The 50372-nt window shown below is 56.2% G+C and carries 51 protein-coding genes and 2 pseudogenes (1 of these 53 running past the window's edge); 9 read left to right on the forward strand and 44 right to left on the reverse strand.

The window, feature by feature from the left end; genetic code table 11:
• From AB7E06_RS16620 to AB7E06_RS16700, 17 genes are all read right to left on the reverse strand, one after another.
• Positions 1–247: the 5' portion of a methyltransferase gene (locus AB7E06_RS16620; RefSeq protein WP_427957732.1), read on the reverse strand. 80 nt of this gene lie to the left of the window's left edge; 247 of the gene's 327 nt are visible here — the first part of the coding sequence; it begins with the start codon at positions 245–247; the stop codon falls past the left edge of the window.
• 13 nt (positions 248–260) lie between these two features.
• Entirely contained in the window at positions 261–1394 is a 1134-nt protein-coding gene (locus tag AB7E06_RS16625; RefSeq protein WP_427957815.1) for a DUF6094 domain-containing protein, read from the reverse strand.
• Between the two features lie 40 nt (positions 1395–1434).
• Positions 1435–2085 carry a hypothetical protein gene (locus AB7E06_RS16630; RefSeq protein WP_427957733.1) on the reverse strand — a complete coding sequence of 217 codons (651 nt, stop codon included), beginning with the start codon at positions 2083–2085 and terminating at the stop codon, positions 1435–1437.
• A 116-nt stretch (positions 2086–2201) separates the two neighbouring features.
• Positions 2202–2543 (reverse strand): hypothetical protein, encoded by a 342-nt coding sequence (locus tag AB7E06_RS16635; RefSeq protein WP_427957735.1) that lies wholly within the window; start codon positions 2541–2543, stop codon positions 2202–2204.
• Between the two features lie 76 nt (positions 2544–2619).
• Positions 2620–3027: a hypothetical protein gene (locus AB7E06_RS16640; RefSeq protein WP_427957736.1), complete on the reverse strand. Its 408-nt coding sequence runs from the start codon at positions 3025–3027 to the stop codon at positions 2620–2622.
• A 102-nt stretch (positions 3028–3129) separates the two neighbouring features.
• Positions 3130–3471, reverse strand: a complete 342-nt coding sequence (locus AB7E06_RS16645; protein WP_427957738.1) for a hypothetical protein — start codon at positions 3469–3471, stop codon at positions 3130–3132.
• Between the two features lie 94 nt (positions 3472–3565).
• Entirely contained in the window at positions 3566–4255 is a 690-nt protein-coding gene (locus AB7E06_RS16650; protein ID WP_427957740.1) for a DUF3275 family protein, read from the reverse strand.
• A 59-nt stretch (positions 4256–4314) separates the two neighbouring features.
• A complete protein-coding gene (locus AB7E06_RS16655) occupies positions 4315–5232 on the reverse strand; it encodes a DUF3577 domain-containing protein (RefSeq protein ID WP_427957741.1) in 918 nt (305 codons plus the stop codon).
• A 307-nt stretch (positions 5233–5539) separates the two neighbouring features.
• The gene (locus AB7E06_RS16660; RefSeq protein WP_427957743.1) at positions 5540–6382 is read right to left on the reverse strand and encodes a phosphoadenosine phosphosulfate reductase family protein; all 843 of its coding nucleotides are present in this window, start codon (positions 6380–6382) and stop codon (positions 5540–5542) included.
• Between the two features lie 146 nt (positions 6383–6528).
• Positions 6529–6882 (reverse strand): DUF3085 domain-containing protein, encoded by a 354-nt coding sequence (locus AB7E06_RS16665; protein WP_427957744.1) that lies wholly within the window; start codon positions 6880–6882, stop codon positions 6529–6531.
• A 79-nt stretch (positions 6883–6961) separates the two neighbouring features.
• Complete coding sequence (locus AB7E06_RS16670) at positions 6962–7180, reverse strand: hypothetical protein (RefSeq protein ID WP_427957746.1); 219 nt, start codon at positions 7178–7180, stop codon at positions 6962–6964.
• Complete coding sequence (locus tag AB7E06_RS16675) at positions 7177–7989, reverse strand: GTPase (protein ID WP_427957747.1); 813 nt, start codon at positions 7987–7989, stop codon at positions 7177–7179. The genes AB7E06_RS16670 and AB7E06_RS16675 overlap by 4 nt, the downstream gene beginning before the upstream one ends.
• Before the next feature lie 281 nt (positions 7990–8270).
• Complete coding sequence (locus tag AB7E06_RS16680) at positions 8271–8549, reverse strand: uridylate kinase (RefSeq protein ID WP_427957749.1); 279 nt, start codon at positions 8547–8549, stop codon at positions 8271–8273.
• Between the two features lie 91 nt (positions 8550–8640).
• Positions 8641–9381, reverse strand: a complete 741-nt coding sequence (locus AB7E06_RS16685) for an ABC transporter substrate-binding protein (RefSeq protein ID WP_427957751.1) — start codon at positions 9379–9381, stop codon at positions 8641–8643.
• 80 nt (positions 9382–9461) lie between these two features.
• A complete protein-coding gene (locus AB7E06_RS16690) occupies positions 9462–10148 on the reverse strand; it encodes a hypothetical protein (RefSeq protein ID WP_427957753.1) in 687 nt (228 codons plus the stop codon).
• A gap of 114 nt (positions 10149–10262) precedes the next feature.
• The gene (locus AB7E06_RS16695) at positions 10263–10775 is read right to left on the reverse strand and encodes a hypothetical protein (protein ID WP_427957754.1); all 513 of its coding nucleotides are present in this window, start codon (positions 10773–10775) and stop codon (positions 10263–10265) included.
• A 164-nt stretch (positions 10776–10939) separates the two neighbouring features.
• The gene (locus tag AB7E06_RS16700) at positions 10940–11152 is read right to left on the reverse strand and encodes a hypothetical protein (RefSeq protein WP_427957756.1); all 213 of its coding nucleotides are present in this window, start codon (positions 11150–11152) and stop codon (positions 10940–10942) included.
• A gap of 585 nt (positions 11153–11737) precedes the next feature.
• On the opposite strand from AB7E06_RS16700, the gene AB7E06_RS16705 reads away from it, so the two are divergent.
• Entirely contained in the window at positions 11738–12667 is a 930-nt protein-coding gene (locus AB7E06_RS16705) for a BRO-N domain-containing protein (protein WP_427957758.1), read from the forward strand.
• 62 nt (positions 12668–12729) lie between these two features.
• Here the strand turns inward: AB7E06_RS16705 and AB7E06_RS16710 are convergent, their stop codons facing one another.
• The 4 genes from AB7E06_RS16710 to AB7E06_RS16725 form a co-directional block, all read right to left on the reverse strand.
• Positions 12730–13287 (reverse strand): hypothetical protein, encoded by a 558-nt coding sequence (locus AB7E06_RS16710; RefSeq protein WP_427957760.1) that lies wholly within the window; start codon positions 13285–13287, stop codon positions 12730–12732.
• Between the two features lie 318 nt (positions 13288–13605).
• Positions 13606–15183 (reverse strand): ATP-binding protein, encoded by a 1578-nt coding sequence (locus AB7E06_RS16715; protein ID WP_427957762.1) that lies wholly within the window; start codon positions 15181–15183, stop codon positions 13606–13608.
• A gap of 307 nt (positions 15184–15490) precedes the next feature.
• Positions 15491–17038 carry a DNA cytosine methyltransferase gene (locus AB7E06_RS16720; protein ID WP_427957764.1) on the reverse strand — a complete coding sequence of 516 codons (1548 nt, stop codon included), beginning with the start codon at positions 17036–17038 and terminating at the stop codon, positions 15491–15493.
• A 514-nt stretch (positions 17039–17552) separates the two neighbouring features.
• Positions 17553–19565, reverse strand: a complete 2013-nt coding sequence (locus AB7E06_RS16725; protein WP_427957766.1) for a DNA topoisomerase III — start codon at positions 19563–19565, stop codon at positions 17553–17555.
• A gap of 492 nt (positions 19566–20057) precedes the next feature.
• On the opposite strand from AB7E06_RS16725, the gene AB7E06_RS16730 reads away from it, so the two are divergent.
• Both AB7E06_RS16730 and AB7E06_RS16735 read left to right on the forward strand, forming a co-directional pair.
• On the forward strand, positions 20058–21563 hold the full coding sequence (locus AB7E06_RS16730; RefSeq protein ID WP_427957768.1) for an ATP-dependent nuclease: 1506 nt from the start codon (positions 20058–20060) through the stop codon (positions 21561–21563).
• Positions 21560–22408: a hypothetical protein gene (locus tag AB7E06_RS16735; RefSeq protein WP_427957770.1), complete on the forward strand. Its 849-nt coding sequence runs from the start codon at positions 21560–21562 to the stop codon at positions 22406–22408. Before AB7E06_RS16730 ends, AB7E06_RS16735 begins: the two co-directional genes overlap by 4 nt.
• A gap of 123 nt (positions 22409–22531) precedes the next feature.
• On the opposite strand, the gene AB7E06_RS16740 is transcribed toward AB7E06_RS16735, so the two are convergent.
• From AB7E06_RS16740 to AB7E06_RS16785, 10 genes are all read right to left on the reverse strand, one after another.
• On the reverse strand, positions 22532–22969 hold the full coding sequence (locus AB7E06_RS16740) for a single-stranded DNA-binding protein (protein WP_427957772.1): 438 nt from the start codon (positions 22967–22969) through the stop codon (positions 22532–22534).
• A 61-nt stretch (positions 22970–23030) separates the two neighbouring features.
• Positions 23031–23558, reverse strand: coding sequence for a DUF3158 family protein (locus tag AB7E06_RS16745; RefSeq protein ID WP_427957774.1), 528 nt, complete (start codon positions 23556–23558; stop codon positions 23031–23033).
• On the reverse strand, positions 23555–24331 hold the full coding sequence (locus AB7E06_RS16750) for a PFL_4669 family integrating conjugative element protein (RefSeq protein WP_427957776.1): 777 nt from the start codon (positions 24329–24331) through the stop codon (positions 23555–23557). Before AB7E06_RS16750 ends, AB7E06_RS16745 begins: the two co-directional genes overlap by 4 nt.
• A gap of 317 nt (positions 24332–24648) precedes the next feature.
• Complete coding sequence (locus tag AB7E06_RS16755) at positions 24649–25872, reverse strand: STY4528 family pathogenicity island replication protein (protein WP_427957778.1); 1224 nt, start codon at positions 25870–25872, stop codon at positions 24649–24651.
• A gap of 3 nt (positions 25873–25875) precedes the next feature.
• Positions 25876–26436, reverse strand: coding sequence for a DUF2857 domain-containing protein (locus AB7E06_RS16760; RefSeq protein WP_427957780.1), 561 nt, complete (start codon positions 26434–26436; stop codon positions 25876–25878).
• Between the two features lie 15 nt (positions 26437–26451).
• Entirely contained in the window at positions 26452–28107 is a 1656-nt protein-coding gene (locus tag AB7E06_RS16765) for a ParB family protein (protein ID WP_427957782.1), read from the reverse strand.
• Positions 28100–28348, reverse strand: coding sequence for a type II toxin-antitoxin system HicA family toxin (locus AB7E06_RS16770; RefSeq protein ID WP_427957784.1), 249 nt, complete (start codon positions 28346–28348; stop codon positions 28100–28102). Before AB7E06_RS16770 ends, AB7E06_RS16765 begins: the two co-directional genes overlap by 8 nt.
• A complete protein-coding gene (locus AB7E06_RS16775) occupies positions 28332–29207 on the reverse strand; it encodes a ParA family protein (RefSeq protein ID WP_427957786.1) in 876 nt (291 codons plus the stop codon). Before AB7E06_RS16775 ends, AB7E06_RS16770 begins: the two co-directional genes overlap by 17 nt.
• A gap of 44 nt (positions 29208–29251) precedes the next feature.
• Complete coding sequence (locus tag AB7E06_RS16780) at positions 29252–29470, reverse strand: AlpA family transcriptional regulator (RefSeq protein ID WP_427957787.1); 219 nt, start codon at positions 29468–29470, stop codon at positions 29252–29254.
• A 119-nt stretch (positions 29471–29589) separates the two neighbouring features.
• Complete coding sequence (locus tag AB7E06_RS16785; protein ID WP_427957789.1) at positions 29590–30405, reverse strand: hypothetical protein; 816 nt, start codon at positions 30403–30405, stop codon at positions 29590–29592.
• 705 nt (positions 30406–31110) lie between these two features.
• On the opposite strand from AB7E06_RS16785, the pseudogene AB7E06_RS16790 reads away from it, so the two are divergent.
• Positions 31111–31754: pseudogene (locus AB7E06_RS16790) on the forward strand (transposase); the annotation flags it as partial.
• A gap of 60 nt (positions 31755–31814) precedes the next feature.
• On the opposite strand, the gene AB7E06_RS16795 reads toward AB7E06_RS16790, so the two are convergent.
• From AB7E06_RS16795 to AB7E06_RS16805, 3 genes are all read right to left on the reverse strand, one after another.
• A complete protein-coding gene (locus AB7E06_RS16795) occupies positions 31815–32648 on the reverse strand; it encodes a hypothetical protein (protein ID WP_427957791.1) in 834 nt (277 codons plus the stop codon).
• Positions 32649–32659: 11 nt separating this feature from the next.
• On the reverse strand, positions 32660–33784 hold the full coding sequence (locus AB7E06_RS16800; protein ID WP_427957793.1) for a hypothetical protein: 1125 nt from the start codon (positions 33782–33784) through the stop codon (positions 32660–32662).
• Between the two features lie 87 nt (positions 33785–33871).
• A complete protein-coding gene (locus tag AB7E06_RS16805; RefSeq protein ID WP_427957795.1) occupies positions 33872–34045 on the reverse strand; it encodes a hypothetical protein in 174 nt (57 codons plus the stop codon).
• Positions 34046–34906: 861 nt separating this feature from the next.
• On the opposite strand from AB7E06_RS16805, the pseudogene AB7E06_RS16810 reads away from it, so the two are divergent.
• The 4 genes and pseudogenes from AB7E06_RS16810 to AB7E06_RS16825 all read left to right on the forward strand — a co-directional run.
• Positions 34907–35379, forward strand: a pseudogene (locus tag AB7E06_RS16810) (IS66 family transposase); the annotation flags it as partial.
• Between the two features lie 1001 nt (positions 35380–36380).
• Entirely contained in the window at positions 36381–37418 is a 1038-nt protein-coding gene (locus AB7E06_RS16815; protein WP_427957797.1) for a DUF72 domain-containing protein, read from the forward strand.
• A gap of 206 nt (positions 37419–37624) precedes the next feature.
• Entirely contained in the window at positions 37625–38035 is a 411-nt protein-coding gene (locus tag AB7E06_RS16820) for a hypothetical protein (protein ID WP_230018976.1), read from the forward strand.
• Positions 38036–38245 carry a helix-turn-helix transcriptional regulator gene (locus tag AB7E06_RS16825; RefSeq protein WP_094195553.1) on the forward strand — a complete coding sequence of 70 codons (210 nt, stop codon included), beginning with the start codon at positions 38036–38038 and terminating at the stop codon, positions 38243–38245. It abuts the gene before it with no gap.
• 147 nt (positions 38246–38392) lie between these two features.
• On the opposite strand, the gene AB7E06_RS16830 is transcribed toward AB7E06_RS16825, so the two are convergent.
• Positions 38393–39166, reverse strand: a complete 774-nt coding sequence (locus AB7E06_RS16830) for an SDR family oxidoreductase (RefSeq protein ID WP_045930809.1) — start codon at positions 39164–39166, stop codon at positions 38393–38395.
• A 193-nt stretch (positions 39167–39359) separates the two neighbouring features.
• Between AB7E06_RS16830 and AB7E06_RS16835 the strand changes: the two genes are divergently transcribed.
• On the forward strand, positions 39360–40259 hold the full coding sequence (locus AB7E06_RS16835; protein ID WP_094195555.1) for a LysR family transcriptional regulator: 900 nt from the start codon (positions 39360–39362) through the stop codon (positions 40257–40259).
• A gap of 28 nt (positions 40260–40287) precedes the next feature.
• Here the strand turns inward: AB7E06_RS16835 and AB7E06_RS16840 are convergent, their stop codons facing one another.
• The 9 genes from AB7E06_RS16840 to AB7E06_RS16880 all read right to left on the reverse strand — a co-directional run.
• Entirely contained in the window at positions 40288–41427 is a 1140-nt protein-coding gene (locus tag AB7E06_RS16840; protein WP_427957800.1) for a calcium:proton antiporter, read from the reverse strand.
• A gap of 311 nt (positions 41428–41738) precedes the next feature.
• A complete protein-coding gene (locus AB7E06_RS16845; RefSeq protein WP_094198250.1) occupies positions 41739–42617 on the reverse strand; it encodes a response regulator transcription factor in 879 nt (292 codons plus the stop codon).
• A 692-nt stretch (positions 42618–43309) separates the two neighbouring features.
• Positions 43310–43918, reverse strand: a complete 609-nt coding sequence (locus tag AB7E06_RS16850; RefSeq protein WP_427957802.1) for a 2-hydroxychromene-2-carboxylate isomerase — start codon at positions 43916–43918, stop codon at positions 43310–43312.
• On the reverse strand, positions 43915–45243 hold the full coding sequence (locus AB7E06_RS16855; RefSeq protein WP_094195558.1) for an MFS transporter: 1329 nt from the start codon (positions 45241–45243) through the stop codon (positions 43915–43917). Before AB7E06_RS16855 ends, AB7E06_RS16850 begins: the two co-directional genes overlap by 4 nt.
• Positions 45244–45282: 39 nt before the next feature.
• Entirely contained in the window at positions 45283–46068 is a 786-nt protein-coding gene (locus AB7E06_RS16860) for an aldolase (protein WP_427957805.1), read from the reverse strand.
• A gap of 376 nt (positions 46069–46444) precedes the next feature.
• The gene (locus AB7E06_RS16865) at positions 46445–47854 is read right to left on the reverse strand and encodes a GNAT family N-acetyltransferase (RefSeq protein WP_427957807.1); all 1410 of its coding nucleotides are present in this window, start codon (positions 47852–47854) and stop codon (positions 46445–46447) included.
• Between the two features lie 371 nt (positions 47855–48225).
• Positions 48226–49395, reverse strand: coding sequence for a YncE family protein (locus tag AB7E06_RS16870; RefSeq protein WP_230018986.1), 1170 nt, complete (start codon positions 49393–49395; stop codon positions 48226–48228).
• A gap of 128 nt (positions 49396–49523) precedes the next feature.
• Positions 49524–49997, reverse strand: a complete 474-nt coding sequence (locus tag AB7E06_RS16875) for a nucleoside deaminase (RefSeq protein ID WP_427957809.1) — start codon at positions 49995–49997, stop codon at positions 49524–49526.
• 175 nt (positions 49998–50172) lie between these two features.
• Positions 50173–50372, reverse strand: a 200-nt coding sequence (locus AB7E06_RS16880; RefSeq protein ID WP_427957811.1) for an IS3 family transposase, incomplete at its 5' end; no start/stop codon positions are given.

Here is a 50372-nt window from a genome sequence, read left to right on the forward strand (position 1 = left end):
GTGGCGTGATGAGGTAGCGCGAAAAAATGATGCCTTCCTGAATAAGGGCGTCTTCATTCGAGCGGCGTTCGGACTCACCGATATCACCCCAATCTCCGCGAACGTGGCGCTGCACCAAGGTAATCGGATCAAGCAAAGCGTGGTCATCCAACCAACGAACTTTCTCGCTGAGCTTGATGGCACCGACGGAGAACAGAGGCCTTTGGAGGCTTGGGGTAGGATTGTTAAATAGCAATTTCATGAGCATGGAACTGCTCCTATTAATGGATTGTGAGAACCTGTCCCAGCGTGGGAGAGCTGGGTGTGAGGTCCCAGGCACGAATGACCGGGACGAACTTGTCTGTGAGGATGCGTGTTTCGGCCAAAGAGCCGTCATCGCGCTCGCGGTATTCCACGGCGGATGACTTCTGTTTGAACGTGTCGCCTTTGACGGCCAGGGTGCGGCCGCTGGGTGATTGCACGACACCGGAGATCGCGCCGGCCGCAAGAGCCAGAGCCAGGTGCCATTGGGACAATGCGCGTGCCGGAGCACGCAAGGTCTGCTGGGTCGCGCCCAGATGGGTCTCGAGCGCGGGCCACAGCCCTTTGAGGCGCCGCACTTCGTCGGTAAACTGCTCAGGCTCCATGCTGATCCGGTAGAAATATTCCGGTTCCGCCTGGGCCGTGGGGACTACATACGGCAGCAGCGTCCATTCGGGCGGCAGTTCGTCAACCTCCAGTTCGCCCAGGCCGATTTGCAGCAGCCGGGTGCGGGAGGCTTTTGCATCGTCGCCCGCCTGTTCGCGCTGGCGAACACGACGGCCAAAGATCACGATCTGCTTGAATTGCTTGTCCACCGCCTGGAAGATAGACAGATCGGCAAAATGCCGTGTCAGCCAGCCGACCATCTCCTGATCCAATACGTAGGACGGGATGATGAAGACCAGGATGCCGCCGTACTGCAACAGGGGCAGAGTGCGTTGGTAGAACAACTTTTCCAGGCGGCCGCGGCCCTTGCCTTCGTAGCCCAAGTTGCCGTTGGCGTCTCTTGCGAGATCGCCATAAGGCGGGTTGAGCCACAAAAGCCCGAAAGCTTGGCGCGAGATCATAGTGTCCATCAGGTCACCGTGAATGCAGCGATCGACTAGCATCCGGGCATGATTGGCCCGTTCTAGGTCATATTCGACTGCGTAGGCGCTGCTTTGGTCAGGCCCAAGGGCATGAGCCGCTTCGGCAATGGCGACACCTTCACCGGCGCAAGGATCACAAATGCACATCAGCCCATCGCTGGGCGCCAGTGCGTTGAGAGTTCTTTCTAGGGTGGCTTGGTCAGTTGGGTAGTACCCATTTTTTGCAAAATTCCTGGCGAGCCTGGGGAACATCAATGCCATGGAAATCTCCTGGTTGGCGGGGATAAAAGACGGAAGCACGCCAAGGCGTGCCGCCGCACTAGGGTTAAGCCGCTACCACTTCCGGAGTCCAAATCTTGGCTGGATAGGGATAAGCGGTAAGCACACCTTGACGGATGAGATTGCACAGCGCCTGGGTCAGCACTGGAACGTCGATGGAGAGACGGAACCCTTGCAGCGGTCCAAGGGCCGTTGGCAAAGAGCGCAACATCTCGCGCTCACGCAGCAACGCCAGAACTGGCGATTGCCAGTGGTCGAGCAGCGGCAGCGGGCACGTTTCCTTGACCAGATGCCACAGGCGTGACGTAGGATCTGCCGCAGAGCGTGGCAACAGCGCCAAGGCGCTGGCCGAACTCTTGTCGGGTCGGATGCAGCGTCGGTCGAACAGCCACAGGTTGACCATTGAGCCGAACAGCGTGCGGTGGTAACTGCGGGTCAGGCGCTTTTCAAGGCGATCGACCGAGCCAACGAAGACGGGCAGCGAGCCGCCCTGACCTGTGATGACGTGGAACTGGTCCAGACCATCCTCGTTGCGACCCAAGGTGAGCCGCCCGATGAACTGCTGGATCGCGGTGTCCCGCGCCCAGACTGAGAGAAAAAGCAGATCGCCTTGGTCTCCGCAGACGCAGGCATCGGCCATGAGGTCGCTACACTCGTCGATGCGGTACAGGGGTTGCTCGGAAGAAGATGCAGGCATGGTGGTGTCCTCGATGAGAGGGGCGTACCGCCCACAGGGGCGGAGTCTGCCCCGTTGGGGATGAAAGAATACGGACGGCTCGGGATGATTCCAGTCGTCGTTTGCGACAAGGCCCGTTAGGGCCATACTTCGGTGAAAGAGCCATCGGCCTTGTGCTCCACGAGACGGTTGCCGACGTTCGTGATGTAGTCCTGCTGGACTTCGGTGAACATGCTTTCGGGCACGTCGATGTGAAAATGGCGCAGGACTTGACGGTAGTAGTCCAGGCCGTGGCCGAATGGGTCTTCCTCATGCCAATTGCTGTAGAGAAGATCCTCGCATTCGACCTTCATCGCGCTGTCGATCAACTCAGCAGGCTTGTGGATGACCAGGAAGAAGTAACGCATTGGCCGATCCCAGCCGAGTTCGACGGTGATGGGATGCCCCTTATGAACGGTCTTGAAGTGGTGCTTGCTCATGCTGATGTCCTTGGAAAAGCTGAAACAGCACCGCCTGCAAGGGCAAGTGCTGCCCCAGCGGGTGGAAGAAAGATACTTAGGCCGTCAGCGCCGCAGCGGATGCCGTGGTTGCTGTCGGGACGCGCCGCCGCGCGTGGTAGGCGCGAACGCCTGCACGCCAGTCGGCGGACTGCTCCGGTGCCATATCCAGATAACGCAAGGGGCACGTGTAGTAGTAAGGGTGCATTGACTCGTCCAGTGGCTTGTAGCCCCACTGGCCACCGCTGCGTTCGAGCAGATCGCAACGGATGTAGCGCAGGGATTGGCCCGGCGCCAGATGACGATGCACACCTTCGACCTTGGCCGTCACTTCCGCGATGGACCACAGGACGTTGCCGCGCAGCGCATGGGCGATGACCTTGACGCTGGCGCGCTCGGTCTCCTGCGGTGCGATCAGCTCCGCGATCAGTTCATACCGCGATTGGGGGGAGAAATACCAGCCCATGAGAGGCCTCCTGAAAAATTGAGCCGAAGGCCTCCCCGTGGGGGAGAGCCCCAGCGGGTGATGGAATGCCGCGTGTGCGGCGAAGGAACCTATGCTTTGTCCTTAGTCCCAGTCGTCATCGTCGCGATCACAACCGGCCGGGCAGTAGCCGAACTCGATCCCATGAGAGCAGTAACCATGCTCCGCATTCCAGTTCTGGGTTTCCTGCCTTTCGGCAGGCGTTGCGTAGTCCCATTCCCGGGCTGCGATTTCCAGCGCTTGAGTACGCTGGTCCTGCGGCAATCGATTGGCTTGCGTGTCGATCTCTGAACTGAAAAGCGCGACCCAGTGATCCCAGGACAGACCGCAACCACGCTGGGCGTGCTCGGCGGCCGTCTTGCAGACAGCGCGCCACGCAGGTTCGTCCAGCGTGGAATGGGGTGCATCGCAAGCGATGGTGGACATGATGGAGACCTCCAGAAGAAAACCGGAGCCTCCCCGTATGGGGAAGGAACCCCGGCGGGTGGATGATGAACACCGCGGGGTGCGGCGTCTGCGATCACGCAGGTTGCAGGTCGGCCTGGCGGGTCCACTCCTGCGTCTTGAAATCCAGCGCGTAGCCAAGTTCGCCCAGGCGAGCAATCTGCATGCGCAGGGTGCGGCGACCAATGGTTGAATCCAGCTTCACGCTCTCTTCCAGTGGCCACAGCAGCCCGAACAAGGCGGCGTCCCCATCTTCGGAATTGCCGGTGGAAGGTGCCTCAGCGGTTGTCTTCGCTTGCACTCCGAAAGGCGTGGTATCGACCAGTGGATCCGCGGACGCCTGCACGGGTGCGGGCTTTGCGGGTTTGGATGCCTTGGTGGGCTTGGCCGATGTTGCCGCAGGCTGCGCACCCAGCTCTTCATCGAGCGGATCGACTTCTTGTGTAGCGAAGCTGCGAGCTTCGTCACGACTCAGTTTGTCGATGCCGTGAAGGGTCATTCCATCGAGATTGGCGCGGACTTCAAAGCGTGCGCCGCCTGCGACGGGATATGACTTCGCGAAAATGTATCGAATGATGAATTCGCCGTCATATTTTCCTTCTGGGTACTGTTCCAACTCCGCATCTTTGACTGCAAACTCACCGATGGGGGTGGTCAGACGACCGACCGTGAACGGACCGTTCTTGCCGCGTATGGTGCGCAACGTGAGCTGACCCGGGACGACGATAGGCAAGGCTGTTCTCGTAGGTGCCGATGTGGCTGCCATGATGTTTCTCCTTGGGAGAATAGGAAAAAAGGCATGGCCCCGTGAGGGGCCATGTCGAATCAGAACGAAGCAGCCAATGCCGGCTCATGCTCCTTGACTTCATCTGTTGGTTCGCACTCGGCAGGTTCGACAGACTGGTCGGAAATGGTGTCGGGGACGACCTCGGCGTTGGGCGCGGATGCGTCCTCGGTCTGAGGTGCCTCGGCTTGCTCCTGGCCCGTCGGATAAACCTTGGTGCCGTCGATCTTGATCAGTCCGATGTGGACCAGTGTTGATTCCAGGCTCGCTCCCGGCTCGCCGGCGCGCTCGCCCTTGGTGCGTACATATGGATCGATCCTCATGTCGTTTAGACGGAAGGCGATTAGCACCTTGCGGTCCCCCTCAATAGCCTGAACGCACCGGCGAACCAGGTGCTCGGCTTCAGGGGTGGAGACAATGGTGTCGACATACCGATATTCCGGTTCATCGACAGGCCCAGCCAACGCAGCGATGGTGCATGCTAGGAACGGATCGCCATCTTTCGGGGTGACCTCCTTCGGACGGCTGAGGTAGCCGATGCCGCGAGTGATTAGTTCATGCTGCTTGATTGAGGCCAGTTCGGCTATCTCAAGCGGCTCAGCCTTCAGCAGTCGCGCCTTGAGGGACGCGGCGGCCTGGCCTTTGTACTCACCTTTGTCGCGGATGTACGCATCGCCCCAGAGGTCGCCGAGGCGGAAGCGTACCAGCGGTCGTTGCTTGGGATCGTCAACGCCGATAAAGCGTTCGACCAGTTTCTTGGCCTCGGCACCCGAGACCTTGACGTCGAAATAGCGGTAGCTGGGGTCCTTTGCGGAACCAACCAAAGCAGCGATGGTGCATGCCAGGAAGGGCTGCGCGCGGCGGCCGCCTCGGACGGGAACCTCTCGGGCACGCTGGATGTAGCCGATGCCTGAGGTGTGAAGGTCAAAATACGATTTCTCGTTGGACGTGGTGCTCATGGTGAATCTCCAAAGTGATAAAGCGGAGACACACCGGCCCCACACATACGGGGAAAGGTGCGTAACCCCGCGTTGGGTCGATAAGGCGAAGCATCCGCCACCAGAGACTGGTGGTTGCTCGCGGACGGATGCGGTGCGAGCTGGTTCGGTCACGCAGTAGGAACTGCGCCGCAACCTCGAAGACCGATGGTTGCCTGGCATGTCGCTGACAACGTCAGCAAGCATGGAGTTAGCATGGCCAAGCCCGATGCACGCGGCATCAATCAATCAGTATTTGCGCGTTTCCCTTTGTCGATGCCTATGCGTGTCAATCACCACAGAAACAGGCGATGGGCTCTACTGATGGGTCAAATAGGTCCCCTTGTGCAGCGGCAAAGCGCGCCAGGTCCGCGTAGCTGGGACCGTCGGCCCGGAACCGGGCGCCGCTTGGCTTGCTTGCCAGGTTTAATGACTCCATGCGAATCCACCACAAGGCAGCTTCTGGTCGCGCCTTGATGAGTGACAGGCGCTGTCCGCGTGGCTTGAGGAAACATAGATCGCAGTTCCCTTCGAGCGTACGCCCGTTTACCGTCAACAGGTCGAGGTTGAATGGTTGCGTTTGCCAGAACGAACCCACGTCGCGGACGGTAATGCCGGCGTCCGCCAATGGCATGCACATGGTTTCGTGCGTCGATTCGGTGGAATGGCCACGCGCGCGAATCTTGGCGATGCGTCGTTGCTCATCGGCGCGGATGCCGATCATCTGGTCCCAATCTGTCCAGCCCAGATGCCGTAGATAGCGATGCATCGGGCGAATTTTCAGGCTTGTTGTGCAGCCGCGTGCGACGGGGTTAGGAAGGTACTGGCGTTTGCGGATCAGTGCCTCGAACGGTTCGCCCTGGCGGCTGGCTCGATCGAAATCCACCAGCGTGAAGCCAGGCTCGGTGGGCAGGTATTCTAACCAGCGTATCGGCACCTCCCAGTGCCGTGCACAATCAAGCACGAAACGCAAGGTTGCTTCCATTTCCTTGCCTGTGTTTGCGAAGCAAACCACAGTGTCTGCCGGCAGCCCGTCATTGGCCTGCAACACGCGCCAGAGCATATAGGCACTGGTGCGTCCTCCTGAGAAGCTGATACAGGTTGGCTGGGTGATTTTGAAGGGGTCGTACATGCGATCATCTCCGTGGTAAGTCGGCCAATTGACCGAAGCAATAGGCCAAGGCGGCCGCAAACCAAGACGCATGCGCAGCAAGGCTCGCATCGCGGAGACGAGAAAGCCCCCATGTAGGGGGCGGAGATTGGACGGTAGTAGTGGTTCTACGTTGATGGCACCACCGTCAGCGACAGGTGTGTCGTGGTGGCGGACAATCTCAGATCATCAGTGCCGTGCAGGATGCGTGCGAAGACACCTTCCTTCGGGTCGAAAAACTCGCCAAAGTCGTCACCGCCCAGCTCAGTGCGAGCTAGTTCCCACCAGTTATCAAACGGGTCGGTATCCGGATTGCAGCCGACGGCATAGGCCAGCAGCTTCACCCGGCCATCGAGATGGCGCTCCCCATGCTCGGCAAGGAAGTACACTCCTTGATCCTTGACGAGGATAACGCGGCATTGATTGGCGATGGCCTCGGCCAGCACAGGGCGCAGGTCGGAGCCTTTGAATCGTAGGGACATGATAGATTCTCCTGAAAAAACGGCCTTCCACCCGAACGGATAGAAGGCCTGTGGGGCAAATCGCCGGTAGGTTGCAGATTTAGGCGCAGTATTGCTGGGCTTCCTGCCATCGAACGAAGCGTGCATCGCGGCCCGTAGAAATCGGGGGCTGCAAGCGCTGGGTCTCTGCTGTCGAGAAACGCGTCGCCTGGTCGAACTGCACCCAGCCGAACTCGTTGGACCAGAAGGCGGCGCTGTCGCTGAGGTTCGACTCATTGGGTGAATACACCACCCAGGAGTCACTTGCCTCGAACGTCATGCCTGCACCGCCTGGCGTCGCCGGGGGGGCTTGGCATTGATCACATTCACGTCGATCAGGCGCCAGCGTCCATCATCGATCAGTCGTTCCAGCACTTCACCGAGCATGTCGAAATACACCTCGTCATGCCGATCGCACAGTTCGCCGTTGCGGCGCAGCTCCACCACGTAGGTGTCATCGCCGCGATCGTAGAGGATCGTCACTTGGCCCTCGAGCTTTGCGGTCGAAACCGTGAAGCTGATTGCCGGAGGCGTTTCGATGATTTTGGAGGGTAGGGGATCGACCCAGGTGAAGTCACGGGCGCCTGCATCGACCAGCATATGGGTAATGCGCCGAAACCCGTCAGGCGCTGGCATTTCTTCCAACTGTTGGATGAGTTGGCCCAATTCCATGCACTGCGGTTTAGGAATGGGTAGCTTTGCTGGGGCGGAGCCGAGGATGTGTCTCGAGACGGTGTAGGGAACGCCGTCCGAAGTGTGCTCGGTGATCACTTCCGGTGTATCCGCTCGTAGGCCGTCGAAACGACGGCGGGCATACGGTTGGACGCGCACCTTGGTGCCTTCACTGGGGACGTTGGAAACCAGCTTGGGATCGAGTACTGCGAACTCGCTTGGCTTGAGTTTGATAACGATGACGTTGTCGTTAGCCGCGACCACCTTGCCCTCGAAGGGCTGGGGGTCTATGGCAAAGCCTAGTGTCGAGGATGGCGGTTGATCATCGAATACACGGTACTTGAACGACCGCACGTTGCGGGGCACATGGCCCGCGACTAGCGAAGGCATCATGGATTTAATGAGAGAACGATCCATGGAATCTCCTTGAGGAAGAACAAGGGATCCCTCGCCCGCAAGGGAGAGATCCCTTGTGAGTGGATAGTCGAGGTACGACCGTAGAAAGAAACGACCAGCACGGTTTCCCGCGCTTGCAGCCTCGAAGGTTTCGGCTGCCTGGGCATGTGTCGGCAACGCCGACGAACATGGAGGCAAGGATGACCTTGGAGTGGGCTAGTCGCTCACATGAAATGGCACTGCAACGTACCCGGTTTCATGAGTAACGGACAAAGAAAGCCCCTCGAAAGGGGCTTGATGAGTCAATCTTCATACACGAAGTAGTGTTCGCGCTGGCGCGGGAAGAAAATGTGCTTCCATGTGTCGCCGCTGGTGTTGCCACCGTCGAACACGACCATTTCGTAGTCGTGAATGTCGGCGTCCACCAGATCGGTGCTGGCGATATGGCGCATGTGCAGCGTGCCGCGCATACGCTCGAATACCAGAATCTGCCCAATGGCGTCATCCTGGCTCATCGCGTTGACGCAGGCTCCGAGTTGGTGATCGAAGTCGGGCACGCGCGAGATGAAGTGAGGGGACATGAGGTGGCTCCTGTGAAAAAGACCAGCCCGGCGCCTGATGAGGACACGAACTGGTAAGTGGAACAATGAGGAAGGCTGGCACGTCGAGCGGTTACCAGTGCTCGGCCAGAGGCAGGCCCGCCAGCGCGGGTGCGTCGGCGTCAAGGATCAGAATGCGCACATCGGCTTGCCCAGCCAGTTCAAGGATGTTCGCCAGATCGTCTGGCATGCCCTTGTTCCGGTGCTCTTGCCGAAGCTGCTCGGTGCTGATGCCTTGGGCGTGCGCCAGATTCTTGTTCGTCCAAGGAGTGCAGATCAGCTTGACACCGATCGCCGGACTGTAGGGAATTCGAAAAGCGATGAACAGGAAACCTTCCGGCGTGGCGAGGTCAGCCAAGTTGGCGAGGTACTGGCCGGTTTCAGAGCTTATGTGAGCGCTGCTGATTTCCCAGCACCGGCTGTAATAACCAGTCTCGAAACTCAGCCGCTTTGCCACTTCTCGGGCCGCCTCAGCCGAATAGGTGTCGGCGACGTGGACTAGACGACCGTCGAAGTCCTCGCCATGGATGGCGTAGATCACGGCGCCGATTGTGCCTTCGCCATTGATGCCTTCTTCTGCGTTACACGCAATCAGCACCTCGGCACTCACGGGTTCAAGGCCATTGGTAATCACCGCAAAACTGCTGGTGACGATGCAGGAACATGCGATCAGTGCTTCGTCAGGGAAGTGTTGCTGGCTCGGGTGGATGTTTCTCCAAACAGTCGGGCTGCCGTCCTCGTAGCTGATGGACAGTGTGCGAACGATATTCAGATTCCAGTAGCCGCGAAGGAAAGGATTGGGACTATGAGGCATGGGAACTCTCCAAGTTGGGTAATGGAGCCAATTCCCGCCACCGGGAGTTGAGCCCCAGTGGGTTGAAAGTGAAAAAAGTGTCAGCTTGCACTGATCATTGGTACTTGAGCCAAGCGTTCGGCTACTCGGCGTTGCAGATCCAGTCGGAATTGCTCGTCGCTGATCCCTGTCAGAAGACTAGCGGTCTCCAACGCGAGCAAGGCTGATGCCTGCTCGATGTCGGTTGTTATGATGGCTTTGCGCAGTTGCTCACCGAACTGAAGAATCTCGGAGGATGTCCGGTACACGCAAACCTCTCGGCTCAAATAGCAGCCATGACCACCAAATTCGAACAATCGCGGCTTGCTGCAATACCAGCAGCCTTCGAACTGGATGGCGGCCAGATGATGGCCATCATCGAAACAGGAAGCGATAAGAAATAGTGCGCCCAGATCGGCGTCGTTTTCGAACGAATGGTGCTCGATCAAATGTTCAAGTTCCTCGTCCTTGTCAGCACCAAAATGCGAAGCTAATAGTTCGAGTAAAAGTGGAATTGACCGTTCATCATTGTCGGGCAAGAGAACGCCGAGTTGGTTGGCCAGGTCTTCCAAACCATCCTGCACATCCAACCATTGAGGATCGCTGGTCTCTGCAATTCGTGCGATATATGCCTGTCCATGTCTGGGATAGCTTTCGTCCAACGCAAAAGTGCTGAACAAAGCTTTGATGACAGGCGTTACCTGGTCGAGCATGAGCACGCCGGTGGCTTCGTAGTAGTTGTTGGCCATGATTGGCTCCTTTCGAGAAGTGAACGGAGCCAATCCACCCATGCGGACAATGGCATCCGCGTGGAAATGGCCAGAAGCAGGAAGACTTCGAGCCGAGCTGAGAGAGTGGTGGAACTATTTGCCAAAGTTGCAGGGGTCACCCAAGGACTTCAGCAAGTCGATGAGGCCGCAGTTGACCAGCACGTACAGCTTCTTGTAATCGTTGCCGGTCGGTGCCTGCTCCGTTGCATTGATCCTAGTGTGTAGATTGACAATGCTTTGCATCACGTACTGGGCGATCTGCAGCGGAGATCGGGCTTCTCCATCATCTTCAACACCAAGGGTGCTAAGTATGGTGCGTGGTGAAAGCGCAGGCTTGGAGAAGGACTCGTACACGCTAGGAATTTCCATATGGCAACGTGCGTCCAGAATTTCGTTGCCAATGCTGAATGTAGTCAACTCGTCATCGGTTGCGCCGTCGTCGTCGTAATCCACGATGACAACGTACGGCAGTGGCACCTGTCCTGGCCAGTCCTGGACGAGCGTGACTTGGACCAATCCGCCTTCGATGACGACGGCGATGGATGGCGTTCGGGCCATGGAGCCCTCCTTGTTGGAAGAAGAGGACATGGGCCCAGATGGGAGCACATGTCCCTGTGGGGTTAGGAAAATGGATGTGATGAGGTGTCGTGTACGACCTACCAACCTTCGTAGTTAAACACTAGGTTGGCGATTACCTTGTATCGATGGGCTGTCTGATTGACGACATTCTTAGGTAGTTGCTGGCTCATGACGTGACTACTCCAGTTAGATCAGGAAATGGCAAGCTGAGTCCAGCCACCTCTTTTGAGAGCACGCTGAGCTGCGGCATAGCTGCGGAAATATTCACGTGATTCACGCGAAACGGGTCCGTCTATATCACGTGTACCGATATAGTGGCCGGCAGCGCCGAGCAGGACTTCGAGCGGCAGGAACTTGCCGTGGTGGATCATCGCCAAATGGCCGAAAGAAGCTGGTTGGGACATGGACGGGCTCCTTAAAAAAAGCAGGGCCTTGTCCCTCACGGGATGGCAGCTCCCGCAAGCGGTGGATGAAAGGCATCGGCGTCGGGTGCGACGCGCGTCCGCAGAATTGATGCGATACGGACTGGAGGGAAACGCGGGAAGTCCCGCGGCAGCCTGAAACCCTAGCTGCTGGCATGTGCTGAAAAGTCAGCAAACATGTGGGTAGCTTCGTCTTGCGGCTAAACCATGTCAGCCGTAAAAGGACATTCGGCTTTGTCCGATTTATTTCAGAAACGGCCCCTGTTTTTGGGGTTTCGACGCCTTGAAATCATGTTGACTACCTGCGACTCAAAATGTTAGTGTCCGTAAATGGTGCTGAACACACCTCTTCGTAGGCGGAAGCCGCTCCCGACAGTCAAAGCGGCTTTTTCACGTCCATAGCTTTCAGATTGGCCCACCAGCTGGGCCGGACAGTCTATGGCCGGGTAGCGCGCAGCTATACAAGACCCTTCGGGGGAAATCTGCGGGCGGCCCTACGACCGTGTTCAAGTACCCGGCCGCCTCTCTGAACAGGAGGCAAATTTGAACAAATCGTAGGAGGCCATTGTGGCTAATAAAAACTATTCCCCAGAAGGCGTCAGTAGTAGTGGCGCTCCCTTACACACCTTCACTTTCCAGAGCCTATCGGTTCGAACACTCGTCCAAAACGGAGAGGCTTGGTTCGTAGCCGACGACGTGTGCGCTGCATTGAAGGCCTATAACATTTCTCAGGCAGTCCTCGGCCTGAATGACCGTGAGCGTGGCACTTTCGAATTCACCGATTCGCGGGGGCAGCAGTATGGCACCACGGTCGTCAACGAATCGGGTCTATATGCCCTTGTCAACGGTCACCAAGCGGAAACTGAACAGTTCAAACAGTGGGTTACACATGAGTTGCTTCCTGTTGTACATACTGCCGCCAAGTTGAATGATCAACAGAATCGAAGTCATGACATCCATATGGAGCAGCCGCAACCAATGATGCTGCGCCGGAAGCAACGCACTATCCGCAGCCGAGATGACTTGTCCTTTACTAGACGAGATGCTAAAGGGCAGCTTATCAACTGGACCATGCCCGACCGTGCCAAAAACTGGCATGAGCACTATGGCATTGGTGAAATATGGTTCGGTGAGATAGTTGATCTGGCACGGCACAATCCGGAGGAGGGATACCATGCAATGTGCTTTGCCTGCTTGGATATGTTGCGTTACTGGAGCCAAGGACATCCTGATGGTTTCTTCGACAGAATGGCGAGGTGGGCGCTGGCAGCCATTTTGACGAACATCACCGAACCAAATCTTCCCTTCCAGTTGCCTAGTCTTGGTATTCCACCGCGTGAGGGCATGGACTTCTACTTAGCAGCATCTGCGACCCTTCCGTCTATTGCCCCAGCCCAGCAAAAGGCTATCGATAAGCAGGCTTGGCGCGAAGCATCAGAGTGCATGCGGCATTGCTATGAGCGCCGTCGTTATGGGCTGATGCTACGCAAGGAATGAGTTAAAAAAGGAAGCAGCCCCGCTTCGAGTGCGGGGCGTGCAAGGTCGTGCATCAATTTTGGTTAATCAGCCTGATCGCCCAGGACATGCTGCTTCCATAGGTCGAACGCTTGGTCTGTAGATAGTTCGGCGAGAATGATAATAGGCTGGGCTTGTCGGGCTCGCAGTGAATCGAAATACGCCTTGCGGTCGCTGATAGCCTTCAGCTTGATGCCCTTAATGAACAGCAGTTTATCACTCTTGATGAATAAGACCTTGTTGCCAATATCACGGTTGAACGCTGCTCGGATTTTGCGTTCTCCGTGAATGGACGCAGCCAACTCTTCGACCAGATAATCGAGCGTCATATTGATGGAATGGGGGTCTTCTCCCTCTTGATCGAGATCCAGTAATGCTGGCGGTAAGCCTTTGGCGAAGGCTTGGGCTTCAAATAGCAACTGCTCTTTGCCTTTGAGCGCGTGTAGGAATGTCGACCCACCATGACCGTCGTTGCGGGCCTGGGCGATGGAACTGCCATCAAACACGACAGTTGCGGTAAAGCATAGTGTTTCTTCACTTGCGAAGTCGGCCACTTTAAGGTTCTTCAGTGTGATGCGGTTTTGTTTGGTGATGGTTTGCATGGAAAGTCCTGATATCAACCGGGTGGCGACACGCCCTGGACGGGATGTGGCGACCATCCCGAGGGTTGGAGAAAGGAGGCATCGATGCCCCGGTGGGCAGCGTTCGCCGGTGAGATGCCGAAGCGAACTGACGGGTGGCATGGAAGAATCCCACGGCAGCCTGAAAACCCTGGCTGCAGGCATGGTGCTGCAATGGCAGCAAGACACGTCATAGAGCATCAACGCTGTGTTGGCTTGCGTCATCTGGCAATCGGGACTCATCGCTACCGGATTGCTTTACTCCAAGAAAAAGCTCCCCGGAGGGAGCTGAAGAATGGGTTACTGCACGTTGATGAGTTTTCCTTCGACATCGAAGTTCAGGCTCACGGCGGCACCAGCAAGCTTGGGTTGCGGTGTGTATCGCCAGGACCTGGGCAACAGTTCTTCGATTGCACGAGCCGGCGAGTCAGAGCATCCGACTGCGATGAACGTGGCGATCGTTTGGACATCCTCGTTCTCACGATCTTCGTCGTATCGATCATCGAAGATGTAATCGGACAATAGTCTGGTGACATTCCCCGCATGGGGCGTCACATAGAGCCTACCGTCCTTGCGAATGGCGACTACGGAATACTCACGGGTTTCACCTCCAATACTGGTGGACAAGGTGCCAACCAAGGTGATGCCGATGATGTCGCCGTTCAATGGCAAGCTATTGTCCACGTGGAGAACTTCGCCGTGGTGGATGCCGATCTGATCCGGGTCTGCATAGCGGACTAAGTCTTTTAGCCAGTGCTCACTGTCCAGACGCTGCTCCTCCAGTACGAAAGCCTCTCTGGCTGTCAGATAGACTTCGGCTGTAGGAATATCGTCTTCATCTTCGGCGTCGATAGACCAGACACCAAGCTCTTGGAGTGCTTCGCGAGAAATGACCCCATCGGCTGGATGGCGATCCCAGTACCGACCCCAGTGGCTGCGAAAGCCAGGTGGTTCATGAGCCCAATCGCGGAACCAGCTACGGGGGGCAAAAGGAATGCTGTTGAGCAGGTCCACATTCGATGAGGATAAGCATGTGTCTGCATACTGCGTCACGAACTCGGCCCCTGGCATTTGTTCCTTGGCCTTGATAAGAGCTTGGCGGAACGCTTGCGCGATCGCTGCGCGAATACGTTTGCCATCCTCCTCTTCATGCAGCAGGTGCTGGCGATCCGGTGGGCGGGCGATCATATCGTCACGCAAAATCACAATCTGATGGCGTTGGGAAGAAGGCCATCTCCCAATTGGGAGCCCTTGGAGGTAGCAGCGGTACTGCGAGGGAGTTCCTTGTAGATCGATGAGAACCTTGCCGACCTCCGTATCCCGCCAGGCAAGGCCTGGTTGAGCAAGCGGGCGATCGCACTCCGTGTCGTTAAGGGTCACGCGTACGGGGAAGGCTTCGCACAGCCTCGATAGTTGTTGCGAAACCCACTGGGTCAGTGTTGGGCCTTTGTAGGGGGGCTCAACGCCACACAGGCGGATCTCGGTGCCGATCCGCTCAGGGGCTGGGATGACGTCAATGTCATCGCCATTGATGATTGCGTCGGTGGCGGCGCGAAAGGCCTTATCGAGGGAGTGCACGCGCAGGCTGCGGGCGAAGTACAGCGTAGATAGTACGCCAATGCCGAAGGGGTTTTCCCGGGCTTTTAGTTCCTCATCCCAGCCGGATTCGGCGATACAGATGAGGGCCTGGAGGTTGGCGATACCTTCGCCGTCGTCACTGACGGTGAGTGTGTCGTCTTCGGTGGTGATGTGGATGTGGCGAGCTTTTGCTCGCCGAGCGTTCTGTAGAAGTTCGCCCAGCATCGAGGCTTGGGTGAACGCATGGCGAAAAGCCGCGATAAGACGGTTTTGGTTTGTCTGGAGACGGATAGTGGTCACGGTATGGTTCCTTGGATGAGGTTTCGCACCGGTCTGGCGCTGGGGGGCTGGCTGCGCGCACTGAAGCTCGCGTGATAGCGTGCCGGGCTGCTATGGCCGGTTAGAGAGGAAAGGGGCTGAAGTGCCCATGGGGATATGCAACACCTGCGCCTGTGACAGGCGCCTGTCCGCGACACGGTGCGATGCGGACAAGGAGGTCAGCGCGGGAAGATCCGCGACGCAGCCTGAGAGACCGTGGCTGCTGGCTCTGCCGATTCTTCGGTGATGCACGAGTGAGAATGGCGGCAACTTCCAGTGTTGTCGTGCATCAATCCGAATAGGTTGCGCCCATCTTGTTCAGGCACAGCACAAGACGGTGACCCAACCACTCCATGCACGGAACGGCCATGGAGTTACCGATGGCCTTGTAGCGTGGAGTATCTGCAGCGGGCTTACCGCGATATGGGATCAACGTGTAGTTATCGGGCATGCCTTGCAGGCGTTCACATTCCATGGGCATCAGCCGGCGTACCCGCCACTTCGTCCAGCCACCGTAGCTTGAACCACCTGGAGCGCACTGGAAATGTGCTTCGTAGTCGGGGGCCAGTACATGCCCCTTGTCGGCGCCACCGCTGCTGGCGCGTAACGCTGGGGATACGGCACCGCCTAACTCGGCTGCCAGGCCGCTCTCACGACCCCTCAAAGACACGCACGCCACCATTGGCATGCCGTAGCCCGGTTTACCATTGGACAGCACGGTGCAGGCCACTTGGCCATGGCCTGACTCGTAGCGCACCTCGCCGCGATTGTTCTGTGCGAAGGCAATCGCAGATCGTACGCTCGCCCGCAACGTGGGCGCCCGTTGTACCGTGGCATCTGCACCGCAATCCTCGGCAGAGAAGGCAATGATCGGTACGTCCTTGCCAGTAGCGTGCTCACTGCCGCCCTTGTCAGTGTTGGCAGTGTTTAGCGCATGGGTGATGAACGTCTCGGTACGAATGTCATGCTTGGGGCCAGCAGCCATCAGGCATGCCGCGATATTGACGGGGCCGGTGCCGCCACTGAACCCAAAGGTCGTCGTGACCTTGCCATAGGGCTGCTTCAGTCCTGCGTACCAACCGTCTGTTGCCTGAGTGCCAGATCCAGCAGTTCGGGCAGCTTCTTGCCACGGCGCGCTGCTCGCTGAAGAATCCCTGCGCAGGCCTTCGCGCTCAAAAAGTACTTCGGCGGGATCGAGGTTATTTCCACCACTTGCCACAAGAAACACACGCTTGCGACGCTGGGCGACGCCGAAATATTGAGCGTCGAGCACGCGCCAGGCGATGCGGCGTTGGGGGCCAGACACGTAACCTGCGTGCGCCCACTTTTCCCCTGGCGGCTCGAGTGGACGGCTTTCGCCGGCAAGTGCTCCCAAAAAGTGGCCAAAGGCGTTGCTGCGGTCATTGAGGACGCCCGGAACATTTTCCCAGACGATGGTGGCTGACGAGTGATCGTCTTCATGGCGGATTTGGTCGATGGCATTGGCTAACTCCACGTAAGCAAGGGTCAAGGCACCACGCGGGTCATTCAGGCCCCGGCGGCTTCCAGCAATGCTGAAGGATTGGCACGGCGTACCGCCCACCAGAATGTCTGGCGCTGGTACAGCGCGGTCGCGAACCTGGCGGGCGATCTCGGTCATGTCGCCCAGATTGGGCACATGCGGGTAGTGGTGGGCAAGTACGGCACTTGGGAACGGCTCGGTTTCTGCAAACCAAGCAGCTTCAAGGCCTTGCGGTTGCCAGGCAAGGCTCGTAGCTTCGATGCCACTGCACACACTACCGTAGAGCAGCGGCGGATTGCGCGGCATGCCCAGAGAATGGCGGGGTTGAGGGTTCATGTTGGTTCTCCTGTTCGTGTGGCCCAGGGCCGGTGCGTTGGTGGGCAGGAGAAAGGCGCCGACAGCCCAATGGCCGTCGGCTCGGGAGGAGAAAAACCACCCGTGGGCTGATTGGCAGGCCCGGTTGTCGCTAGAACCGTCTGCTGTCAGCAGTCACACCCGACCCATGTCGTGGCTGGGGTCGGCATCATCTGGCGCACATCCGCGCACAAAGGGAGCCCAGCTTTTCGCCGTTGGGCACGGCATCGAATACCGCTGACCACGAAGGGTCTCCAGGTGCTTCGCATTATCTGGCAAACTACCTGGAGACCCTTCGTGGAGGCGGAAAATTACAGAACAGCAGAACGCGCAGGAGGCGATTCGCGGAGAAGCTACCTTCAGTCCCGCAGCCGAGGTAGCTGAGCGGGACGCGCACAGGGAAAAGAAGGCGTTGCGCGCTGGGCGTCCCGCTGGGTATGCGGGACACGGGCCACGCCGCCATTGGGCAGGCATGGCTCACGGATAACGGGGTCGCTCAGGAATTTTTTTTGCCGCTGTTTCGTGAGCGAGAAGGGCCGCGTTTGGATGTGCGGGATTCGACCTGCAGCGAGCCTTTGCAGTCGGGGTAACGGCTGCACGACCAGAATGGACCGCTCTTGCCTTGGCGCTGGCGTGTAGGTGTGCCGCATTGTGGGCAAGCAGGTCCTTGGGGAACGTTGATGGACAGGGACATGCTGCCGTACTGCGCTATCAATTGCGAGATCCAGGCGGCCTGCTTGCCGATGAACATGTCCAGCGTGAGCTGTCCAGCCTCGATCATGTCGAGCGCCTGCTCCCAAACAGCGGTCGTGCCGGGGTCGACAATTGCCGCAGGTACGGCGTCAATCAGTGTGAAAGCTGCATCAGATGCGCGGATGGAGCGTCCTTTCTTTATAAGGTAGCCGCGCGTCAGTAGACCGGCAATGATGTTGGCGCGCGTGGCTTCGGTGCCGATTCCCGTCGTGTCCTTGAGCTTCTGCTTCAGGCGCGGATCGGTGACGAAGCGCGCCACGCCTTTCATCGACTTGACCAGTTCGCCCTGGGTGTAGGCCTTCGGAGGCAACGTCTTGAGCGCTTTGATTTCGGCCTCGGCCACTTGGCACTCCAGGCCCTCGCGCATCGGGGGGAGTACCTGGCTGCGCGCCGTGGCTTCACCGTCCTCGTCCGCTTGCGGCTCGGCCAGCACCAGGCGCCACCCCTGGGCGACCACCTGCTTTCCGGTGGCGACCAAATTCTGCTGGCTGCAGGAGAACTCGGCGACGGTGCGGTCGAACTCGTGGTGGGACAAGAACTGTGCCAAGTAATTCGCCCGGATGAGCTGGTACACGGCCAGCTCCTTGTCGCTCATCGCAGAGAGGTTCGCGGGTTCTAGCGTGGGGATGATGCCGTGGTGAGCAGTCACCTTGTTATCGTTCCAGGCGCGCGAGCGCTGGGCGGGGTCGAGCTGGTCCATGATTGGGCGCAGCGAGGGATCGGTCCTGAGCAGGCTGTCCAGGACCAAGGGCACCTCGGCGAACATACTTACAGGCAGATAGCCGGAATCTGAGCGCGGGTACGTCGTGGCTTTATGCGTTTCGTACAGGGCCTGGGCGATCTCCAGAGTTTCTTGCACGTCCAGTCCCATCTGTTTGGAACAAACTTCTTGGAGCGTCCCCAGGTCAAACAGCAGCGGCGGACCTTCGCGCACGCGCTCGGTGACGACCGATACCACCTGAGCGCTGCCAGCAGCGCGGATCTGCTGCACGGCCTGCTGGGCGATGGGCTGCTGCAGGCAGCGACCGGCGTTGTCGGTACAGTCATCGGGCGGTACCCACTGCGCATTGAACGACTGTCCACCTGTGGACAGGGACACGTCGATGGCCCAGAACGGCACGGACTTGAAAGCCGCGATCTCACGGTCACGGTCCACTACGAGTTTAAGTGTGGGCGTCTGGACGCGCCCGACCGACAGCACGCCGTCGTAGCCAGCCTGCCGGCCCAGCACTGTGAACAACCGGCTGAGGTTCATGCCAACGAGCCAGTCGGCGCGCGAGCGTGCCAGCGCCGAGTAGTACATCGGCAGCGTGTCGGAAGATGGCCGTAGCTTGCCAAGCGCGGTGCGGATCGATGCATCGTTGAGCGCAGACAGCCATAGCCTCTCGATTGGGCCGTGGTAGCCGCATAGGTCGATGATCTCGCGAGCGATCAGCTCGCCCTCGCGGTCAGCATCGGTGGCGATGACAAGATGGGTCGTCTTTGCCAGAAGCGCCTTAACGACCTCGAATTGCGCGGCAGTCTTGGGTTTGACCTCGACCCGCCATTGCTGGGGAATGATGGGCAACTGGTCCAACGACCAGCGCTTGAGTGCCGTGTCGTAGATCTCGGGCGCTGCTGATTCTACAAGATGGCCAATGCACCAAGTAACGGTGACGCCGGGGCCGTTGAGGCAGCCTTTACCGCGTTGGGTAGCGCCGAGAATTCGGCCAATGTCCTTGCCCTGAGAGGGCTTCTCGCACAAATACAGCCGCATGTCCTTCCATCCGAATTCCGTGGTTCATTGAGTTGATGGAAACGAGGATGCCGGACGTCACCAGTCGCAGCAGCAAACAAGACGCATGCGGTTCCGACCGCTTTCAATCGATGAAATGAAGCGGAGACTATTGTGGGATCAGGAGTCTGCGAGCGGTACGCGCGTGCAAGCCTGCAAGCTGTTCATGAGGCCGCAGCATGTCCCTCAGACCGTTGTGGTCTGGCATGGCCGCGTTGCGTGCCTCTGGTGGTCACTGATCGATTAGGCTCCGGCAGTTTCTGAGCCATCGCCGTCCTTGGGTTGAAAGCTTTTGCGGGACGGCCCCAAAAGCATCGACTCGAGGCTGGACTGGTATAGATTATATGGAAAATGGTTTAAATTCCCTGGGTTGTGAGTGTGCGTTGCCATTCTCTAGCCGGTAAGTAGTTAGCGCTTATTCTATGTAGGTCTGTTCAATCTGAGAAAAAATTATCTGCATGAAGGAGATAAGGCTTGCCATCAAAACTTAAATTTCTGATCCGTACACGGAAGCAAGCTGTTCCGCGATTGCCGCGCCCGGTATTTATTCTTACTACTGATAACTGGGATGACTACGGGCATAAGGTGCAGTTTCATCTCAGCTACGTTGATAACGACGGGAATAGCGCTCGCCTCGGAGCAGTCAAAATTCTCCAACGGACGAGCACGCAGGGTGAGCCCATCAAACTGGCAGAAGTCACAGAATTACCAGACGAATTCTCTGAATTGGGAGAGGAGTTTGTGTCTCTTGGGCAGGAGGATGACTACTACAAGCTTCTACATAAACACTTAGGAAGAAAGGCAACAGCCGTCCTTGACTCACTGCGTGATATCGCTTGGCGGCCTGCATTCGCGACTGACTTCGAGCCCACCACAGCCTTCCGAAATGCCATGATGCGCGAGAATGGAGCTCATCGCGCCCGCCGTTTCGGTCGCGCATGGGTTATGGGGGAGCCAGTACGTGAAAAGCTCGACTTCACTTATATCGGTTCGATCGAAGGTGCAGATGAAGATGTAAAAGCAACGTTTGCTTTCAACCCCAAAGATCCCATTCCAGGTCGCATTGTTGGCATTATTGGTCGCAATGCGGTTGGAAAGACCCGTTTTCTCGCTAGTTTAGGGGCTGATCTTGCGCAGATTTCGCGTACCTCAGCCGAGAGGTTAACGGAAAGAGAAGAACGATTTCCCGGTGGTCGTCCTCTGTTCACCCGCGTGATAACTATCTCATACAGTGCTTTCGATCGCTTCAAGCGACCGGCCCCTGATAGCTCCAGTAGTTATGTTTATTGTGGCATTAGAAACGAAAAAGGTGGATTGTCGCGGGTTTCGCTAGTTGAAACCTACCGCCGGAATCAAGGTCGCATTCGTGAGCTTGGTTTGCAGTCCGCCTGGACTGACTACATGCAGACCATTCTAGGTGATCTTAGCGACCAGTTAACGACGAGCCTGCAAGAAGAAATCGATAACTCAGCAACTGAGGATAAGGCCTTATCCTTGCTTAGTTCCGGTCAATCCATCTTGGCCCACTTCGTGACAGCTTTGCTCGCTTGGATCCAGCCCAACTCGCTCGTTCTCTTTGATGAGCCCGAAACACATCTTCATCCGAACGCTGTCGCCAGCCTGTTTCTAGTGCTCTCGGATATATTGGAGAGGTTCGACTCATATGCAGTAGTTGCGACTCACTCACCCGTTGTGATCCAAGAGATTCCGGCCAAGAGAGTGCTCGTATTTGAGCGGGAGCAGAATTTAACAATTGCTCATCCATTGTCTATTGAAAGCTTCGGCGAAAGTGTGACCGAGCTAACCAAGCATGTGTTTGAAACCATCGAAGTTGAGAATGTCTATCGCAGAGTATTGAAGGATCTTGCTTTTGACGAGTCAGCCGAGGAAGTAGCAGCTCGGTTTGATCGCGGTCTCAGCCTCAATGCACAAGCATATCTGCTGGCGCAGTATGGAAAGAAGGCGGGCAAGAAAAAGTGAAAAATCTGACCTCTTTGCCAGCCGTCCCAACCTATCTAGCTCGCTATATGGCGATACGGGACAGGAAGCATCGTAATACCCGAGCCTTGCTCACCAACGCTCATGCGCTAATTGAAGAGCGGTATGAAGCATATGAACAAGCCATCGGTAGAGGCACTTTGGCCGGACTCCGGTGCCATGCGGATGCACTGCAACTTAGTGAGAGCCTGCGCGCTTGTTACAACGGCACTACGCAGCCCTTAACCCAGTTGAAACAGGCAATCAAAGATGCGCAACCCAAGCGACTTTTGAAATACTGTCCACTTTGTGGAACGACGCTTCCCGGCACATTCGACCACTATATGCCTGCGGTGAGGTTCCCGGAGTTTGCAGTGCATCCGCTTAATTTGGTCCCCTGTTGCGCGAAGTGCAATTCGACGAAAGACGACGATTGGCTTTCCGCTGAAGGAAATCGCCAGTTTCTGCATGCTTACGCTGATCAGATCCCAGATCTGCAGTTTGTCACGGTCACGCTGCACGAGTGTGCAGCGTTGGGTGGCGTCGGAGCCACATTCTCTTTGGAAAGGCCTGCTGGTTTGGCGGACGAGATGTGGGCGCTTATCGAATCTCATTTTCGCCGTCTCAAACTCATCAATCGATACGGCGAGCTAAGTAACGATGAGGTGGCAGAGATTCTTGCTGGTTGTCGAAATTTCCATCAGGAAGGTGGCCTGAGTGTCCAGAACTTCCTGCGAAGACAAGCTGTTGACAGACGTGCAGTCTATGGAAGAAATCACTGGATCGCTGTCCTAATGGATGCAATGGCTGGACATCCTAATCTTATGGTTTGGGTTCAAAATGCATGATTGCGGAGTACCTCGAAAGCTGCAATTTGAGGGAACGTATGGAGTTTGTTGGATATTGATAGAGCTATCCCCTGGGGATAACTGGAGGGCGGCGCAGAATTTGGACCGCCCTCCATGCCGGGGTCATTTCCTGCGTTTTGTTTCTTTCGGCACAGAAGATGAGCCGTCGACCTGAGGTTCAGGCTCTTGCGGCATTTTTGGGCTGAGCGATACAGACTCGATGCGGTACGGCAAGATGCCGATACTGCGTGCGTTGATCTGCCAGGTTTCGCGTGGCTGCTCTTCGTTGTCCGTCCAGGGTTCGCGCTCCATGCGGCCGATGACCAGTACGCGCATGCCCTTCTGGTACAGATCCTTCCAGTGCGCGGTGTCACGGTGCCAGATTTCCACGGGCGCCCAGAAGCCGCCACGATCTTCGAAGTCGCCGCCCTTGGTGGGAACGGGGTTATCGAAGTACACGTTCAACCGCAGCAAGCGCCGCGGCTCGTCGTTGCCGTTTGGAAACTCGCGGTACTCTGGCGCAGAACCAATGTTGCCTTCGCCGGAAAAGTGGGTGCTCATGTTGAAACCTCCATGTGGTTGAAATACCCGTGCCTGATTGGCTGTGGGCGGTTTTCCGCAATCACTGATCGCGCATTGCAGGTGGGGTGGATTTGAGCCGGCGCAGGTAGACGTCTTCTGCCTCGGCGGCCTTGCTGGCGCATTCATGGGCTTGCCTGCCCAAGGTGTGCAACAGGCTGATCTGCATGTTCAGCGTGATGCGCTGTAGCTCGATCGCATGCAGGTCTGCCAGTAGATTGACCGGTGTGCCTGTGCTGGCCATCAACTGCTGCCACAGGGTTACACCCATGACTGACCGGTCGTGCTTGCGCCAGCGAAGAAACGCCGTTCCTGCGCCAGTAGTTTGTTGGGCCAGTTCAATGGGCAGCAGGTGGAAGGGGTGCCCGACTACCTGTTGCAGCACCTGTCGCTGCGCCAAACCAATCAACTCGTCGCGCATGGCAAAGCAATGGTTGGCCCAGCTCTCTAAGTCCCCTTTACCTTTAAAGGGTTTTAAAAGGCCTTTTAGAGAGGCTGCGTGTTCCAGCTTCATGAAGGCGGTCTGTTCCAAACGATGGAAGTAGCGGATGTCGCGGGCCGGATCGCTCATGCCTGTTCGTCCTCGCCTGCATTGGCGTCAGGTGCCTCGGTGGTTGCGGACTCATCCGCTGCGAGGGCAGCGGCAGTCTCATCACTTCGCTGCTGCAGGCCACGCCGCACGATGGGCGGTGCGAACTTTGAGCGGCGCGTGCCTTCCAGCACGTCCTGTGGCAGATCACCGAACTTCTCGAGCGCTGCCCGGGCAGCTGCGTTATTTGCGGCGAAATCATCGCGTACGCAGCCCGAGTAGCGGTATTGTTGGGCCAGTGAGAACAAGCTGCGTAAGGCGTGAGCCCCCTCGTTGAGCCAACGCTCGAGGGTGCCACGGTCGATAAGCGCTGTGTGATGGGCGAGGATCAGCTTTCGGGCAATCTCGTCGTAGTCGGCCAGCAGATAGACGGCGGCAAAGCCGAGTTGGGCATTGACGAATAGTGGCAGCTTGACGGGCTGCACGTTGAGATTCTCACCTAGGCTCAGCGCCGGTGGTACGCTCGCGAGCGCCTGCTCAACCTGTTCATGCAATGATTGCAGTGTGGCCTTTGTTTGGTCGAGTTTTTCCTCAATACGCAGCATCCACCAGTCCGAGTATGGATCGTCCTGTTCGGCGCCGCGGCGCATCTTGTTCATCTGCGCAATGTAGCCGTTCAGGCCGACAATGCCCGGTCGCCCCTCGGTGGCAGCTCGGCCATGCCAAATGCGGGAAGCGTGGTGCGTGTGAAGCGTCAGCGACATCGCGCTGCGTAGGGAGCCGAGATTCAGTTGCAATGGTTCATTGGTTGCCATGGTGTCCGCTCGTTTTGAGAGTTAGAACGGTCAGCTTCAGGCATGAAGTGGAAGGCAGTCAGTCAACAAACTGAAACTCGCGCAGCCCCGGTTTAGGAATTGTTGATGGCCTTCGGCGTGAGCTATCCCCTGGGGATAGGTCCATGGAGCGCCAACGAGCGCTGCACGCTTGGGTTGGAGCGGATAGCTCGACGTTGCGGCAGGTGTTCGATGTCGGCTCTGTGACTGCATCGCACCATCCCCGACTGCGGGATTATCCCCAGGGGATAGCTCTACTGACAGCCATGGACATCTACTTCAGCGCTGTTCACGCAGGCTTACTTGTTGACGAGCAGATTGCGCAGTTGCTCGATATGTTGTCTGGCGAACTCCCGAGAGACCGGCTTGCCTTGCTGTCCAGGAGTTGATGCTGTTGACGGCTGCGGGTTCGGAGAGATTGCTGTGGAGGGTGTCGCACTCTTGGCCCAGGCATTGAACTCGCCATTGATTGCTCGTTGGATGATGCCGAATAGATACCCCGCGGGGTTGCGGATGCCATTGCCACTACACCGTGTGGCCCACTCGTCCAACACAGCCTGCCTTAGCAAAACATCGACCTGCTGCAATGCCATCCTAGCACCTGTCTTCTGCTCTGCCTTCAGTTCTGCGAAGCGCTTGGGCCATCGTAGATCGTCCAACGCGCGCGCCTGCGCCGTAGTAAGTACTTTATTAATACGATTACTACGTACTGTACGGGCTTGCTTCGGATTCCGAAGAGAGACGTCTGGCGTGGGTTTGGACCCTGCTTCGGAATCCGAAGCAGGGTCATCACAATTCCGAAGAAGGCTCGAACTCCCTTCTTCGGAACTGTGGTCGTTTTCACGTTGTGGACAACTTTCGGTGGCCGTAACGCCTTGGCTGGCGAGACGCTCGGCCAGGACCTGCAGCCGCGACGGCAGCGTGCGGCCGGACAGCAGTGGATCTTCGGCGATTTCCTTGAGTGTGTTCAGTCCCACCATCTGCACGGCCTTGGCTGAGTGGTTGAGGGACTGACTGACTAGCGCCAAATAATCGGCGTCCAGCTGCATCGCTTCAAAAGGCGTCAACGGCTCGTCGTGCAGGACATAGAGGTTGCCGAGCATACGGCCGCTTTTAGGGTCGCGGCGCCGGCGCACCAGACTCAACCATCGGGTGAGGCGCAGTAGTGTCAGGGCTCGCGCCACAGTTTCATGCGAGGCTTGTCCGGCGCAGGGCATTGAGGCCAACCATGGGCGTAGCTGCTCGTAGGTCGGGAATGCGGTCACGCCATCATCGTTGAGCATCAACCGGAAGACTTGCCAAGCGTTCCGTTCCAGTGGCGTTAGTCGGCGGTCGAGAAACAACCTCCGAGGCACAGTCTCGTGCCTGTTGCCGCTGAATAGGAAGGTATCACCGGAAGAGCTTGGGGTGGAAGTGGGTGTGACCGGGCTGGGCTCTGGCGAAAGAAGGTCTTTCAGGGGAGTGTTGAACAGGTCAGCGAGAGCGACAGGGCCGCGGTGTGGTACGGTTTGGTCCACCGCCATGGCTCAGCCTAATCCCTGATCGACCCAGCTCTTGATCGAGGCCCAGACCACCGACAGAGGCAACGACATAACTTCGGCCAAGTCCATGGTGGCGTCGAGGATGGAGCTTTCGTCTTCAAGATCGACAGTCGTGGCGTCGTTCAAGGCCTTCCAGCGTCGCCACAGTTCGGTGTCTTGTTGCTCATCCAGTACAGGGTGGCGGCCTTTGCGTTTGGGCAGGCCGAGGATATCGCGCCGAAGCGCCACTTCTTGGTGAGTCAAACCAAAGAACCGACTGACCATCTCGGTACTCGCGCCTAGTCGAAGCATACGATCAACAGTGGCGATCTCTTTCTCTACATCTCGCGCCTGTTGGAGCAGACGTCGGACCACTTCGCGGTTGACCGTCACCGAACACCAGGAAACGCTGGCATTGGCCAGCACGCTGATTAGCGCAGGGTGTTTGAGAGCGTCCAGTTCTTCCTCGCCAAATCCCATCAATTTGCAGCGTCGCAGCTGACCATTGCGCAGATCATAGAGAGCTTGGGCAATGACGGCCTGGTTGAGGGGGTTTTGGGCGGACATGCTGGCTTTTCCCTCTCAACTTCCGGAGGCCGCAGGCCCGGCTTCCAGATCGTACAGATGTCGGGCCAGCCGCAGCAAACGAAACAGCTTGACCAGCGCAGTGTCACTTAGCCGTCGGAATTCGCCGTGCTGCCCGTGTAGCAGCGTCGGTAGGTTGGTGAGGACTTGTCCGTCATCTAGGCCAAGTTCAGCGGATCGTTGACCGGCAAAACATGCAAGTAGCGCCAAGATTGAACGGCCAAACGGCTCCGCCGCGGGCTGTGTCGGTTTACGGCAGGCGAAACCGATTCCAGCCGTACTGTCCTCGATACACTCTTCCAGATCTGCTTCACCTGCAATTTCGCGTGCGAACTGTGCAATATGAATACGCAAACGCTCAGGCGAGTCGAGACTGGGATCGATGTACCAGACATCGGAGATTGGGTAGAGTCCGCCAACCTGTACTGGGATGGACTGCAAAACGCTTGCTGAGAACTCCGGTGGTAGCGCATCACCTAGCTGCTCGGCAACTAAGCGTTGGATGGATTGCAGTCGTTCGGTGGTTAGCGCCGGAGAGACGATATGCTTTTGAAGTAAGTCACCATCCGGTGTCTGACTGGCCTCTTCAGTCTGTTCGTCGTCCGTATCGCCCTGATGTGCCGAGGGAGCGGATATGGGGGGGCTTACCGGGGTTGGTAAAGGATTTGAGACTGGAGGGGCGATATCGGCAGGCGGAAGTGAAATTGTTCCTGGCTCAGGCAACACAGGTGGGGTTGAGGGTGGCGTTGGGTCACTGGCTAAGGCACGATGGCGGCTCTCGGATTCAGTCAGTTCCAAGGCAAGAACGTCGTAGTCTATGTTCAGCAGCTCGGACATTTGACCAATCAGTTCGTCCTGTACGCGTTGGGTGGAGAACTCATCGGCCTGCACGTCGAACTGAGAGAGCACTTCTTGGAAGAATTCGTTGAAATCCTGGAGCTCGGAGCGTCCCCTTGCGTAACGCTCCCAGGTGCGTTCACACGCATTTCGCATGACTGACAAGCGCTCGACCTGATGACGGCCGAGCCCGTTATAGAGAACGGAGGGAATCGCGGGCAGTAGATAGCGCACTGCGTCGTTCATGCGGCTGATGTGTGACTGCTGGATCGGAAAGCCATCTGCAGCGAGTCGGCGGGCCAGTTCGGATTGGCTCAAGATAGCGCCGCTTTCCTGCTCGTAGAATTCGCGCGCCTTCTCGACTCCGAGGGCACGTTCGATGAAAGTGAGGCCACCGCGCAGTTCATTTTCGGCAAGATGCCCGGTCAGCATGACCACTTCGCCGCGGCTGGGCCATGGCCGGAACAAGCACGATATTCGGAAGTACCGCTCATCCTTGGTTTCCGACCACAGTTCGCGCAGAATCGCTAGTCGCGTATTTCCGCCATTGCGGATGATGTAGTGGTCCTCGCCAGGCCGTCGGGTGACAGCCGGTGCCGCGTCCAGGCCACGCTCTCGGATCGATGCCTTGATTTCCTCGTAGGCCGGATTGCGCTTCTTGCGCGGGTCGTGGTCGTAGGGACGCAACTGGTCCAGGGTCACGACCATGGGAGTGTCGGCGATCGGATCGCTCAAGGCCTGCACGGGCGGGCCGCTGCGATCGAACACGGCCGCGAGTAGCTTGCCAGCCATCTTCTGAGGGGTCATTTCAGCCATGACGGTCCCCCTGCGCTTGGGATTGGGCCTCACGCGCGGCGCGGCGGATCTGAGCTCGGGCGTTAAGGGCCGCTCGGTGGTCGCCAGCTGTCGAGCTGGTGTAGATTGCGGCGTAACCTGACCTGGTAAATTTAAGATGGCCGCCTGGCGTGCGCTTAACGTGCCAACCTTCGCCAATAGCGAATTCTATTAGAGCCCGCAGCCGCTTGTGGCCTCGGGACAACTCATGTGCGTTCGCCATGTGGCCTCCGTGTATCTAGAGGCAGTGGCGGACGACCGGTCACCGCGGAAAATCGCTGTAGCCATTGCGGGAATAATTCGTTGGCGAGGCTACGAATGTTGCCGAACTCGACAGGAGCGACTCTACCGAACGGCGGGCGATACTCGACCCAATGCACAGGCATTCCACACGTAGCGGCGCGCGGAAAGGCTTCAATGGCAGGGAGTTCCGTATCCAGTACTTGGATTCTGGTCTGATCTTGAAAAATCAGGCGCAGTGTCTGCAAGATGAGACGGGAATTGGACGAAACGGCTGGAGCGCGGTTGATCAGCAATTGCAAGACGGGCAGTTCGATGCCAAGCTTGCTGTATGGTTCGATTTTCTCTATCAGCTGCAGCGTGTCTCGACGCAGTTGGCGCGCAGCCAGGATTTCCGGAGTGACTAGAGATACGGCCAGCTGGGAAGCCAGCAAATCCATCTCCAGCAACACGCTTCGTGCGTCTTGGGTGTCTATGACCACCAGGTCGTAGTAGGGTTGAAAGGTTGGCATCAAGTTGCGTAGTCGCAGACGGCCATTCGGTGCGCGCAGCATCAAGGTATTGAGCTGGTGGTGCTCGTCGTTGGAAAGCACCACATCTGGGTTGTTGACGACGGTACGCGATACCAAACAAGCCAGGTTGCGTTCGTTGAAGGCCAGAAGCTCGTAGATACCCCCTTGAGCGCGATGCGTTAGTTCGTAGTAGGAAGACAAGGTCGGTTGCGTGTCCAAATCGAGCAGGAGCACGCGTAAGCCCGCGTCTGCAACAAACGCGTCGAGGTTTGCCGCAACGGTGGTTTTACCAACGCTTTTTTTTGTGGAGATCAGGGATACTGCAAGCATGAGCGAAATTCCTTTTCAAGGACATCTGGCAATTTCAGAGGCTTTTAGATGCGCTCATTGCGGCGGTCGGCTATCCACTGCTCGACCTCGGCAGAATCCCAGCCCACTGCTCGCACGCCCAGACGCATGGCCTTGGGGAACTTCCCTTGATCCATGAGCTTGTAGATGTGAGCGCGCTTGAAGCCGGTCTTTGCTTCAACTTCGGCGCGGCGTAAGATACGTCGCTCGTTGTCCTTCACTTCGGACGGTGTCTGCTGATCCATGGTGATCACTCCTTGGCGCTACTGGCGCTTCGTTGTTTGTGATCCCAATTGAATTCGTCCTGATAGATTCAGGCCACTGCAAATGCAGTATCGGTGACTGCATGTACAGTGTTGCGCGGTTAGGCAATTTGTGCTGCGAGTCGACGATTGGCCTCGGCAAACTTGGCATGTAGCGTGCGTTCAGTGATCCCCATCAACGCGCTGTGGTGGGCAACTAGCACACTGACGATGGCCTCCTGACTTCGGAACGTCGAGTACGGCGTCCCAGACGGAGAGTGAGTGAGCATTACGTGGAGTAAAGCGCCGATAATGTTGAGATAGGTTGCTTCGGCACGCGGACTGATTTCTTCCATGGAGTGCTTGCTTTGTATGCGTGCATAGTCTTGTTGTAGCAATTCGTGTGAAGCTTGAAGCTCCTCCAAGCGGCGGGTGCAGCTTGCGTAAGTGGCCCGCAGAAGCTCCCGTTCGATAATCAGATTTTGAATGAGCTCGACGTCGATGGCGGGATGTAAGGTACGTTCGAATGCATCGAACAGGAATTCTGGTCGTTGGTCGGGATAGTGGCGTTGAATCCAGGTGCGAAGGTCAACATGTCGCACGGTTAGGTCTGGGTCGGAGACAAGGGTTGGATCATCGCACGTGATGCCGCAGCGACCGTAAGGCAAGTCACCGTGTACTATTCCGTCGAAGATGCGATCTAGATTCAACTGCAAGTGGGGCCATTGTGCGAACTGACGCTGCGACGCCTGATTCGTATCGCACCAGAGGCGGATAATCTCGCTTTCGTGATCAATAAGTCCACTCCAACGGATCGCGGCTTCAATGGGTGAGTAGAAAACTTTAATATTGTTGGTATAGGTTGAATTGCGCATCCCCAAACCACCCCTTTGCATCCCACGCTGAGGCCTGAGAATGGAAAAAATGCCATTGGCCATTCGTGTGTGTGCTCCATGGATCGCTTTGGGACAAGAGAGCGCGTAGGCATAAAGACTCTCTAGAAAGCTCCCATGGACGCGGCTAACCCGAGGCTCTCCTTCGCGGAAAAATCCGCTCTAATGCCCGCGTCTGTGTAACGAGTTCATGGCTAGCGGCCGGAGAGGCGACATGTTTATGTCATACGACAATTATGCAAGCAGTGTTTTCGGGTACAACGCGCGCGTAAAGACTAGTTGGGCCCTAGCAGAGTTCAGTGACAGTCTGATGGCGTTGAAATGACAAAATAAATCATCGCTGTGACCCATCTCGCGGTGGCTGACAGCACTTCACTACTTGGAAGTAGACGCGAGATGAGCGTGGGCGTGTGAGTGCGATACATCACAATGTATGGCCGAGCCAGGTTCTGTTTTAGATGTCGTTTTAGGTCATATCATTGACGAAATTAGAATTAAAGACTTTGCATTGAGTATGATCGTCGACATGCTTGGAAAAGCAGAGTCAGCTCAAAAGTAAATTTTCTATTTGAGACCTAACATGTCGCTCAATGGGCATGTTAGGCTGCTAAGAAAAAGACGCTTCTTCGGGAATTGCAGGCGATACCGGCGGAGTTGCTGGATCAATTTGGCTGGGCAGTACGAGACAGTACTCTCGCGGGAATTCATCAGACGGTGACTGACGCGGTAATGGACTAGGTCACGGCCTAGCAGCCCCGCCCCTTGGAGACCATGCTTCTGGTTGTATTTTTCGACGCGCAGCGAGTCAAGATCAGCGAAGACGGCGTGGTCTGCAACAAGGCTGTTTATCTGGCACTGGTGGGGTACTTGGGAAATCTTCGGGGCTGTGGATATAGCACCCCGAAAGAGCCAAGTTCTGGATGATGGTGTTCAACGAGCTCAAGACTCGTTGCATCCAAGGCCATCCTGATCGCCGCCACCGATGGATTAAAGGGCGTGCAGCAGTCGCTGAATGCGGTGTTCTCGACCACGACGCTGCGCAAACCTGCATAGTGCATCTGATCTGCCCTACCTAGCCCGGACTAAACCGGTTGGAAGGAGTGGTGGGCGGTGGTAGCGCGAGCTACATGGCGGCCACTATCGAGGCGGTGCTAGCTGCATGAGCGGCATTCAAGCAAGGCCCTTAGAGTCAACGCTACCAGCTGATCACAGAAGTGTGGCGTCGACCTTGGGACCGCGTGATCTCGTTCTTTATGTTCCCGCCCATTATCCGCAAGGTGATTTACACCATCAAAGCCGTCGAGAGCATCAACGTTCTGTTATGGCGAGCGGTAAAGATGTGGGGACATTTCCCCAGCGATGGGGCTGCCACCAAGCTGCCCAGGTTGGTCCTTTTATGCTGATGCCTGGCCGCGCTGGGGAGGCAGCACCATAATCTTCGACCTCGGACTATCTCACTCGGTGTCGAGACTATGAATCCAATTACTGAAATCAGTAGCTTTGCTTTGCGCGGCAAGTTCATAGGCACGAGCAAAGCCAGGGACGCAGGAGGCGTTCTCGGTAAGGGTATCAACAAGTGTAGCTGCCTCCAAGCATGCCGACGCCTCGCTCTCAAGAAATGTGTTGCAGCTTCGAATTGAAAAGAAAGCGATCTCTAGTTCCGCCTTCCGTTCTGCTGTGAACTTTACCAGTCCGGGATCCACTTCAATGATAGATGGCTCATTAGAAAGTATTTGAATCAGGTAAGCATATTGCACTGCAAACGTCCACCAAGAATGCCACACAAGCCGCGCGCTTCTCAAGCGTTTCTTCCAAGGTGAATAACCAAGGGCATTCTCAATGAAGGGCTTGGAATGTATCTCCCGCAAATACAGCGCTTGATGCATGCTTTCATGAACTAGCAGAGATGAGATGCGAAGAGCGTACGAGCGCTTATCAGGAACGCCGATTTGGATGAAACCGGGCAGCTGGGGGGAAGAAGCTGAAACGATTTCCTCACAATTGGGCGCTCGCCCTAGGTCAATACGAGTCACCCTTAACGGCGTTGTCTGAGGCTCTCCGATACGTGCCCCAAAGGGAAAATGTGCCTTAGCAAATTCCCATGCATGTAGCACCAACGCACGCGCACCTCCTTGCTCAATTAGCGGAAGTGCCAAGCACTCGTAGTCACCAATAGACACACCATCATGACACACAAGCTCTGGAGTTGGTACGTCTCTTTCATATGAGATAGACACTCCGCCCAAGGCCAGTTTAATAATTCGGTAGAGCGAATACGCTTCCGTCATATGTCTATTGTCTAATTCATACTTGCGGCACCTAGGCCACAGCAATCATCACCTGAAAAGACATCCTCGCTCATCTCTACTGGCGGGTGGGGCCTATCCGTCGGCACTACTCGTGTAAGATCGAACTCTATGCTCGTATCTAGGCAACGAACCATCCCACCCTTAGCGATAAGATCAATGTGTATGTCGCACGAATAGCCAGTTAATTCGTCTGTTTGATTGTGTTGGCCGAAGCCTATGTGAATGCCCGGAGTGCGCTCATTAAGATGTGAGTTCTCCGATACCGGTTTTATGACCGCACTATTGGTGCCAAAGCCTAATTCACCGACTCGGCGAGAGTTTCGCCTTGTAAAGGCCTGCTCCAAGAACGCAAGCATTTTTCGGTTTTCACACTGAATATCCACCGCTAAACCATCTTGTATTTCCACAGTCACTGGCGAGGAATCCAGCCGAGCATCCCCTGAAAAAACAGAATTAACATTTATTGCGAAATCAGCCACTAGCCTTCCGGAAATGTTTGCGGGGTACGTTGCCACCTCTCCCGCTGGCAATACCATGAATTTTCGAGGTTGTGGTATTCCGCGATTACTAATCCACTTATATAGGTTCTGCTCCAGTTCAATTGACAACAGTGTTCCGGCAGGCGTTGAGACTTCAATGTGCTTGCTACCTGCCATTGCATACATAAGGCTCGCATTTAATGCGGAAAGGACATTTGGCGGAACTTGCAATCCGATGGTGAATAGATCCCTATTCGAATTAATCGTTCGCACTACTTGATATTGATATGATTCATACTCTAAGAAACATCGTCTCACGACATCGTTGTGAGACATGGTGTCCATTTCCAAAATAATTAATACGCAGCGTCCCGGATCGGCACGAGTGCGAGGCACTATGTTTCTTAGGCGAGCCTCAAAATCAGGGTCATGGAGCGGTGACATCGGAGTGATTCTGACCCGATACCCGCGCCCTTCTAACGCCATATATACCCACGCCGCTCCCTCACGTGCATCGGGGGTGTATGCGATGACAAAGTCGTCCTCGTCCCTTGCAACAATGAAGGTATCTAAGAGACGATGCACCCCCTGCCAAAGCGGTAAATCAATACGGGTGATATCTGTCTGTTCAGGCATAGGCGCTCCATTGAGGGGTAAAACATTACATCACATACGCCACGAACGATGCGTGAGACACGTCAGATGTTTTATCTACGGTCAGAGCTAGGCTGTCGTCTTATAGGCAACGTACCAAAGCGTCTGGTTGGGGTCGAGATAAATTTTTTGCCCATCATGAAGTTTCTTTTGCTCTTCCTCGGTCAAAGCTTCAAGGAATTTTTTCAGTTTTTCTTCCAAATTGGGTGGTAAGTTCTGCGGAAGGTTCGGTACGTTTGTCATCGCAAGGCCTCCATTAAGACAATTTTAAATATGCCGTCTCGAAGAGGATGCGTCAAGCCGAGGTTACCCAGTCGACTATTGGTCGACTTCTCAATTCTCTGACCATCGAGGTGTAGAGTGAGAATTCGCCAAGCATTTGCGCAATACGAATTGGTCGCACCGCCTTACGCATCGCCAATGGAATGGCGGGTTAAGCCAGGAGGTCTTCAGTTTTTTACCGTCCTCCTAACCAGCCCAGCCCCGATGAGGCTCGGGGCCCGTCCGCTCCGGGTTATTGCCAGTCCCGTGTGCGTACTACGTCCCTGCAGGGCGGTCGCAGACAGTCGAACAAGTATCGGGCCTCTTCGAGGCTTCCCCGGGTGCTGGTCTCGTAAAGCAGTTCCAGAAAGGGACGCTCTGGAACTGCAGTCTAGGCTTGCCGTGGTGCCGTATGCAGGGTTTTGCCGGTGAGCGTGTCGTCTGGCCATCGACCAATCTGGCGTTGACGTACCGCCGGGAATCCACTGGGTAAATCTGGCTGGCAACAAAAAGCGGGCATCGCCCCAAAGCACTATTGTCTCTGTGATGGCAGGTTGTGTAGCAGCCCTTACAGACCCAGGGCGCTTTTGCCCGCATATGCAGGCCGGTGACCTTATCCTGTTGGAGCCGCATGGCACCGCTCACGTTGAAGTTACCATTGTGAAACGGTCAAGGAGATGAGGGAGAGAGGGCTCATTAATGAACCCGCTATTAAAACGTTAGTGTCCGTTTTTCTTTGCATTGACATACTGGCTGTCATGAGCATTGCATCGCTGGATCACCCGATGCGGAGGAACTGGTGCTGTACATGCGCTGCGCGAGCAGTGCGACACGCTCAGACAGGCGCAGGTGCTGGTGGCTTGGTTCGCAGATCGCCTGCCGCTGTATCGTCAGGAACGGATTTTCGCCCGCGCCGGCGTGGCCGAGTTGTCCGCCGATACGCGCTGACAGATTTGGGAAGGGCGGGCCCAGCCGATCCCCAAGATCTTGCATCGATGGCTGATCACGCAGCGCTATCCGGCGCCGGATAGCTTGGGAATGGCTCGTGTCATCGACTACAGCCTCAAACGCTGGGAGGAGTTGACACGATACCTCGATACCGGCGAAACACCGATCGACAATAACTGGGTCGAAAACTAGATCTGCTCCTGAGTCATTGGGCAGCGAACGGTTGCCATTATGAGCCTGATCCAGTAAGCGCGACTGAGCGGGCATGGCCTGTATGCCTATCTGAAAGACGTGCTTGTACGCCTGCCAACTAGAAACACCATCAGATTGCAGAACTGTTGTTCCATCGGTGGGTGTCAACCTCCTAGGCTGTAGCGTCGGGGGTGTGTTCAGCTGGCGCCTACGCATGGTCGTCGATATGCTCAGTTGGAAAAGCAGTGTCGGCTTAAAAGAGAAGTCAGTAATGTATGGACTCTCTTCTTAGCATCACATGATTGAAGGGGTGCTTCCCCTCTACGCCGGTGGTTATGGCGTTAGTGCAGTGGTGGTTGCGCTTGTTAATGGTGGAGAAGGAGCTTAGTAGCTGTTGGTGGCAGTAGGAGGACTACTATGGAGCATGGCCGATCAGTTGAGATTGCCAACGGCAATCTAACCGTACATAATGTCGGCAATCGTGTCTTGCTGAACGCGAGAATTTTTTTTTAAATCATAAGGTTAGACGCATTTTTCTGTTTCCATCACCCGCTCCAGTTCTGCTTTGTTTCCAACTCCCCCGTTTTTCTGCAACGATTTCCCAAGTCAGGCTTTGCTGCTCTCGGGAGCTGGGTGTGTTGGCCTGCAACACGACTGCATTTCTACTTCTTAGACGGTGGTAGCCGCTGATCCTTCAAGCGAAACTTGATACATGTCGCTATTTATCGAAATTGGGTACACGTTTTATTGACGTGTCGACGAAATCGGAATGTTGAATCATGGCTCTTGCTACGGCTTGGAATCCGGGTCAGCTTGCTGCGTGAGCAGTTACCCCAGCGCGTCAGGCGCCCACGGCGTATTAAAGCGGGTCAAACCGCGGGGGCCAAGTCGCAAGATGATTCGGACTCTGTGGATCCTGACAAGTTGGAAGGTTTCTGATGACGACACGATCTGCCAAGCGCTCAGACCTGAAGGTGCACCTGGGTTCGAGTGCGCATATTGTGGGGCACCATACTTCAGGTTAACGGTGGGGGAAGCAGAAGCAATCTGGGCGGAGCTTGTTCAGGCTGTCAGTCGTTGGCGCAGCGTCGCCAAAGGGTTAGGCATGCAAAGTACGGATCTGGTGGATTTTGAGCCGGCATTTGCTTAACTTCATTCCCATGGCACTATACCCAGCATGCAAGAAGATCTTTTCGGCGATGCCATTGCTCAGCCACCCGCTTCAAAGCCCGCCGCTCCCTCCCGACGCAAAATCACCAAAGTCAGCCTTGCTGCTTCCGCGCTGGAGCTAAGCGATCTGGCGGCCCAGCTTCCTGAAACCCTGCGTTTCGGTGTCTCCACCTGGTCTTACCCCGGTTGGGAGGGCTTGATCTGGGATGGCGAGTACGAGTCGAATATCCTCTCTAAGCATGGCCTGCAGGCCTATCACCAGCATCCTTTGATGCGTACAGTCTGTGTCGATCGCACCTTCTGGCGTCCTTTGACGGTCACGCAGTATTCCGCCTACGCCGCGCAGGTGGATGACGATTTCCGCTTCGTTGTGAAATGCCCGTCCATGATTACGGATGCTCAAGTTCGTGATGAGCAGGGCAAGGTGCGCAAGTCCAATCCTGACTTTCTCGATATCCGTTTGGCTGTAGAGCAGTTTGTGCAGCCTGCGCTCGAGGGTTTGCGTGACAAGCTGGGCGTGCTGGTCTTCCAGTTAAGCCCACTGTCCTGGGGCTGGTTGAATCGCCCGGCAGAGATGTTCGACAAATTGGGGCAGATGCTGGCGGCGGCGCGAGAGGCTTTACCGCAGGGTTCACAAGTCGTGCTTGCTGTAGAAGTCCGAGACCCGGAGCTGCTGACCCAAAGTCTTGTCGATACGCTCAAGGCCAATGGCGCGACGTTTTGTCTGGGTCTGCACGGCAAGATGCCGCCGATTGAGGAGCAACTGCCTGTACTGCGTGCCTTGTGGCCGGGACCCTTGGTGTGTCGCTGGAACTTGAACCGGGAGTTTGGTGCTTACGGCTACGCCGATGCTCAAAAAAAGCATACCCCCTTCGATGCTATCGTCAGCGAGGACTTGCATACCCGCACGGTATTGGCGCGTACGATTCGCGGAATTACGGGGGCGGGGCAGGCGGCGTATGTGACGATCAGCAATGATGCGGAAGGCTGCGCGCCGCTTTCCATTAAGCGGCTGGCGCAACTTGTTGTGGCACAAGAAAAGTAAAAACGGGTTTTGTGAATGGTGGACCGTTCACAGCGTCTGTGTTGTGGCTTGTGCTGGGCTGGGGACTGAATTGAAAGAAATGTGCGGCATGCAGACCTTGTCTTTGCTGTCAGATTTACTCAATATATGTAAGGTTTGCTTTACTTATTGACAGGTATTTTTGACTTCTATAAAGTCAGGTTTACTTTACATTCAGGTGCTCAAACATGCTCACCAACAGCAATTCCTCTTCTGCGCCATCAGCAGGCCGCCGCTATCTGATTCGCACTTTGCTCTTTATGGGCGTGTATATCCTGGTCAATGCCTTGACCATTGTGGGGCTGTTCGACAGCCTGCTTGGTCGACCTGTTGGCTGGCTGATTGCCATTGCCGTCGCCTTGCCGGTTGCCGGACAAGTGTGGGCCACCTTGGGTTTGATGGCGCAAAGCGATGAGTTCGTGCGGGTGATTGTGGCCAAGTGCTTTGTGCTGGCTTCGGGAGCGACACTGACCTTGTGGACAGCCTGGGGTTTTGGGGAAACCTATGCCGCTGCGCCTCATATTCCCGCTTGGTTGATTTACCCCTTCTTTTGGGCTGTGTTTGCCCTGGTTTCACCCTTTGTCCGGACTAGCGATTAAATGAAAAACCGATTGCGTGTATTGCGGGCTGAAGCGAATTGGACGCAGGCCGATTTGGCAGAGCGCTTGGGCGTGTCCCGGCAGGCGGTCAATGCGCTGGAAACGGGTAAACATGCACCGTCCCTGGATCTGGCCTTCAAGATCAGTGCTGTGTTCGGGCAGACCGTAGAAGAGATTTTCGAGAATCCGTATCGGGGACCTCGGGCCTAATCGGGGATGACGGCCTGGAAGGCACACTTGCCTGCTAATTCCTTTTTGGAGTCAGCAGGCAAGTGTCGAAAGAGCGCCATTATTCCAATCTGAAGCAGTGATCTTGCGGACTTGATGCAAGCATTGCCTTGTCTGCTTCTTATTGGCTTATTTGGTGGTGTAGCCACCGTTGATCAGAATAGTCTGGCCGGTAATCCACCAGCCGTCGCTGACCAGATGACGAATAAAGGGCACGACATCTTCAATGTCTGTCAGTCCGGTCTTGGAGTAGGGGGACAGCGCGGCAGCCGTCTTGTGATAGGCCACAGCGTCCTCGCCCTCGGCGGGGTAGAAAAAGGGCGTATCCATAGGGCCAGGGCCCACTGCCGTGACGGAAATACCGCGTGCGCCATATTCTTTGGCGGCGGCGCGAGTGTAGTGTTCTACCGGCGCTTTGGTGCCCGCATACGCGGCGTAAAACGGGGTGAAGGCCCCCAACAGGGACGTCACCAGGGTGCAGACTTTGCCATTGTCCTGTACGTGCTTGCCGGCTTCTTTAAGGAAGAAAAAAGCGGTTTTGGAGTTGATGTCGCTCATCTCCTCGTACTCGGCTTCGCTGACCTCGGTCAGTGATTTTTTCAGTACCTTGCCGACCGTGTTGATGGCAATATCGGGGCGGCCAATGGAGGCGACGGTATCGCTAAACAGCTTTTCCATGGCACTGGCCGAACGCAAGTCGGCCTGGAAGGCGACGGCTTGTGCGCCAGCGGCCTGGATGGCTTTGACAGTGGCTTCGGCATCCGCTTTGGAGCTGTCGCTGTTGTAGTGAATGGCAATGGCGCGCGCCCCTTGTTCTGCCAGGTCGCGGGCGATCAGGCCACCCAGATTCTTTGCTCCGCCTGCAATCAGAACGGTTTTACCTTTGATGCTGTGCTTTGCCATGATGACTCCTTGTTAGTGTGGGCTGCGGGCTGCAAGCCGTTTCGTTTTTCCATGATATAAGTCGATGAAATTGTTTAAATCATCCAGTTCTGACATCATTTGTCTGAAAAAACGAACAATCAGCATCGCTGCTTGAGCAGACTGAGGCTGGCGATTCGCCCTGCGTTTTGCTGCTGCTTATCTGGAGAAGGCCATGGACCGCATTGACCTGTTTCGCATCTTTACGCGGGTCGTGGAGTGTGCCAATTTCACCCGCGCGGCCGATACCTTGGGTATGCCGCGCTCTTCGGTGTCGATGGCCATTCAGGAGCTGGAGGGCCGAGTTGGTGCTCGCTTGCTCAATCGCACCACGCGCAAAGTGACTGTCACGCAAGATGGCGCGGCGTTTTATGAACGTTGCCTGCGCGTGATTGCCGATGTGCAGGAAACCGAGAACCTGTTTCGCCAAGCCAGTGTCGGGCCAATAGGCACGATCAAGGTGGATGTGCCCGCGCGGGTAGGCCGCTTGATTGTGGCGCCTGCCTTGCCGCAGTTTCTGGAGCGCTATCCGCATGTCCATGTGCATTTGGGCGTGACTGACCGCGAGGTGAATTTGATCGAGGAGCAGGTGGATTGCGTGCTGCGGGTGGGCGCCTTAGGCGATTCGGGCTTGATCGCCAGAAAAATGGGCAGCCTGCCTTTGATCAATGTAGCCAGTCCCGCTTATCTTGCCCGTTATGGTATGCCTCAGACGCCTGCGGATCTGGAGAACCATCAAATGGTGCGCTACGCCTCGCCCACCAGTGAGCGCGTCGCCCCTTGGGAATGGATGGAGCAGGACAAGCGGCAGGTGTTGGACTTACCAGGTCGCGTGACCGTGAATAATGCCGAAGCGTATATCGCTTGTTGTTTGTCCGGTTTGGGGTTGATCCAGATTCCTGCCTATGACGTGCAGGCACACCTGCAGGCAGGTGAATTGCTGGAGGTGTTGCCGGAGCATCGCGCTGCCCCTATGCCTATGTCTTTGTTGTACTTGCATCGCCAGCACTTGTCGCGCCGTTTTCAGGTGTTTGCGGATTGGTTGGAAACCTTGCTGCGCGACTGTGCGTTGTAGCGCAGAGTCACGCAGCAAGGCAAAGCAGTTAGGGGTAAAACAGCAGCAGCCCAAACACCACGAAAACCATCAGGTGCAGATAACCCTGAATGGGGGAGGTTCGCTTGCCGCTAAAGCTCAAGATGCTGAGCAGGGCAGTGATCAGAAACAGAACGGTTTCTGTATTGCTGATGCCCATGATCACCTGTTTGCCGGTAATCAGGCCAATCATCAACACCACTGGCACCGTTAGTCCTACGGTAGAGACAAAGGCGCCCAGGCACAGGTTGATGGCCCGTTGCATCTCATTGTTCATCGCCGCCTTGATGGCGGTAATGGACTCGGGGGTGAACACGATAATCGCGATCAGTACACCGCCGACGGCGACGGGGGCGCCCGAGGCAGCGATACCGTAGTCCGTCACGATAGCCAGATCGTGGGCCAGCAAGACGATAGGCAGGATCAGGGCGATCAGCACCAGGCTGCGTATCAGCATGGCGCGGGTCGCCTGAGGATCGCGTGGTGTGGGTGCCTTATCTTTAGCGCTCTGCACCACCTGATTGGGTTGTACATAGTCATGGCGGTGACTGCCCATTTGCAGATACAGAAAGATGGCATAAATCAGCCCCGTCAGCACTGAAATGCCGATGGCTTGGGTTGTGCTGAACTCGCCTGCATTGCGGGTGTAGTTGGGCAGAATCAGGCCCACACTGGTCAGCAGCACAATCATGGACAAGTAGGTGTGGGTGCCTTGGCGGTTGAACTCCTGATCGCCATTGCGCGCGGCGCCGGCAATCAGACAAAGGCCCGTAATCAGGTTCAGGATGATCATCATCACGGCATAGATCGAGTCCCGACCAATGCTGGGGAAGTCCCCTGGTCCCAGCAGTACCGAAGCAATCAGGATGACTTCGATCAGCACAATGGACAGAGTCAGAATCAGGGTGCCGTAAGGCTCGCCCAGTTGATGGGCCAGGTGGTCTGCTTCACGCACCACCCCAAAGGAGGCGGCCAGAATGGTCACAAACAGGGCCAGAAAGACGATGGCCGCGGTGGTGCCGTTCAAAGAATCTCCCAGCCATTGCCCGCCAAAAATCATGAACAGGACAACCATAGACCAGGAACCGAGCAGACGCAGCCAGGTGACAGGGGTAATGAGTTCAGGAGAGGGAGATGCAGGGTAGGCCATTGTGAATGCTCCGCTAAAAGCTAGGGCCGTCCCTGTGCTGAAAAAGCAGATCCAGGTCGTCCCGGATCTGTTTTGAATTGAACAATTCAAGTAGCCACGATTTTATCACCTGGGCTTCAAGTGGCAACTACGGTTCGTTCGTAAGCGGCCCTTTGTGGTTTGGAGCCGTATTCCTGCTCGTCCGGCCACGATGAAGGTGTGAAGGGCAAGGGCCTTTATCCTCTTTCAGGCGTTGTCAGCCAGCGGTTTTATTTTTCTGATGGAGTTTTGGGGCAAGCCTGCTGTGGGAATGATTCTTTTCCTGTTGCTCGCTACGGTGGACACCAGCCCGATGAAAAAACAGGTGGCCCCATGGAGCGCATACACGGTTTGTTATCCGTATAGGGTTTGTTCCTTTCAATAGCTTGTCGAAACTTTCCAGGGGCTACACCCGCATAGGTTTTGAATGCGGTAGAGAAATTGGCCGGGCTGGAGAATCCTAAGTCAGTCGCAATGACGTCAATTTTCAAGGCTGTGGTTCTTAGCAAGTACTCGGCCCGATACATACGTTGCAATCGGATGTAGCTACTGACGCTCAAGCCAAAATTACGTTGAAATATATTCATGATTTTGCGCCGTGAAATCTTGAACATATCGCACAGTTCTTTTTGGCTGGGTGGAGAGCCCAGGTTGGCCTCTATCGTTTTCTGAATGGCATGGATCAGCATGCTGGTTTCAGCGGTCGTGCTGGGCTGCGGGCTTTGCACCTTGCCTGAAACCATGGCTGGCCATATTTTTTTTGGGCAACGCAAAGGCACGTTGATACGCTCTTTGACCTCGTCGACGGCGTATGGATTGCCAATGTAGTCCACCGCCCCTGCTTTTAAAAAAGTGACGCATTCCTCACTGCTGCCGTCCATGCGCGAATCCAGAATGATGAGGGGGATTTGGGCTGTGGCTTTTAATCCTTGGAGCATATGGGTTAAGGACAAAGCATCTATCCCTGTCAATTGCTTATCCACCAGGATAAGTTCCGGCAGGGTTAATTGGGCCTTGGTATATCCTTGCACTCCGTCAGCAGCAACAGAAACTCGAAACGCACCAGCCAGCAGCGCCTGAAGAAGTTGTTCGTGCTGTCGAGTGTTATTGGAGATCAGCAGAATCCTGATTTTTTGATCTGGCTGATACTTTATAGTGGCGTATTTGTTCAATATAAAGCCCCGCGCCCTTCTTCTGATGAAGACGGCTACCTTTACTGACATTGCTCAAGTAGCCAATTTCCTCAGAATACAGACTCAATGAATAGATAAAATCTATCGATATGATTCGTACGGCAGACATAACATTCTGTATTAGTGGGAAAAGTAAATTTTCAAAATTGCTCATTGCATTTCATTTTTGGCAGGCGGCATGCCGAAAGCCCGAAACCCGTGCCGTAAGCAGGACCTAAAAAGTCCAATATCCGGAATGCTACGCTGGCGTATCGGTGAATTTTCCTGATAGGAAAAGGCGTGATTCTACGGCTTTTACCTCTGAACAAAAGACCATGTCCAGATAGGTTTGCCGTGGTTTTGCCCGCATTAGTGTGCATCTGGACAGATGTTGTCGGGGAAGTGTGTGAAGCTCTTTTTATGATGACTCGCAGGTGCAGGAAGCACGGCCCGAGGCAAGGCGTTTATTTGCCGTTTTTTTGTTGGATTTTGATCTAGTTTGGGCGTTCAGTTTTTACAGATTGTTATGCTTGTTAGAGCGAGTTTGGTATAGGGCGGTTAAATCATTTTGGTGGGCCCGGGGCAGGGCCTGAGCCGGTTGACGAAGCAAAAAACAAGAAGGGCGGGACAAGGTTTATTTCCCTTGTCCCGCCCTTGCTTTCACCATACCCAGGCTTGGTGTGTAGCCTGGCTCAAGCTGGTGCAGGGTGTCCGGTGATGGCCTGGTCCAGCATGTCCAGCCTGTCCTGACCCCAGAACAGCTCACCCTGGTACACATAGGAGGGTGAACCGAAGACACCGGCTGCAATGGCCTCTTCGGTGTGGGCTTGATACTGCGCTTGCATCAGCGGTGCTTGTTCAAGCCAGTAGTCTGCATCTAATTGGTGAGCTTGCAAAATCCCGGCCAGTAGCACGGGATCGGCAATATTCTGATCCTCGCACCATTGCGCTCGCAAAATGGCTTTGTACAAATCCCGCACTGGCAAGCCAGCCTGGTTGATGGCGATCACCAGGAGGGAGGCCAGCGTGGCGTCTGGGCACATGAAGCGTGGTGTGGGATTGACGTGTAGGTCCAGCTTGCGACACCAGCGCTGCAACTCTGTAATGCGATAAGCCTGTCGTTCGGGCGAGCGCTGTCCTAGTAGAACACCGCCCGTACGGGCATAGACCTGAGGCAGGTCCACAGGTTTGTAGTGGATCGGCACGCCCTGTTGGCGGGCAATCGCCTCCAGCTGGTCGGCCCCCAGGTAAGCCCAGTCTGAATTCATCCAGAAGTAGTAGTGAATGCCGGGCCTGTTCATGTGCGTACCTTTGGGCTGGATAAGGCGGGAAGGGAGAAATGCGTCGGCCCGTGCATGAACCAGGTACTGGCAAAGGCGATCAGACCCAGCACGCTGAGATACCAGACGATGTAGTCGGGTTGGCCATCGCCATAGGCCAGCAAGGAGGTGGCCACCAAGGGAGCCAGGCCGCCACCGATGGCACCGGATACCTGCACGGCAATGGAGATGCCGCTGTAGCGCACTTCAGGTGGAAATTGCGTGGAGAACAGGCCACCTTGCGGGCCATACAGTGCGGCGTAGACCAGGCCAATCGCAATCACCAAAGCCAGGGTAATGGTGTTGGAGTCCAGGCTTCCCAACATGGAAAAGAAGGTGGACGAGAACGCCAGCATGCAGACCGTGCCGGCCATGAATACCCATTTGAAGCCGATCCTGTCTCCCAGTACGCCAAACAAAGGCATGGTGAACAGGGCGGCAAATGCTCCCCAGACGGTCGCATCGAGCATCACGCCGCGATCAACTCCCAAGGTGGTGGTGGCATAGGCCAGGGCAAAGGTCACTACGGTGTAGAACCAGGTCACTTCAGCTAGACGGCCCCCCACGACCAGCAGGACTTCACGTGGATAATGACGCAGGACTTCCAGGGCGGGAATCGCCACTTGTTTGCCTTTCTTGCTCATCTGCTCGAAGTCAGGTGACTCGGCCACTTTGGCGCGTATCCACCAGCCCACCAGCAGCAAGACAACACTGGCCAGAAAGGGGAGACGCCAGCCCCAGGAGAGCATGTCTTCTTCAGGCAAGCTGGCGACCGCTCCCATGGCCAGAGAAGACAGGATCAGGCCGGGGGCAACGCCTGTTTGTGGCAAGCTGCCGAAAAAGCCTTTCTTGCCTTCCGGGGCATGTTCAACCGCCATGAGCACGGCGCCGCCCCATTCGCCGCCTACTGCAATGCCTTGCAGAAAACGCATCAGGACCAGCAGAACGGCGGCCCAATAGCCAATGCTTTCATAAGAGGGGATCAGGCCGATCAGGATAGTGGGAATCCCCATTAGAAAGAGCGTGATCAACAACATGGATTTTCGGCCCAGCTTGTCACCGAAATGGCCGAAAACAAATCCTCCCAAGGGACGGGCAAAAAAGCCCACGGAGTAGGTGGCAAAGGCCGCCAGTGTGCCCGTAATCGGGTCAAAGGCGGGGAAAAAGATCTTGTTGAAAATTAGTGCGGCAGCGGTGCCGTACAGGAAAAAGTCATACCACTCTATGGTGGTTCCCATCATGCTGGCCAGGCCAGCGGTAACGTACTGGCGCGACGAACGCGCCTGTCCATGATTAGGCATCGTCATAGCGACCTCCTGGTGGAAGCGGGGTGTTGAGTGTGGGCGTCAGCGAGTTTTAGTTAAGGGCGCAATGCCTTGGGTCTGACGGGCCCAGTAATCAAAGGTCGCGTTCACAATGGAGGGCTTGAGCAGGTAGTCGTGCGCTTCGGCCGCCAGGGTGTCGTCCACGGGGGTAAGCGGGCCAAAGGCCGCCTGTGCGCGCACTTGCAGGCGTGCAGCACGCTCCAGATACACGGACAGATACGTGGCTTCCTGACAGCTTTGGCCTGCGGTCAGATAACCGTGGTGGGCCAGGATAATGGCCCGCTTGTCGCCCAGAGCTTTGGAAATGATGACGCCTTCCTGGTCGGCAATGGGGACACCTGGCCATTCGCCCAAAAAGGCACAGTCATTGTGCAGGGGAGTCATGTCCATTTGCGAAATCACCAAAGGCTGACGGGCGGTGGCCAGCACGGTAGCCCAGGGCGAGTGCGTGTGGATGATGGAGTTGACGTCCGGGCGAGCCTCATAGACCCACAAATGAAAGCGGGTGGCCGGGTTGGCCATGCCTTGGCCGCTCAGGGTATTTAAGTCGCGGTCAACTTCAATGAAGTCTTCAGGGGTGGCTTCGTCAAAACCCAGACCAAAGCGCAAGGTCCAGTAGGCACCAGGGCGTTCGGAACGGACACTGATCTGGCCTGCCAGACCGGCCTCCTGCTCGGTCATGGCCAGGATGCGACAGGCAAATGCCATGGTTTCGCGGGTGTCGCGTTGTACGTGCTGCAGATGAGAGGCCATCTCTTTGGTGGCACGTTCATCAAAATAGGATTTGTCTCTGAGTGGGGTATCCATGTGATTTGTCTCCTTTGGTATGCCTCGTCGATCCTTGTGCCGACGATGGGATTCATTGTCTTGATTTAAATCAATAGGAGCTATGTTCGGTGGCTCATAGCTCCTATTCCATTTGCTTGCAAGACGGTGTCACCCATGCAAACCCGGCTCGAGTGCCGGGCTAGGAGACAATCGGGGCCGGGTTCAGCTTTGGCGCCAGCGAGAGCGTTCGCGACGTCGAGAGCGGGACCAGGGATGTTGCACCTTATGCGGTTGTGGCCGGGGATCAGGTGGATGACGTGTGTCATGGTTTTCCACGGGATTGGAGTCCGGCTTGGGCGAGTCTAGAAAGACACTAGTGGCACAATCGCAGTCGATGTACATGGACAGTCCTTTGTCAACGTAAAGAAAGGGGAGGTGGTAGCGAGGCACTGTTCTGGGCCTGGGTGCCTCCCGAGAAAAATGAGTTGTAGCTGTCTTGCAGGGCATGCAGGATCAGTTCGGGGTAGTTGTCTTGCTCGGCGGGCAGTTGCGATTGCAGCCGTGCCAGATGCTCGTTGTCCTGCTGGTCACCCCACTGTTTGTGATAGTGACCATGCTGATAGCCGCGTAGCTGACGCAAGCGGTTCAAGGCGTTTTTGCCCGCGTAGGAGTGGTAGAGCGTGTCCAGCGTCAGACCACTGAGGCGGACCAGTTGAACAAAACCGCTGAAGTCGAACTGACGTGTCTGCAGCACCCGCAAAGCAAAGTGTTCCAGCGCCGTCATGAGGGTTGCAGAGTCGCTGGCGCTTGCAGGGGCCTGCTCAAGCTGATCCAGTGCGGTGGCGGCCTCTTGCTCGCGCAGCAGGTCGTTGGCGCGCAATACATCGCACAGACCAAAATGCAGGATGTCGATAAGCTCCAGCTGTAGTTGCGGCAGATTGCGTTCGCGGTGTTGCCACCACTTCCAATCCAGGTAGTTGGCCAGCTCTGCACACTCCAGCCAGATCGCCCGGTAGTAGTCCTGTTTTGCCACTCGCCAGTTAGGGTCGATCAGGTGATTCAGCTCGGTTTGCAGGGCCAGCATCTGCTTCAGGCGGCGGGCCCCAGAGCCGGCTGGGATAATCGTCCCTTGTTGCCCGAGGCGGTGCTTTTGACGGCCTTGTTCATCAAAGTTCTCGGGTGCCAGCCAAGCCTGGAAATTTGCTTTCAGGGCAGGCCATTCTGTGTCGGTAATCGAGAACCAGGCTGTATCGCGTGAGCGCCCTTTGTAGACAATCGCTTGGCGGAAAATGCCTTCATAACGAAAGCCCAGTCGTCGTGCAGCCGCTTGTGAAGGAGCATTGTGCGTATCGCACTTCCATTCGTAGCGGCGGTAGCCCAAGCCGTCAATGGCATAGGCCATCAATAGATAGTGGGCTTCGGTGGCCATGCGGGTTTGCTTCAGAGCGGGCGACCAGGCTACAAAACCCACTTCAATGCAGCCGTTTTGCGGGTCAATCCGCATCAGGGACAAGGTGCCCAATGCCCGCCCTGTGGCTTGTTCTACGACGGCGTAATGCACGGCGTTGTCGGCCTGACTGATGGTATGCAGATGCTGATCGAATTGCCCACGGCTGGTAAAGGGCCCTACGGACAAGTAGGTCCAGTCACGGCCATCGTTGGCGCTGCTGTAGGCCTCGTACAGGCTCTCGCCGTGTTGCTCCGGGTTCACTGCTTCCAGTCGGCAGTACTTACCGTGCAAAACACAGCGGGTGGGTCGCGGGCGGGCTTGCCAATGAGGGAGCGAGGGGCCAATAGGCTGGTGATAATCGTTCAACTGAACCATGAGATGTCTTCAATAGAAAACGCTCCTGAAATGCCAGTTCGTGGCACATCGGGAGGCGGGAAAGGGGAGGGTGGGGCTGGGGGACAACAGGTGTTGTGCTAGGCCACTAATTGATTCTATTGAGCAAGTGGCCGGTTACAGCAATCCGCTTTTTTGCTTGCTCCCAGACCACATTGAGAAGATGGCCGTGAAACGTGACGGAGCCGGCCCTGGCGGGTCTTGGCGTTGGATTTGAACGGCAGACACAACTATCCTGAGCGCTAAGCACAGATGCCGTAGCGTCGGTTGGGCAGACCAAAGTGGCAGGCATCAAAAAAGCCGAGCTACCTGGTGGGTAGTCTCGGCTTGGGTCCAGGCTTGACGCCAGAGGCTTAGAGCTGGTTGAGGTTCAGACGCAGAACGCTGTCTTTGGCACCTTTCAGGTAGTGCGGGCTCTTGTCACCGTGAGGAATCTTGATGGTGACAAAAGCGGTCTGGCCGTCAGCGCTCAGCGTCACGCTGTTGGGGTGTACAGGAGCGCTAATGCGGTGTTTCACAGCCAGGGTGTTGGCATCCAGAATGGTTATCGAGCCGGTACCGGCAGGCGTTTGACGATCCACGCCACGGTTGGTGGCGATCAGCTCTTTACGGGCATCGTTGTACACGATATCCAGCAGCCCCAGGCCGACTTCAACCGTGTTTTCCACTTTGCCGGAGGTGGTGTCGAATACGTAAATCTTGCCGGTGTTGGCGTCAGCTCCAAACAGTTTCTTGCCATCTGCGCTCAGGGTGATGTTCACGAAGAAGTGACGGGAATCTTCCCGCTTGTCGCTTTTCGCATCGCCTGTCGTGAAGCGCTGTTCGATAGTGCCTGTAGCCGGGTTGATGACCGCAATTTCATCCTTGCCGCCGTGGCCCACGAACAGGCGTTTGGTGTTGGCATCGTAGGCAGCGCCGGCAGGCCACAGGCCAACGTTGTCGATATTGTGCAGGATGCGGCCTTGGGCACCGTCCACAATCCATACGCGGCCACCTTCAGAGGGGTTGGTCACGAAGATGCGGTTGTCCTGTTCGTCAATCACGACTTTACGGGTGTGTTCCCAGCCGTCCTTGCCTTCTTTCTGGCCCAGTTGAATCAGTTGCTTGACGGTGCCGTTCAGGCTGTTGATCGCCAGCAGCGAGCCGTCCAGAGTGTTACCCACGTACAGAGTGTGAGTTTTCTGGTTCAGGCCCAGTGCGAAAGCACGGCGTGGCAACTGGATGCGCTGCGACTCACGCAGAGTGTCCTGGTCCAGAACATGCAGAAAGCCGGCCGCACGGTCTTCAAACAAGGGGGTGGCGGCAACGAATAATTGCTTGCTGTCCTTGGCGGCCAGAATTTCGTAGGCACCCTCAATGGTGTCCTGACGGAAAGTGACTTGTGCTTGAGGGGCAGTTGCATTGAAAGACGATGTTTGGCCCACTTGTTGCGATTGCGGTGCGGTCTGGCATGCGCTGAGCAGCAAGGCCCCCATTACGGAGGCAACAATCATTTTTAAAGAGGCAGGGCGGGACGCAATCATGTATTTCCTTTGGGATTCAATAAATGAGAATCGTTACTATAACTGCTCTGTTTTATAAACTTTTCTGACCTGCCTGTCTATGTAAATACGTAGAACCCTGCTTGATCGCAGGGTTTTGAATGACGTTTTCAGTCTTGCTTGGAGCCTTGTCCAAAACGGGCTTGCCAGGCTTCATACACTTGGCGTTTTTCAGGTAAAGGCAGGTGTTCCATTTTCACGCCCTGCTTGCCAAAATCCTGCTGCATTTTTTTGTAGAAGGATTCGGTGGACCAGCCAAAGGGTTCGCCTTGTTCGTCGTCGGCGCAATACACTACACGCTCTACGCCTGAGGCGATCATGGCGGCCATACACATGGGGCAGGGGATGCCACTGGCATACATGGTGCTGCCTGCATGGTGACTGCTTTTTACCGCCTGGCTGGCGTGGCGCAGTGCCTGGATCTCGGCATGGGCGGTCGGGTCGTGGGCGAGGTAGGTCTCATTGACCCCTTCGGCCAGAACCTGGCCGTCACGCACCAGCACGGCACCAAAAGGCTGGCCGCCACGGGCGACATTCTCTGCTGCAATCTGGATCGAGCGCAGCAGATAGTGTTTATCGTTCATGTTTTTCTCCTGTAGAGAAGCAGGGTTGGAATGAGCCTTGAAACCAGAGTCTGTGTTTGTGCCTTGTGGCAGGCCTGCGGGTGCAGGTGGCATAAGGGGGGGTTCTGGTTGGGCGTGTTGGTAATGCAAAACAGCCGCTGACGGTGAACTGCCCCCATAAAGTTGGACAGTTAAATTAGATGAGCAAGGCCTGATTTCGGTATTGCACCGGGCTCAGGCCTTTTAGCTTTGTTCTGATGCGTTCGTGGTTGTAATAGTGGATATATTGACGGATGCCCGTCTGCAGTTGCTCAATGCTCTCGAAGTGGTTCAGGTAGAAGAACTCAGACTTTAGCGTGCCGAAGAAGCTTTCCATCGCAGCATTGTCCAGGCAGT

Source organism: Alcaligenes sp. (genome assembly GCF_050255915.1).
GTDB lineage: Bacteria > Pseudomonadota > Gammaproteobacteria > Burkholderiales > Burkholderiaceae_B > Alcaligenes > Alcaligenes aquatilis.

Bases quoted from the DNA above. Each gene is read 5' to 3' on its own strand.
- AB7E06_RS16630 (WP_427957733.1), bottom strand. From the start codon at position 2,085: ATGCCTGCATCTTCTTCCGAGCAACCCCTGTACCGCATCGACGAGTGT.
- AB7E06_RS16635 (WP_427957735.1), bottom strand. From the start codon at position 2,543: ATGAGCAAGCACCACTTCAAGACCGTTCATAAGGGGCATCCCATCACC.
- AB7E06_RS16640 (WP_427957736.1), bottom strand. From the start codon at position 3,027: ATGGGCTGGTATTTCTCCCCCCAATCGCGGTATGAACTGATCGCGGAG.
- AB7E06_RS16645 (WP_427957738.1), bottom strand. From the start codon at position 3,471: ATGTCCACCATCGCTTGCGATGCACCCCATTCCACGCTGGACGAACCT.
- AB7E06_RS16650 (WP_427957740.1), bottom strand. From the start codon at position 4,255: ATGGCAGCCACATCGGCACCTACGAGAACAGCCTTGCCTATCGTCGTC.
- AB7E06_RS16655 (WP_427957741.1), bottom strand. From the start codon at position 5,232: ATGAGCACCACGTCCAACGAGAAATCGTATTTTGACCTTCACACCTCA.
- AB7E06_RS16660 (WP_427957743.1), bottom strand. From the start codon at position 6,382: ATGTACGACCCCTTCAAAATCACCCAGCCAACCTGTATCAGCTTCTCA.
- AB7E06_RS16665 (WP_427957744.1), bottom strand. From the start codon at position 6,882: ATGTCCCTACGATTCAAAGGCTCCGACCTGCGCCCTGTGCTGGCCGAG.
- AB7E06_RS16670 (WP_427957746.1), bottom strand. From the start codon at position 7,180: ATGACGTTCGAGGCAAGTGACTCCTGGGTGGTGTATTCACCCAATGAG.
- AB7E06_RS16675 (WP_427957747.1), bottom strand. From the start codon at position 7,989: ATGGATCGTTCTCTCATTAAATCCATGATGCCTTCGCTAGTCGCGGGC.
- AB7E06_RS16680 (WP_427957749.1), bottom strand. From the start codon at position 8,549: ATGTCCCCTCACTTCATCTCGCGCGTGCCCGACTTCGATCACCAACTC.
- AB7E06_RS16685 (WP_427957751.1), bottom strand. From the start codon at position 9,381: ATGCCTCATAGTCCCAATCCTTTCCTTCGCGGCTACTGGAATCTGAAT.
- AB7E06_RS16690 (WP_427957753.1), bottom strand. From the start codon at position 10,148: ATGGCCAACAACTACTACGAAGCCACCGGCGTGCTCATGCTCGACCAG.
- AB7E06_RS16700 (WP_427957756.1), bottom strand. From the start codon at position 11,152: ATGTCCCAACCAGCTTCTTTCGGCCATTTGGCGATGATCCACCACGGC.
- AB7E06_RS16710 (WP_427957760.1), bottom strand. From the start codon at position 13,287: ATGCAAACCATCACCAAACAAAACCGCATCACACTGAAGAACCTTAAA.
- AB7E06_RS16720 (WP_427957764.1), bottom strand. From the start codon at position 17,038: ATGAACCCTCAACCCCGCCATTCTCTGGGCATGCCGCGCAATCCGCCG.
- AB7E06_RS16725 (WP_427957766.1), bottom strand. From the start codon at position 19,565: ATGCGGCTGTATTTGTGCGAGAAGCCCTCTCAGGGCAAGGACATTGGC.
- AB7E06_RS16740 (WP_427957772.1), bottom strand. From the start codon at position 22,969: ATGAGCACCCACTTTTCCGGCGAAGGCAACATTGGTTCTGCGCCAGAG.
- AB7E06_RS16745 (WP_427957774.1), bottom strand. From the start codon at position 23,558: ATGAGCGATCCGGCCCGCGACATCCGCTACTTCCATCGTTTGGAACAG.
- AB7E06_RS16750 (WP_427957776.1), bottom strand. From the start codon at position 24,331: ATGGCAACCAATGAACCATTGCAACTGAATCTCGGCTCCCTACGCAGC.
- AB7E06_RS16755 (WP_427957778.1), bottom strand. From the start codon at position 25,872: ATGGCGGTGGACCAAACCGTACCACACCGCGGCCCTGTCGCTCTCGCT.
- AB7E06_RS16760 (WP_427957780.1), bottom strand. From the start codon at position 26,436: ATGTCCGCCCAAAACCCCCTCAACCAGGCCGTCATTGCCCAAGCTCTC.
- AB7E06_RS16765 (WP_427957782.1), bottom strand. From the start codon at position 28,107: ATGGCTGAAATGACCCCTCAGAAGATGGCTGGCAAGCTACTCGCGGCC.
- AB7E06_RS16770 (WP_427957784.1), bottom strand. From the start codon at position 28,348: ATGGCGAACGCACATGAGTTGTCCCGAGGCCACAAGCGGCTGCGGGCT.
- AB7E06_RS16775 (WP_427957786.1), bottom strand. From the start codon at position 29,207: ATGCTTGCAGTATCCCTGATCTCCACAAAAAAAAGCGTTGGTAAAACC.
- AB7E06_RS16780 (WP_427957787.1), bottom strand. From the start codon at position 29,470: ATGGATCAGCAGACACCGTCCGAAGTGAAGGACAACGAGCGACGTATC.
- AB7E06_RS16785 (WP_427957789.1), bottom strand. From the start codon at position 30,405: ATGGCCAATGGCATTTTTTCCATTCTCAGGCCTCAGCGTGGGATGCAA.
- AB7E06_RS16795 (WP_427957791.1), bottom strand. From the start codon at position 32,648: ATGACGGAAGCGTATTCGCTCTACCGAATTATTAAACTGGCCTTGGGC.
- AB7E06_RS16800 (WP_427957793.1), bottom strand. From the start codon at position 33,784: ATGCCTGAACAGACAGATATCACCCGTATTGATTTACCGCTTTGGCAG.
- AB7E06_RS16805 (WP_427957795.1), bottom strand. From the start codon at position 34,045: ATGACAAACGTACCGAACCTTCCGCAGAACTTACCACCCAATTTGGAA.
- AB7E06_RS16815 (WP_427957797.1), top strand. From the start codon at position 36,381: ATGCAAGAAGATCTTTTCGGCGATGCCATTGCTCAGCCACCCGCTTCA.
- AB7E06_RS16820 (WP_230018976.1), top strand. From the start codon at position 37,625: ATGCTCACCAACAGCAATTCCTCTTCTGCGCCATCAGCAGGCCGCCGC.
- AB7E06_RS16825 (WP_094195553.1), top strand. From the start codon at position 38,036: ATGAAAAACCGATTGCGTGTATTGCGGGCTGAAGCGAATTGGACGCAG.
- AB7E06_RS16830 (WP_045930809.1), bottom strand. From the start codon at position 39,166: ATGGCAAAGCACAGCATCAAAGGTAAAACCGTTCTGATTGCAGGCGGA.
- AB7E06_RS16835 (WP_094195555.1), top strand. From the start codon at position 39,360: ATGGACCGCATTGACCTGTTTCGCATCTTTACGCGGGTCGTGGAGTGT.
- AB7E06_RS16840 (WP_427957800.1), bottom strand. From the start codon at position 41,427: ATGGCCTACCCTGCATCTCCCTCTCCTGAACTCATTACCCCTGTCACC.
- AB7E06_RS16850 (WP_427957802.1), bottom strand. From the start codon at position 43,918: ATGAACAGGCCCGGCATTCACTACTACTTCTGGATGAATTCAGACTGG.
- AB7E06_RS16855 (WP_094195558.1), bottom strand. From the start codon at position 45,243: ATGACGATGCCTAATCATGGACAGGCGCGTTCGTCGCGCCAGTACGTT.
- AB7E06_RS16860 (WP_427957805.1), bottom strand. From the start codon at position 46,068: ATGGATACCCCACTCAGAGACAAATCCTATTTTGATGAACGTGCCACC.
- AB7E06_RS16865 (WP_427957807.1), bottom strand. From the start codon at position 47,854: ATGGTTCAGTTGAACGATTATCACCAGCCTATTGGCCCCTCGCTCCCT.
- AB7E06_RS16870 (WP_230018986.1), bottom strand. From the start codon at position 49,395: ATGATTGCGTCCCGCCCTGCCTCTTTAAAAATGATTGTTGCCTCCGTA.
- AB7E06_RS16875 (WP_427957809.1), bottom strand. From the start codon at position 49,997: ATGAACGATAAACACTATCTGCTGCGCTCGATCCAGATTGCAGCAGAG.